Origin of the sequence: Nocardia bovistercoris (genome assembly GCF_015674855.1) — a bacterium.
GTDB lineage: Bacteria > Actinomycetota > Actinomycetes > Mycobacteriales > Mycobacteriaceae > Nocardia > Nocardia bovistercoris.
In genome coordinates, this window is the sequence record NZ_JADMLG010000008.1 from 308,983 (window position 1) to 366,035 (window position 57,053).

Below are 57,053 nucleotides of genomic sequence, written 5' to 3' on the forward strand. Positions count from 1 at the left end.
ATGCGACCGTGCCCGGAATGGGCGCTGACGCCGGAGAGTCTGGGCCTGCCCGCCGATCTCGTGTTCGACCAGTACACCGCCGACACCCTCGTCTCACGTGACGAGAAGGGGAAGGTCGCGATCGTCACCGGAGTTCGGGCGGCTGAGTCGATCATGCGGTTCAACGCGCTCAAGGCGAAGTTGCACGACAACTACATCAACGCGACCGCCGACAGCCGCGTGATGACGGTCAAGCCGCTGTTCGACTGGCAGGAGAACGACGTATTCCGGTACTTCTACGATCACCGGATTCGGTACTGCTCGATCTACGACGCGCAGGTGGTTTCCGGTGCGGCGCTCAGGGTTTCGACTCCGCTGCACGCCGAGTCGGCGAAGCGGTTCGGGCGGCTGCGGGAGTTCGCGCCCGACTTCTACGCGCAGGTGATCCAGCTACAGCCGGAGATGGCCGTGCAGGAACGGTATTTCGGCGAGCTGGACCGGTCCGGGCTGATGCGCCGCTACGGGCAGTCGCTCGACGGAGTGCAGGCGTACATCGAGGAAACGATTACCGACCCAGCACAGCAGGCGAAGGCACTGAAGGCGCTGAGGGTGGTTCGGCTGCGCGCGGCCAAGTCTCCCGCCGCATTCCCGCCCGACCATGTGCTGAAACAGATGATGGCCGGTGCCTACAAACGGACCATCACGCCAATGACGAAAGCCGACCAGAGAAGGCGAGCCGCGAAGTGAGCAGCAATACTGAGGGCTTGCCAGCCCTACCCGTCACACCGGACGGGGAGAACCCGATCGACCACATCCAGTGGATACCGGCCGACACACTCGATCCGAACGTGTGGAACCCGAACCGCGTGCACAAACCGGAGCTGCGGCTGTTGGAGCGGTCGTTGCTGTCGACCGGATGGATTCAGCCGTTGATGGTGAGCCGGGAGCGCATCATCATCGACGGATTCCATCGGTGGCGGCTATCCCAAGACTCCGCGGCTGTCCGCAAACGCTGGCGCGGCAGGGTGCCGGTCGCGGTGCTCGATGTCGACCGGCCGACGGCCATGCTGATGACGATCCGCATCAACCGGGCGAAGGGCACGCACGCGGCAATCGAGATGTCGGCGATCGTCCGCGAACTGCTGGAGACGCATCACATGGACCCGGCCCAGATCGCGCAGGAGATCGGCGGCACCCGCGCGGAGGTCGACCTTCTCGCGCAGGAAGACGTCTTCGCGGCCCGTGGCATCAACAAGTGGGCCTACTCGCCTGCCTGGTACCCGAAGGACGCCGCATGAGCCGCTACGACTCCGCCGAGCACCTGTACGACTGGCAGCGAAACGGAACCTTCCCGCGTATCCACGACGACATCTACAACCTGGTCCGGTCGGAGGTATCGCCGTCCGACGGCGGCGTGCTCGATCTCGGCTCGTCGACCGGGCTACTGACGCGACGGCTCGCGCAGGCCGGATACACCGTCGAAGGCATCGAGGCGGACGCGAACGCTATCGCCGCTGGCCGCACCGCTGGCACCTACGCGCCGGGCGTGCCTGTTCAGCACTGGATGCTCACGCCGGGCGAGCTGCCGGACCTCGCCGACTACCTCGCCGACTCGGCGATCAGGGTCGTCGTCGCCCGTCGCGTGCTGCCTGAACTCGACGACGCGGGTATCACACCGGCGATGCTCGGCGACACATTCGCGAAAGCCAGTGTGCGACACCTGTTTTTGGAAGGACGTGCGCCGAGACAGGCCGCTACTCACAGGGTACGTTCGGTTTCGATCGAATGCGCGGAACTCGAAAGACACTGGACTCCAATCACTTTCGATGGAAAGAACCGTGCGTACCTGACCGTGAAGGAGTGACCCGTGGGAATGTCCGCATACAACGGATTCAGTGGTGAGTACCGCAACCAGGTACAAGCTCGCCTCGAGGATAAATGGTCGAGTGGCGAATGGCCGCGACCGGCCGAATGCACGGTGTGCGGGCAGGCCGAGGGCGCGATCCACGGACACCTCGAGGACTATTCGCGCCCGGAAACGTATGTGCCGCTGTGCATCACGTGCCACCTGATCCTGCACATGCGGTACCGCGAGCCGAGTATGTGGGAGGCATACACCCGATGGATTCGCGACGGATACCGCCCGGACCCGCAAACCCAGAAGGCCGGATTCATGGCGGTCAAGACTCGATTCTCGGGCTGTTCGCCGAGCGTGTGGCCGGGTGAGCCGGTCAATCCGCGTCGGTTCGCGACGTATCTCGACGGACTCGCGCCGGTCAAATTCATTCACCCAAACGCCGCGACTGCGGCGCTGTTCTAGGAGGTATCCGTGGCCGTCTCGCCCGAGGTCGTCGCACTCATCCGCGACCTTCGTCGTGTACCGGAACTGTTCGCGCAACTCGATGTGACGATCACCCGTACCGACGTGACGGTGCGACCTGGCGGCGGTGGCGGACACGGCAGCGGTCACGACCGGCCGCTGATCCTCAACGACCGCGCATCTGAGGCACGGCGGCGGCTGCTACTGGTGCTGCGCCGTGCCGCGACTCTGGCGCCCTACGCGCCTACGGCGCTATCCGCGCGGGACGCGGCAACCAGAGTCCTCCACGAGGTACTACCGGCCACCCTGGGCCAGCCGTGGTGCCGTGAGTGGGTGAAAACGCTGTCGCGTGCGCTCACCGCCGCGTGGGGCGCGGTCGACCTACCCTCCGAACGCACGTTCGCGGGCAGGTGCCAGGAATGCGGTACCCCTGTGACCACGTCTGGCCGTCTGGGCGTCGTCGAGTGCCCCGAGTGCGGGTCTGACCATGACGCACGTCAGCATCGCGACTGGATGGTGGAAGCGGCGCACGATCGGACTGGTACCGCTGTCGAATTGGCACGCCTGTTGCCGGAGTTCGAGGGTGCGCACGTCCGCGCCGACACGATCAGGAAATGGCATCAGCGCGGATTGCTGTTCGGTTGTTTGGAGGAGCGGGGGACCACGTTCCGAATTGGCGACGTTCTCGCGCTGCATCGCGCTCGCCGACCGGTGACGCGGGCTGTGCGCCTGGCGGCGTGAGCGGACAGCGCAGAGCCCCCGGAACCGTCGCGGTCCGGGGGCTCTCTCGTGCGTCGTAGCGGGCCGGACTTCCGACCGGCCACACGGTCACCACGAGCTGGGTGGGCTCAGGCGGCTACGGGGAAGCAGGTCGATGCAGTCGTCGCAACGCATATTCGACGAGGTGGTGGCGCGCAGTTCACCGGAGGCGAAACGGCGACCGGTGGCCCAGCCGACCGGGACGAAATTGGTCGGCGCACCGCACTGCACGCACAGGGCGGTAGCGACTCGGTTGGCGACCGTATCGAGGTGGATCATGGTTGGTTCCTTTCGGCGCGCCGGGGCTCGCGGCCCCGGCGCGAGGTTGGCTGTCAGCCCTGGACGCGGATCAGCCGCGGATTGTCGAGGGGGACGTCATCGCTGATGCGGAAAGTGCGGCCGACGATGCTGATGAGGTCGCCGTTCTCGACCTCGATCACGGTCCGTCGTGCGATCGGATGCGAGGAGATGACGGTGGCCTGCGGTACGAGAAACGCGTACTCGCCCTTGATGATCGGACCTTGGTACTCGCGGCGGGACTCTGTGGTCTCGTCGAGATAGTGGACCGTGAAATTGCACTGGCTGCGCTGGTGGCGGAACTTGCCGCGCAGTTCGACGGTGCTGGAGAACGAATGCCCGTAGTTACCGTGCGCGTCGCACTCGGGGTCGGTTCGCATCAGGACGACGATCGGGGTCTGAGTCTGGATCTCGTTCATGGTTGGTTCCTTTCCTGTCCCCGTGGCGGCGGGGGTTTGTTGTACCTGAATCATATTACATGTGGCGCTTGTAATATGCAAACCGGCAGGTAGTCGGTCGACTCCACACTTTCTACTGTCCCGCGTCCCGCAGTAGGCTTGAGCCGAAGGCCGATGACGTGACCGGAAGCCACGCCATCACCCGATCCGAGAGCGTTCGAGCCGCCGCCACGGTCACGCTCTCACCAGTGCCCGCGCTCCCTCAGTGGTTGAGCGCGGGCACTTCTCACGTCTACCCCCCGAAGGGAGGTGTCCCATGTCCGTTACCTGTATCTCCGAGCTGCTGAAGCTGGCGATCGAGGTCGGCTCGTTCCTGCTGTCGACCGGCTCCGCGCTGATCGGCTGACCCAGACCCGCGACCCGCGAACGGCGTCGCACACCCTTGCGCGCAGACCGCCCCCGCACACAACACCAATTGGTTCCGGCGGCTGAGGCACTGCACACGAGGATGCGACACCCGAAGGAGAGTCGCCGTGCCAGGAAAGTCCGGGACCAGTCCCGAAAGCATCGAGCGGCGCAAGCGGATGGCCCGCGCCCTCAAGCTCCGCGAAGGCGGCGCAGCGTACCGGCAGATCGCCGAAACGCTCGACGTCTCCATCTCGACCGCTCACGAATACGTCACCGCCGCGATGGCCGAAGTGACGAAAGAGCCCGCCGAATCCGTTCTACAGCTCGAACTCTCGCGCCTCGACGCGATGCTCCTCGGCATCTGGGCAGACGCCGCACGCGGCGACCTGAAGGCCATAGACCGCGCCCTGCGCATCATGGACCGCCGCGCCAGACTGACCGGACTCGAAACGCTGGCCGACATGCGAATCCGGGGCGAAGGCCGCGAACTCTCGGCGGTCGACGAGTTCCATAAAGCCATCCTCGGGGAAAAGGCGGTCGACGACGTCGACGATCAGGACGCGGAGGACGCGGAGGACGCGGAGGACGCGGAGGACGCGGAGGACGCGGAGGACGGCGGATGATCGTTCGGCCACTACGAGGGAAAGCCCGTACCGCATACCGGCATTCGACCGCAGCCATCAACATCCTCGAAGGCTCCGTACGGTCCGGAAAGACCATCGGATCACTCGTCGACTGGGTCGAGTTCGTGCGCACCGGCCCAGCCGGGAACCTGCTGATGGCAGGCCGCACAGAGCGGACCCTCATCAACAACCTGCTGCTGCCGTTGCAGGAGATATACGGCGCTGACCGCATCATCATCAACACCGGCTCCGGCACAGTGTCGATCTGCGGTCGGTCGGTGCTGTTGATCGGCGCGAACAACGAGCAGGCACGCACCAAGATTCAGGGGCTCACCCTGGCGGGCGCGTACGTCGACGAGGCCGCGACCGTTCCCGAGTCGTTCTGGAACATGCTCGTCTCCCGCATGTCGGTTGAGGGCGCACGCATTTGGGCGACCTGCAATCCCGAGGGGCCGCGCCACTGGATCAAGAAGAAGTGGCTCGACCGCGCGAAACTGTGGGTCGACGGCGACGGGAAATTCCATGACCGGCGAGCGCTGTTCCGCAGGCTGCCGCCCGGCCACGACGACCGGCCGCTGAACCTGCACCGGTTCACGTTCACGCTCGACGACAACGCGCACAACCTGCCCGCCGAGTACATCGCCAACATCAAGGCGTCCTACTCCGGCATGTTCTACCTGCGAATGGTGCTCGGCCGGTGGGCACTCGCCGACGGCGTCATCTACCACGCGTTCGACAGACCGAAACACGTCATCGCCCACGGCGAACTGCCGAAGATGGCGCGCGTCATCGCGCTCGGAATCGACTACGGCACAACCAATCCGACAGCGGGAATCCTGCTCGGTATCGGAGTCGACAACCGGCTGTACGCGCTCGACGAGTGGGCACCCGAGCGCGGCACCGACGCTGAGCTGTCCCGCTCCCTCGCCGACTGGCTCACGAAGGGCAAGCACAGCCCCGAATGGTCCTACGTCGACCCGGCCGCCGCGAGCTTCAAACTCCAGCTCTACCGCGACGACACCGTGCGCGCGGCCGACGCGATCAATGGCGTCGTCGACGGCGTCCGCACGGTGGCCTCACTGTTTTCGAGCCTGCAACTGTTCGTGTCCGACCGATGCGAACGGCTGCTGAACGAAATACCCGGCTACGTGTGGGACCCCTCCGCGTCCGAGAAGGGCGAGGACAAACCCGTGAAGGCTGACGACCACTTCTGTGACGCACTGCGGTACGCGGTCGTTTCCAGCCAACAGGTTTGGCTCCCCGTCCTGCCGATCCCTATCGCCACTGCCGCTACTGCCGAGGAGGCAGCCTAATGCCGTTGCCGTCCACGAAAACCCCGTGGCCTCCGCGTCATCTATCCGACGCGTTCGCGCTGTACGCGACGTGTCAGGTGTGGTGGGAAGGTGACGCCGACAAGCTCAGCGCCTACGCGGGTGAGCCTTCGCGCCCCGCTGCCGGTGGCTTCTTCTCGAAGATTCGCCGCCTGTTCTGGGGCACCAAACCCGACGTCTCGCAACAGCCGCGGGCACTGCATGTCCCCGTCGCGGGCGATATCGTGCAGACCGCCGCGTCGCTGCTACTGCCTGACCCCGTCTCGTTCACGGTCGCGAAAGGCGACATCGACGAGAACGCCGATGCGGACGAAATCGCAGCCGCCCACCTGGCCGCCCAGAAACGCGTAGACCTCATTTTCAACAGCGCCGCAATGCATTCGGCGATGCTGCTCGGTGCTGAGTCCTGCTCGGCACTCGGCGACGTCTACGCCCGCGTCGTCTGGAACGCCGACATCAAAGAACACGCGTGGCTGGACTTCGTCGACGCCGACCAGGTGATCCCCGAATTCGAGTACGGCGAACTGAGCGCGGCAACTTTCTGGACGGTCGTCGACGAGAACATCGAGGACAACGTCATCCTGCGGCATCTGGAACGGCACGAACCCGGATACAAGACCATCGGCGAGGACGGCGAACCGGTGCAGGTCTGGGGGCGCATCTATCACGGCCTGTACCGGGGTACAGCCACATCGCTCGGCACACCGACCGAACTCGCTGCACATTTGTCGACAGCGAAGATCCCTGTCGTGGACGGCACCGACTACGTCGAGACCGGGACCATGCGATTGACCGCATTCCACATTCCCAACGCGGGGCGCAATCCCGCGTTCCGGGGAAAGCCGGTGATGCAGCATCTCGGCCGCTCCGACATCGGCGACCCGGCAGTGATCGGTCTCATGGACCAGATCGACGAAACCTATTCGTCGCTCTCGCGGGACGTGCGGCTGGCGAAAGCCCGGCTGATGGTGTCGGAATTCCTGCTCGACGCGAAAGCCCCCGGCAAGGGTGCAATGTTCTCCGTAGAGCAGGAGGTCTACGAGAAGGTCGGCGGTGCGCCGTCCGCGACTCCGGTTATCGAGGCCCATCAATTTCAGATCCGCGTCGATGACCATCTGCGGACCGCTGAGGGATACCTGCGGGCGATCCTCCGCCGAATCGGATTCAGCCCCTATACATTCGGCATGGCTGACGATTCGGGCGGCGCGATGACCGCGACGGAGGTCGACGCCAAACGCGACGCCAGCACGGCGACCTACAAGGCGCGGTCCGGCATGTGGAAAGGCGTCCTCGCACGCGCGGCGCGCACCTTGCTCGAAGTCGACGCCGCTGTGTTCTCCACTGGCCTCGCGCTGACCGAGGATCTGGAAGTGCGTTGGCCTCCCGCGTCGCGCGACAGCGTGACGGTACGGGCCGCGAACTGCGTCGCGCTCGACGCGTCCGGATCAGCGTCGCGCTGGTGGAGGGTGCGGTACCTGAACCCCGACTACGACGAGATCGCGATTCGGGAAGAGGTCGACCGGATCGAGGCTGAGAAGGCGGTAGCCGACCCGTACGCGCTCGGCTCCGACCAGCCCCCGACCCCCATCGCCCCGAACCCCGACCGCCCCGACAACGAGGACGACGAGGCGAACGAGGGTGACCAGCTCGACGACAGCGACGAATTCGACGCTGCCGCATAACAATCGAGACAGGCAGGCTCACCGATGACATACGAGCCTGCCGCGATCGACGGAATACAGGACGCGGTCGCGCAGATGTACGCCGACGCCGAAGTGCAGCTACTCGCGCGAGTCGCTGCCGCGATTCAGAAGGGCATCGACACCCCGCAGTGGGTGACGACCCAACTCTCCGAGATCGCGCGCTTGTCGACCGAAGCCCGCGGCTTTCTCCTCTCGTTGCAACCAGAGGTCGCGGCGCAGATCAACGCGGCTCTGATGTCGGCGCACGCTACAGGTGTCGCAGGCGCGGACCAGGACGTGCCAGGGCCACCGTCGACGACACCCGCCCCCGTGGTATCGACCGAGGCCGTCGCCGCGCTCGCGGCCGAGACGGTCGCGGCGGTGGCATCAACGAACACGCAGATCCTCCGGTCGACAGTGGACGCGTACCGAGATGTCGTCGCCGAGGTCTCCGGCCGCATAGTGACCGGTGTCGCCACTCGCCGAGAGGTCACACAGCAAGCACTGGACAACTTCGCGGCACAGGGAATTCGGGGGTTCCGCGATAGCGCAGGCCGAAACTGGCGGATGGACACCTACGTCGAGATGGCGGTGCGCACAGCCGCTCTGCGGGCGATGAAACAGGGCCACACCGACCGGCTGCGGCAACGCGGATACGACATCGTCGTAGTAACCGCGCACCCGCGACCAGCACCTCAGTGCGTGCCGTTCGAAGGCGAACTGCTGTCGCTGTCGGGCGCGACGCCGAACGGCCCGGTTGAGGCCGAGTCGCGGATGGACGGATTGCCCATCACGGCCACCGTGAAGGCGTCGATGCAGGAGGCCGAAGCGGCTGGACTGCATCACCCGAACTGCAAACACGGTCATTCGCTGTGGGTTCCCGGTGCGCCACGTCCCGAACTACCCCCGTACGACCCGCAGGACTACGTCGACGAACAGAAGCTTCGGCGGCTCGAACGCGGAGTGCGGCAGGCGAAGCGCGAAGAGGCCGCCGCGATCACCCCGACCGCGAAGGCGAAAGCCAAGGCGAAAGTGCGGGCGCGTCAGGAGGAGATACGCGACCACGTCGACCGAACCGGGGTTACGCGGAGACGCAGCCGTGAACAGTTGCGCAACGGCGACGCGGACCGCGCGACCGAGTCGACGAAGTTGGTACGCAATCCGACACCAGAGCCGAAGACACCCGCCGCAGCGCCGAAGACACCGAAGCCCGCCCCCGGTCGCCCGCACAAGGGCCTCACGGACGACGAGCTGGACGACGCGATCGTGCAGGCGTGTGAAGCGGAACCGCTCGACTGGGATCTGATCGACGCACTCGAAGGCGAGTTCAAGCATCGCGAGATGCTAGAGGCCAAGCGCGCCGAGAAATGGGCAGGGTACGAGCGCGAGTACGACAGGCTGACCGCCGAGGGCATGGACCATGAGTCGGCGGTTGAAAAGGCATACGGCATCAGCGTGAAAACGCAGCGCCAGCAAGCGGCAGTCGCGTTCCTGCGCGACCAGGGCTATTCGGGGGAATCGTTCAACGACCTCGCCCGCCACGCCTTCAAAGACCAGGCGTACCAAGGCTGGTTGGCCGCTGAGGAAGAACTCAACGGCTACCTTCTGTCGAAGGCAGGCGAGCGCGCGGGCATCGACCCGCGAACCCTGTGGCACGGAAACGCCTCGACCGCTGAGAAATACGCGTCGGAGGAGTTGCGTGCATTCTGGGACCAGAACGGCCGCCCGACGCTCGACGAGTTCAAGGCCGACCTGCTAGACCCACAGTCGGCGACGCGGATGCGCAGCGCGAGAGGGGATTTCCTGCGATGAGTGCACGCGACATCGTCCGCGCCTACCAAGAAGGGTTGGCCGCCGCCGCTGACCCGGCAGCCGTCAACCCCTACGTTCCAGCGGCCCCCGGCAGCCTCCGCGTGCTGCTCGCCCGCATGTGGCTACGTGGCCGCCTGAAACACGCGCTCGACGTCCCCGACACCGAGTAGCCACCCACCGAACCGAAGGCCCGCAGCATCCGCGCTGCGGGCCTTTCTCATGCCCGCTGCGGGCATCAACCAGCACCCAGGAGAGCGCATGTCCAAGTCCCTGCCCAGGCACCCCGATACCGGCCTGCTCGCCATCGGCGAAACCCGCCGTGGCCCGATCTGGCCGGTACTCGGCGGAAGCGGCGACGGCGACGGCAACACCGGAGACGCCCCGCCCGCCGACGGCACCGACAAACCCGAGGGCACCGACCCCGGCGACACCGGCAGCGCGGGCACCGGCACCGACCTCGGCAAGGGTGAGGCACCGGCCGACGGCAGCGGCGCCAGAGAAACCGGCGACGACGACGCGAAGGTGAAGGAAGCCCGCGCCGAGTCGGCCCGGCAGGCCGCTGCCGCGAAGGCCGCCGAGAAGAAGCTCGAGGAAATGCGGGCCTCGGTCGGCAAGGCATTCGGGTTCGTCGACGACGACGCGAAAGACCCGGCGAAGCTGACCGCGAAGGTTGCCGCGACCGCGCAGGAAGCCCGCGAGGCGAAAACGGAGCTGGCTGTCTACAAGGCGGCTCCGAAAGACGTCGACGTCCAAGGGCTGCTCGACTCGCGTGCATTCGCGCGGACCCTGCACGAACTCGATCCGGCTGCCGCCGATTTCGACCAGCAGTTGAAAGAGGCCGTCGCCGCAGCGGTGAAGGCGAATCCGCGGCTGAAGCTCACCGCGACCCCGGAACCGCCGAAGCCCCCCGCCCGGTCCGGCGCGGACACCGGAGCCGGGAAGGGCGAGCCGGGACAGCTCACCTACGAGCAGTACAAGGCGCTCTCGCCCAGCGAGCGGATGAAGGCGACCAAGGAAGGCCGCGCGAACCAAATCCTCGGCCGCAAGTAATCCACCCCCACCACCACCGAAATAGGTAGGCAGTCATGGCTATTGGCTTCGTTCCCGAATTCTGGGCCGATCAGGTTCAGGTGCCCTACGACAACGCGCTGATCTTCGGTCAGCCCAAGGTCGCGAACCGCAACTACGAGGGACAGATTCAGGAGCAGGGCGACACCGTGCACGTGTCGTCCATCGGCGCACCCGACGTCCGTCCATACAACAAGAACACGGACATGACCACCGATCAGCTCTCCGACTCGGCCGACGCGATGGTCATCGACCAGGGCGAGTACTTCAGCTTCTACGTCAACGACGTCGAGAAGGTGCAGGCCGCTGCGAACTTCGACGATCCGGCCTTGGCCCAAGCCGGTGAGAAGTTGCAGAACGCCGCCGACCTGTATGCCTACGGCCTGCTGAAGGCGGGCGTTCTCGCCGCGAACAAGCTCGGCCGCGTCACCGTGGTCGACGCCAAGCCGGACAAGGCGACCACCGGCCAGACGGACATCTACACCGTCCTGGTCAAGCTGCGCGAGAAGCTGGACCGCAAGTCGGTCCCGAAGCTCGGCCGCTACGCTGCGCTGTCGCCCGAACTGGTGTCGCCGCTGCTGCTCGACGAACGATTCATCCACGCCGACAAGCTCGGCCAGGCCGGTCCGCTGCTCAACGGTCAGGTCGGTCGCGTCGCCGGATTCGACATCTTGGAGTCGAACAACGTCAACAAGGTCGGCGGCGCGGGCGCGGACAAGGACGACTACGTGATGGTCGCGGGCGTGAACGCGGCGCTGTCGTTCGCGAACCAGATCAGCAAGGTCGAGCGTCTGCGCGCTCAGGGCCGGTTCGCCGACATCGTGCGCGGCCTGAACATCTACGGCGGCAAGATCTTCCGCCCGGAGGCCCTGGCGTCGGCGTCGGTGCTGCTCGCCCCGCCCGCCTGATCCATTCCCCCCCTGTGACCGCACCCCGCCGCCCGGTGGGGTGCGGTCGCCTCGCTTCTAGGAGAAGCCCCCGTGCTCACCTACGCCACTGTCGAGCAGTTGGCCGGTCACGTCTCGGCCGCCCAGCTCGACAAACTCGACGACGGCGACGACGTCCGATACATCGAGGCCGCTTCTGTCCTTGTGCGCCGCGCCACCAAGAACGATCAGTACGAGGCGACCCCCGCCGGACTGCCAACCGATCCGGTCCTGTCGGAGGCGCTGACGACCGCGACCTGTTGGCAGGTGCGTCAGTGGATTGCGTTGAGCGTCAACCCGCTCGCGGGCGCAGCGGGCGTCAAACCAGCCGCGTCTTCTGCGTCGGTCAATGGCGCGTCGGTCGCCTACGACGTCGCCGCGTCATCGGCCGCCCGCGCGGATAGCGCCACGTCACTATGCGACGCGTCGCGTGACGTACTGCGTGACGTGGGCCTCGCGTCGGCTGCGGTCGGACGCGCATGACTGACCCGTTGGCGCAGTTCTGGGTCCACGACGTCATCGTCGAAAGGTTCGCGGGCACTGCCGCGTTCGGCCCGCTGTTCGACGCGCCGACGGTTGAGCACTGCAACGTCGCGGAACGCAGTCAGGTGGTGCGCGACAGCTCCGGCGTCGAAGTCGTCACATCGGCGAGCGTCGCGTTCCCCGTGAGCCTCGATCCGATACCGCTGGAGTCACGCGTCACGCTCCCTACAGGTCGGGTGACGCGCGTCGTCACCGCGTCGGCGTCTGACCTCGGCACGCCGTTCCCCGACACCCTCGTCATCCAGCTCGCATAGGAGACATCCGATGGCAGTATCCGCGCACTGGAACGGCGGCGACTTCGCAGACCTGGTCGCCGAGGGCGTCGAAGAGGGACTGTTCGAGTCGGGGGAAACGCTGCTCGCCCAGTCGAACGCGCTGGTCCCGATCGACGAGGGCATCTTGCAGAACAGCGGCACCAACGAGGTCGCCGACGGCGTCGCCCGCGTCGGCTACAACACGCCGTACGCGCTACGTCAGCACGAAGACCTCACGCTCCGGCACGACAACGGACGTGAAGCGAAGTTCCTCGAAAAGCCGCTCAACGCATTCGGGCCGGAACTCGAAACGATCATCGCCTCGGCTATCGCCCGGCGGCTGACGTGATCGACGCGACCGAGTTCGTCGAAGCCCTCGCCCGATATCTCGACGCGTCAGGGCTCGCCCGCTACGTCGCGTCGGGTGCGTACCCGCCCGGTGACGCGTGCGCCGTGACGTTCGCGGGCCTACCGACCTCGCCAGACGCGGCGGTCGCGCTCACGGTGTACGACGAGCAGTACGGACGCGACGACCACAACCCCGACGTGTTCGTCCAGATGCGTTGGCGCACCGCAGGAACCGACCCGCGCACCACCGACAGCGTCGCCGACGCAGCGCGTCGTCTGCTGCACGACGCGACGCACGTCCAGCTCCCGGACGGGCCGCGCGTCCTGCTCTGCCGTCGACGAATTCGTGGCGGCACCACACCGGACAGCAACAGCCGCTACGAGCGCGCCGACTCGTACGTCTTCACCCTCAATCCAGCCCCAGGAGGCACACCATGACCGCTCCCGCACCCCTTCAGGCCCCGGACTCGTCGACACTGGCGACCGCGCTGGCCCGCGACTACGCGGTGCAGATCGACGTCGCCTACGGCACCGGCTCGGCACCCGAATGGGTGTTCGTCATGGGCCTCAACAAGGTGTCGCCGACACAGGACATCACCATGCAGGACGACGGCGATATCCACTCCGGTGGCCGAAAGTCCCAGATCGCGACCGCGATCGGCGAGAACCTGGAACTCGCGGGCCTGCGCAAGGGCGAACGCAGCCCCGCCTATGTCCCGGACCCCGGCATCGAGCAACTGCGCAAGCACGGCTCGAAGATCGGATACGAGAACATCGCGCACGTGCGCTACTGGCGCACGGACGAAATCGACGAGGCCAAGGAAGGCTACTTCGCTGTCGCGTTCGTTGGCTCGGCCGACGACAAAGAGGGCCTGTACGGCTGGACGGCCACCCTGACCGGTCGCGGGCAGCACAAGGACATTGTCAAGCCGCTCACCCCGATCGTGAAGACGTTCACCCTCCCGGCTGGGACCACGTCGGGCACCTGGACCATCACCGTCGACGGACAGACTGCGTCGGCACTCACCCACACCATCACCCTGGCCGCGCTCAAGACGGCGCTGGAAGGGCTGTCGACCGTTGGCACCGGTAACGCGACCGTGACCGGCACACCCGGCACCGCCTACACCGTCACCCTGCCCGGCACGGTGCTGGTCGTCTCGGCATCCGGTTCGGGGCTCACTCCGGCCGGCACTGTCGTCGTCTCCTGACCGGAAAGGCCGCGCATATGGACGATTACGAGTCCTGGGCCGACCCGGACCTGTGTCTGCCGGTGCGCGGCCACGTGATCCGCGTCAAGTCGCCGACCGCAGCGGAAGGGCTGCGGCTGCGACGGCTGATGCTCGACGTTGACGCGGTCACCGACGCGGACGAGCAACGCGAAGTGCGTCGTATCCTCGGCGACGCATGGCACGCGTTCGACGCATTGCGCGTCGACGAGACAGCGAGGCAACTGGTCGGACGTACCGCGCTGCTGCACTTCGGTCAGTCGCCCGATGCCGCTGCCGCCTACTGGAACGGCGACCGGCACTCAACCGACGCAGCGCCGACCGATCCGTCAGCACCCGGATTCCTGGGGCCAGACGACCCCGGAGGCGGGCCTGTGATCGCGGGCGGTATGCGGGCATGGTTCAACCCTCCCGCGATGGCTCCGCGTCACGCGCCCGGCGCATCCGATGACGCACCCCGCATGTCCTGGCGGGACGTATTCGCGTGCTGGCCTGACATCGAACTCGACCTGCACACGGAGTTCGGCGTCGACGTCGATTCGGGCGTGCTCGATCAACGGCCCTGGCGATGGCTGGAGGTCCGTATCCGGGCGCTCGCCACCACGCCGCGAACTCGCCTGTACCGCTCCATTTTTCCCCCCACTTCATGAGGAATGCCGTGGCCCCGTATCGCGAATTGACCGAGTTCTACGACCCTGACCTCCTGCTGCCGATCGGCGGTGTCGTCTACAGGGTCAAATGCCCGACCATCGGCGAGGCCGACCGGCTGCGGCGGCTCATCGTCGACGACAGCGTCACCTCTGACCAGGAACTCGAGGAGATCATCAAGATTCTTGGTCCGGTCCGTGACGAGATGGCTGCCAATGGCGTGCGCGACACGATGGCGCTCCACGCGGGCCGCACTGCCCTCCTGCATTTCGGTGGCACTCCGAGCCTCGGCCGGGCGAACTGGCAACTCGGTCAACTCGGCGACCTCCTCGACATGCAATCAATTCTCGACGCAGCCGGTGTCAACACCTCTCCGGAGGCCGCTGCCGACTGACCTACGGAGACGCACATGAGCACATCGGTCGGTGGCATCTACGCCGAACTCTCATTGGACGACACCCGATTCCAACGCACCCTGACGTCGGCGCAGCAAGGATTCACATCGCTGCAATCGGCGGCGCAACGCGCCGCGTCGGACGTCGACCAGTCGTTCAACAGCGCTGGCTCCAGCATCGAACGCGGCGGACTCGGCGCACGCAACGCAGCCCGCGACATGGGCACCGTCGGCGACGCCGCCACGGGCGCGGCCCGCGACGTGGGGCGCGTCGGCAGCGCGGCGCAGAGCGCGGCGCAGGACGTCGGCCGCGTCGAACGGGCCGCGAGTTCTGCCGCGTCGGCGACGCGCGGAATGGACATCCCATCCGGGCTCGCCCGATCGGCGCGCGACGCGGCCGACGCGGTCGGCGGCATCAGCGACGCAGCCGACGGCGTCGGCCGCTCTGGCGCCGCTGCGGGTGACGGATTCGTCGGCGGATTCAGCCAGAAAGTGAAGGGCCTCGGCGGCAAGGGAGGCCCGATCGCGATGGCGCTCGTCGGCGTCGCCGGTATCGGGCTCGCGGCTGGTGCCGTCCTGATGTCCGCCATCGAAGACGGCATGAACACCGAGAAGTCCCGCGACATGGTGCAGGCGCGTCTTGGCATCAACGAGGAGACAGTTCGGATCATGGGCGTCGCGGCCGGGAACGCTTTCACGAACGGGTGGGGCGAGAGCGTCGACGCGAACATGCAAACGCTGCAAGCCATGATCCACGGCGGTCTGCTCAACGGCGAGGAATCCGCGGCTGAGATGCAACCGATGGTCGAGCAGTTGAACGCCGTCACTGACCTGATGGGCGCGGAAGTTCCGCAGACCGTGCAGGCACTACGAGCGCTGCTCATCAACGGTCTCGCACCAGACGCCGAGTCGGCGATGGACCTGATCGTGCGGTCCTTCCAGAAGGGCGGCGACGTCGGTGAAGACCTGCTCGACGTGGTGCGCGAATACTCGGCAGGCTGGAAACAGACAGGGTTCTCGGCCGAGTACACGATGAGCCTCATCAGTCAGGCGATGAAGAACGGCGTCGACATCGCCGATCGGCCAGGCGACGCCATCCGCGAATTCGGCAGGCGCATGTATGAGGAAGCGGACACTATCAAGGAGGCGCTGACCAGCCTCAACCTTCCCGCTGACGAGTTTTTCGACCGACTGAAGGCGGGCGGCCCCGAAGCGGAAGCCGCCTTCGACGCCGTTTTCGATGCCATCCGCGAAATCGAAGATCCGCTGGAACGGGCGACCGCAGCGCAGGCGCTCTTGGGTGACACGGCGGGTGACTTCATCGGTGCCTTCACGCAGTGGGACCCCTCGCAGGCGCTCAAGGAATTCGGCGACGCGGCGGGCACAACCGGCCTGGCGATGCAGACGATGAGCAGCAATTCGGCGTCTGATCTGGAGGCCGCGAAGAACTCGATTACCTCGTCGGCCGATGACATCAAGCTCGCCCTGGCGGGCGCGTTCGGTCCGACCCTTCAGAAGGTCGCCGACTGGGTGTCGATGCACAAACCAGAGCTGATCGCCTTCTTCGTCGACCTCGCTGACGCCGGATTCGCCACTCTGGATGGCGTTCTCGCATTCACCTCGGGGACGCTGCGCGCCCTGGGGATGATGGCCGACGGCACGAACGAAATGATGGGTTCGTCCGTCATGAGTCTCGGCGTATTCGCGTCCTCGCTCGGCGGTGTGCTCAAGCACATCCCTGGCATGAAGGACGCGGGCGAGGCCCTGGTATCTGCTGGCGATTCGACGCAGCAGTTCGCCGACAAGATGGGGCAGCTCGGCGACCGTACGCGGGCGCTGGCCGACACCGTCGACGCGGTCCGGCCGAAGATCGACGAAATGCGCGAATCGGTGCACACCGCTGGTTCCGAGGCAGCCAACGCGGCAGAAATGACGCGGCTGTTCGGTGGCGCGGTCACTGCGGTACCAGACGGCAAGTCGGTGCAGGTGGAGGCGCTGACGGCCGAAGCTGAGGGCCGCCTGACCGATTTCGGATTCAAAGTCGAGCACCTGCCCGGCGGTATCTCCAAGATCACCGCACAGACCGACGAGGGGCAGAAGCTCGTCGACGACTTCATCCGCAACAACAACGGCCGAACAGTCGACCTTGAGGTGCTGGCGAAGTTCTCCGGAGCAATCGCATCCGGCTCGGTCCCGACCCGTGCGAACGGCGGTATCGACCTGTACCGCTACGCGAATGGCAAGCTGCCCGCCGACGCGACGATCCAGCCCGCGACGCCGCACCTGGTGCAGTGGGCTGAACCGGAAACCGGAGGCGAGGCATACATCCCGATGGGACTGGCGAAGCGGTCGCGGTCGACGTCGATCCTCGCCAAGGTCGCGCAGGCATTCGGCTACGGGCTGTTCGCCTTCGCGAATGGCGGTCTGCACGGCACGGAACTGGCTGAGCGGACACGCGGCATCGAGGGTGCCCGCTACGTGTTCGGCGGCTGGGATGAATCCTGGAACACCGACTGCTCGGGCGCAGCCTCGAAGGTCGCGAACATGCTCGCCTACGGCGATCCGATGGTCGGCGGCAGATTCGCGACCGGCAACCAGGGCGAAGCCCTCGCAGCGCGCGGATTCCAGCCCGGCCCAGGCCCGGACGGCTCCGTGCGTATCGGCTGGATCAACGACCCGGACATGCCCGGAGGCGGCCACACAGCCGTCACGCTCGAAGACGGCACCAACGTGGAGATGGGCGGCGCGAGAGGAAACGGTCAGTACGGCGGCAAAGCCGCAGGATGGAGCCAGTTTCCGAACGTCATGCACTACCCGGTGTCCGGCAACGTCGGCACCGGCCAGAAAGGCAGCGGCGCCACGGACGCGTCGACGGCTGGCGGCAACTCGTCGACGGCGAAGAGTTCGACGACATCCGGTGTGCAGGATGTGCGCGTCACCAACTGGCCCGCAGGGCTCGGCGCGAACGACGACGAACGCAAACCGATCGCGACCCTCTCGGCTCGCTGGTTCGCTGACGGCACCGAAGATCACACGGCCCAGATCGCTTCGCCTGGCGACCTGCGGGTGTGGGCCGAACCCGAAACCGGTGGTGAGGCGTATATCCCGCTCGCTGAGGCTAAGCGGTCGCGGTCGACCGCGATTCTCGCGCGGGTCGCGGACCGATTCGGTTTCCGGCTCTCCCGGTACGCGCTCGGTGGTTTCGGCGGTGTCGGCGACCAAGGCGACGGCGGTACACATACCGGCTCGTGGACGGTCGCCAGCCGCGCGGCGCGGTCCGGTATTCCGCTCTCGACTCCGTCGCGGTCCGTACCGCTCGCGGTGTGGGGGCAGCACGCGTACCGGGCGGCGCTGCTCGCTGCCGGTGGCGCGATGGCGTTGCGGTCCGGCTGGTCCGACGACGGCACGACATTCCAGGGGTTCGACACGGGAAGCAACGCGATTCCCAACTACGACGAGGGCCTGAAGCAGGTCACGACGCTGCTGGAACAGATCAAGGCAGCCGCGGAAGGCCGCGCCCCGGTGGAGGTCGATGTCGACATCGACTCAGGTCGCCGTGAGGCGGCGCTCAACATTCGACAGCTCGGGGTCTGACCCCGGAAATGGGGTTGCGATGTCGGTTCGGTACGAACTGCACGGCATTGAACGTCCCGGCCATCCGCGCCTCGTGTGGCGATTCGGCGAACCCGATTGCCCGCTGCGTCTCGCCGAGGCCCCAACGGGTCTCGGCGGTGCGCAGGCGACCCACGTACGGCAGGCCAACGCCAGACAAGCCGGTGCGACGTGGCGCGGCATCGAACGCGGTATCAACACGATCGGACTCGTCGTGCGTGTCGGCCCGGTCGAGCCGGGCGCGGTCGCCATCGACCTGTGGCAGTCCTGGCGAGGGTCGCTCGGCACTGGCGAGCAGATCGGCGAATTCCATGCCATCTCCCCTGGTGGCGGCGACCGATTCCAGTGGGTTCGGCGTGAGAGCGTCGTCGCCGATTCAGCGGTCGACCTACTCGACACCGTCGGCGCGGTCACCGAATCAGTGGTGCTCGGCTCCGATGAGAGTTGGTGGATGGGTCAGACGGCGCACCTCGGGCCGCTCGCGCCGGGCAGCTTCTCCGGCCGCAGCCTGTACAACGACGGCGACTGTGCCGCGTGGGTGTTCTGGCAACTGACCGGACCGGGCTCATATGAGATCGGCGTCGGCGACGAGGCGGTCATGCTGCCGATGCTCGGCGTCGGCGAAGTATGGACGGTCGAGACCAACCCGGAGTATCCGCACATCAAGAACTCCGACGGGCTCGACACCTGGGAGATTGCGGGCAATATCGGCTGGTACACGTCGGTGCCTGCCAAATCTCTGGCGCCGCTGCATATCGTCGGCACCGGCACGTCGTCGGTGTCGCGGGTCGAAGCGTGGATGCCACAAAAGTATGAGGCGGCGGTCGCGTGAGCGCGCCCGTCACGCCGAATCCGGTGTGGAAGCCGAACACGAAGACACCACCCGCATTCGACATCGAGGTATTCAGCCAGGACTACCTACGGTCGCGTCCACTCGGCCCCTACATGAAGGCACGATTCGGCTGGTTCTGGCGTACACCGGGCACCGGCACGATTCAGGTCCGCCAGGACCACCCGCTAGCGGCCCGTCTGATGGCCTGCAAACGCGACGTCGTGCCGATTCGCACCTACTACAACGGCATCCCGTGGGATGGCCGCGTCATCGCGGCGATATCGGAGGGCAAGCCGGGTCAGCAGATCGTCACCGCGACGTGCATCTCCAACCTGTATTGGATTCTGACGCTGCTGGCGTGGGTCAGTCCGGGGCTTCCCCCGGAGGTACAGATCGCGTTGACCGGCAAACAGGATGTCGTGTTCGGGCCGACCGACTTCGTCCTGAAGTCGTATCTGGCGCGCAACGCGATCCGGATGCAGAAGCCGGTCTACGTGAAACTGCCCGTGCAGTACGACATTCCGGAACTGCCGCAGCTCGCCGATATCGACACACTCGACGACCTGCTAGCACTGGTCAATTCGTTGACGGCGGACGTGACCGTGCTGTCCGCGCGCATGACCCAGCTCGACGAGTTGTTCGCGTCGGCGCTCGACTCGAGCGACCGGGGCATGACCTGCAATCTGTGGATTCCGCGAGACGGGCCGTCGCCCCTGGTGTTCAATACCGACACCCTCGCCCGGCTGCAAAACATCCTCGACCTGTCCGGTGACAACTTCTTCTGGTTCACCAACCCGGACAACATACTTGGGCTCGCTGACCCGGACGAGTGGGGCGCGATGCAGCGCGCCGGATACGTATTCGACACCCGCGTGAAGCGGGATCGACGCTGGATGCAATGGCGCACCGACTCCGGTCAGATCGTCAACATCAGGCGCGGTGTGCAGCATCCGACGCACCATTCGGTCGTCGTCGGAGGCAAGGCACCGGACTTCGTCAATCAGACGATCGAATGGGCCGCGAACCTCGCGCTGCAAGCGTTCCTCAACGCCATCTTTCCGGGTGCGGCACTGGGCTCGATCCTGGTCGGCGACATGTTCGACGACCTGTTTTTCGCGTACCAGAAATTCGACGACCCGGAACTGAAAGCGGACCTCGGTGAGCACGGATTCGGCGAGAAGTTCGCCGACAACAGCGCCGCCTACAGCCTGGACGCGTTCGCGGTCGGCATGGCTTCGCTCAAGGCGGGCGGTGGCGGCGAATCGCTCGAAATCGAGGTGAAGGCAGGCGGTATCGACGGCCGCGGCTTTTCATTCGGCGTCGACGACGGCTCCGGCCGCAGGTTCGACGTCGGCGACATCATGTCGTTCTGGGACGACGGAACCGTGGTCGAAGACTACGTGTCCGCTGTCGAGGTCGAGGACTCGCCCGGCGAGGTCTGCACGGAGTTCGTGTCGATCGGCGACCGCGACCCGCTCGACGACCCTTGGACAACTCTGATCGGCCGCGTGAAGGGTCTCGCCGCCTTCTCTCGCGCCATCGCAAACGGCACCGGATAGGAGGGCCGAATGGCTGTTATTTACACGCCGCTGCGGTCCGGAACATACACGCTCAGTTCAGGTTTCGGCCCGCGATGGGGTACCCAGCACAACGGGCTGGACTTCGCTGCTCCGCACGACACCCCGATCTACTCAGCCACCAACGGCACAGTCGTCGCAGCCGGTCCCGCCGACGGATTCGGCAACTGGATATGGGTCGACTCGCAGGCTGAGAACGACGTCGACCTGATCTACGGGCACATGGAGGCCCGCGACCTATTGGTCAAACCCGGCGACCGCGTGCGCGCCGGTCAACTGATCGCCCTCGTCGGCTCCGACGGCGAATCCACCGGTCCTCATTGTCATTTCGAGGTGTGGACCGCACCCGGCCGCGTCGGCGGTCAACCAATAGATCCGGCGTCCTGGCTTGCGTACGCGCTCGACCCGGCCGCTTCCACACCGTCAAAGGGAGGTACCGCTGTGGGCTGGTACGGAGACCCGGTTTGGCTCGACGTCGTACTGCGCGACGAGGGTCTGACCGTCATCGAAGCGCCCGGATGGCGCGAACGCGGGGAGGGCGATTTTCGGAACATCTGGGGTGTGATCTGCCACCACACTGGCGGATCACGCACGCCCGCAACCGAAATCATGTACGGCGTACCCGCGCTGCAAGGGCTGCTGTCGCAGATTCACCTTGCCCAGGACGGCACCGTGACCCTGTGCGGTGTCGGCGTCGCCTGGCACGCCGGTATGGGCGAGTATCCCGGCTTGCCGGAGGACAACGCCAACTGGCACACGATCGGCATCGAGGCCGCCAACAACGGCACCGAAGGCTGGAGCAACGCGCAGTACTGGGCGTACGTGAAGGTGTGCGCCGCGATCGTCCGCCGCCTCGGCTACGCGGCCGATCGTGTCATCGCTCACAAGGAATGGGCGGGACGCAAGCAAGGCAAGTGGGACCCCGGAGCGCTGGACATGGTCCGGTTCCGCGACGACGTCCAAGCCCAAATCGACCATAAAACAGGAGGTTTCCTCATGGCTCTGTCCGAAGACAAGCAGAACGAACTCTACAACCTCGTCACCAAGGAACTCGGATACCGATTCCAGTCCCGCGCCCGCGTCGACGGCCATCAATCCGACTTCCGCGACAGCCTCGTCGGATACGTGCTCGAGGGCGACAAGAAGCTGTTCGAGCTGGAGCAGTGGCGCAGGACCGTCGACACCCGGCTCGACGAAGTCGGCACGAAGCTCGACCGCATCCTCGCGGCGCTCGTCCGCGCCGCCTGAGCGCCAGCCGAAATCAATCACCGCTACGCCACCCGTATGGCGAAGCACCACACAGAAAGTTGAGGCCCGCTATGGGTGAACACTCCCTCGTCCCGACCCCCTCGCAGACCGCCTACCCCTGGCGCGCGACCGCTCGCACTGTTTTCCAGGCAGCCCTGGCCATCCTGGTCGTGCTGCCGGTCGTCATCGCCACCAGCGGCATCCCCACCACCGGAGTGGTCGGCATGTTCCTGGCCGTGGCTGCCGCGATCACTCGCGTCATGGCACTGCCGGTCGTCAACGAACTCCTGCGGCGCTTCGCACCCTGGCTGCTTGCCGAACCCGCCTGACCGGCAACTGATCCCAGCACCGCCAGCGGCCACCCGACGCTCTCGGGTGGCCGCTGGCGTGTGCCCCTACCCGCAGGAGGTCGCCGGTGAACGCCATCACCCCGTACCTGAAAGACATCCTCGGTTTCCTCGGCATGATCGCGGGCGCGGCCGGACTCTGGCACGCAGCCCGAACCAAGACCGCCGCCGAGTCGCGGACAGCGGAAACCACTGCGGCCCACGCGAAAGAGGCTGCCGCCGACGCGCGACTGAAAACGATGCTCGACGCGCAGCGCGCCGACTTCGAGGTCATCGTGAAGCCCCTGCGCGACGACGTCGAGGATCTGCGCCGCGAAGTCCGCGACCTCCGCACCGCCATCGACGCACTGCGCATCCGCTACCGAGCCGCCCTCGATTACATCCGCCGTCTCCGCGCGTGGGGCTCTGCCCGCGCCGACGGCGAACCGATCCCGGAGCCGCCCGCCGACATCGCCGACGAGGTATAGCCGATGCAGCGACTCATCAGACCACCCGAGGTAAAGGCCGATTTCGTTGGCGCACTGCAAGGTTGGCTGCGGTCGATGCTCGGCATCTCCTCCGCGCACGGCGCTGCCATCGCCGACCTGGAAACCCGCATCAGCACCGGGGCGTCGTTCTCCGACAAGTTCAACCGCCCGGACTCGGCGACTCTGGAGAACGGTTGGATACAGGGCGGCGCGGGTCAGCCGCTAGGGATCGAGGACAACGCGGCCCGCCTCAACGGGCTCGGCATCGCGACCGGTGTCCGGTACGCGATCTGTCCTGCGGTCATGACCGACAACAATCACTCGGTCGCCGCGATCGTCAACCCGCACGGCATCGCAGCCGCCGCGAAAACGTCGCTGTACGTGCGCGCGAACGCGGACCTGACCGAATTCGTGTACCTCAACGTGTTCCGAGACGTCATGTACCTCGGGCGCGGTACCCGGTCGGGGACGACATGGACACACACCGACTGGCGAGTGATCCCGACCGGTGTCAGCGAGGCCGACACCGTCGAACTGGTCGCCGACGGAACGACCTATCAGGTGATCGTCAATCGCGCAGTGATCGAGCGATACCCCGACACATCCGGATATCCGGTCGACGCGTCACACCGCACCGTCGGCTTCTCGCAGGAGACCCGCATCGTCGGACTGATCCCTCAGTACTCGTTCGGTCTCGCCGGATTCTCGGCGCGGTCCGGGCTCGGCACGCTCGCCTCAACCACCGCTGTAGCAACGACAGCACAGGCGACCGCGACCGCCGCGCAATCCACCGCCACAGCCGCACAGTCCACCGCGAACTCGAAACCGAGCTACGCCGACGTCCCCACCGACGTGCCCCTGTGGGTGAACATCAATGCCAATGACGACCCGACCTTTCCACTGTCGGCGCTGGTCATGTGGACCAACGACACCGACGGCGGCGCAGGTACCGAATCCATCTACCCGGACTATGTTCCGGCCACGCGGGTGCTCGAGCTGGGCCACATCCGGGCGACCCGCGACCGCAACTATTCGACGATCGGCTGTATAACGGGCGCTACCTCATGGGGTCTCGCGCCGCAGTCCTTCGAGATGTTCCTGTTCAAGATGAGTCTGCTGAACGGGAACCTGACGAAACTGTGGTCGAGCGGCGATATCAAGTCCTCGATCGCTGCGGCCGGAACCCAGTTCCGCGTCACGATGCCCACAATCGGCGCGCTGAAGGGCGAGGTATACGCGGTCGGCGTCCATCAGATTTCGCCGAATCCCGCCTACGCGAACCGGCCTCTGGCCTGCCTGAAATCGGCCCGTCCAGACCAGCCGTCCGGGGTGTACCCGCGCAACATCTACGGCTGGGTCGCTGCGTCCGACACCGTCCCCGCGACCATCCTCGCCTCGAATATCCAGACCAACGCTGTCATCCCGTGGCTCGTCCTCGGCTGACGGAACACTGAGGTGCCCAAATGACAGTTCTCACAGACCATTTCGCGGACCTCGCAGACGGACCGGTGAACGGATTCGTCGAATTCTGGAGGCCCGACGTCGGCCCCGACACCGACGGCATCGGCTCGACGACGTCGGATCGTGTGGTCGTTCCGGTTGTCGACGGAGACCTGACCTCACCCGACCTCGACCCCGGTCCCGCGCGGGTGATGCTGAGGTTCGGCGGTTGGAGTCCGCCGCGCGACATCGTCATCCCGGATTCCGACGATCCCGTGCAGTTGACACCGCTGTTCACTCAGTTCGAGGTTCAGCCTCCGGCCGTCGTCTCGCAAGCCTGGTTGGCGGCTGCCGCTGCGGGCGTCGCGCGTGATTTGGCAGTCGCGGCCGGGGCGTCGGTCGCCGCGTCGGCGGCTGCGGCTGCGGCGTCCGCGTCGGCCGCTGCGGCATCTGCTGCGGAGGCGGTCGACGTGGTCGCGGCCGGGCTCCCGAACGCGACCACGTCCGCGAAGGGCGGCGTCAAAATCTCGGGCGACCTCGGCGGCACGTGGGACGCGGTCACCGTGCCCGGTCTCGCAGCGAAAGCCGCGGCTGTCCACTCGCACGCTCTCGCCGATATCGTCGGCCTCGTCGCCGCGCTGGACGCGAGACAGACCACCGCCGCGCGTGGTGTCGCGAACGGTTACGCACCGCTCGACGCATCAGGCTTGATCCCGTCGACGCACCTGCCCAGCTACGTCGACGACGTACTCGAATATGCGTCGCTGGCGTCGCTTCCCGCGTCGGGCGCGACGGGGCAGATATACGTCGCGTTGGACACCGGACGAATCTACCGATGGTCCGGTAGTGCGTACGTCGAGATCAGTCCGTCACCGGGCAGCACCGACGCGGTACCGGAGGGCTCGACCAACCGCTACTACACCGACGCGCGCGCCCAGGCGGCGAACGCGTCGGCACTGGCGGCGAAGGCCACGGATACGGCGGTTGTCCATCTCGCAGGCACCGAAACGATCACAGGCGCAAAGACGTTTTCCGTCCCCCCGACCGTGCCCGCTCCGTCGGCGTCAGGGCACGCGGCACGCAAACAGGACGTTGACGTGAAGGTCGGCAGTGACGGCAGCGTCGTGACGCTGGTCAAGGTGACGCAGGCAGCCTACGACGCGTTGGGCGCTGGACGTCCCTCGTCGACGTGGTACGGAATCGTGGGGTGAGCCGATGGCGTATCGCATAGGCGACGCAACCCCGACGCGGTTCTACGCGGGCGACGACGCGATGGGACGCGTCTACGCGGGCGACGTACTGATCTGGTCGGCGGCGCAGAACGCGTCGGACGACTTCAACCGTGCGTCACTCGGCTCGAACTGGGTGACGCTCGGTATCTCGTCGGCGGGCATCGTGCCGGTCATCAACGCCAACCGGCTGCGGAATGCTCCGACCACGGTATCGAATACCCGGAACCAGTCGGCCGCTCTTTTTTCAGCGGCGCCAGCGGTTTCGGACAACCACATGGTTCGAGCCACGCTCGCGAGTGCCGTCAACGGCCTCTACTCCGGCCTGATTCTGCGGGCGTCCGTCGATTTTCAGAACATGGTCGTCGCGATGCTGACCACGGATTCGGCGGCTACGGGCATCTGGACGTTCATCGGGGGCACGTCGGTGCGTCGGGTGTCGACGTCGACGAGCACGTTCGCGGCGAACGACGTCGCAGGGTTCAAGGCTGAGGGCTCCCTGTACACGCTGGTGAAGAACCCGGACGGCGCGAACACCACTGTCGCGACGTGGAACGACACGGGCGCGCTGTACCTGCCGAGTTCGTCTCGGCGTCTCGGCGGCGCATACCTGACGTCGGACTCGAACGTCGTCGGTACGCAGAACTGGTCGCCAGCACTCGACGACTTCAACATCCGCGACATATAGACAACCGCCCCGCTCCGAATTCTTCGGCAGCGGGGCGGTTTTCGTCGTATCTGGATCGGCTACGTCGTGGCGAGCTGGTTGCGCCACCGCCGCACAGACGGCTCCGACGCGCCGACGCGCGCGGCAATCGCGTAGTTCGACAGCTCGGTAGTGCGGATCAGTTCTTCGGCAGCGGCGCGGCGCGGCACAGTCGACTCCGCGGGCGTCTGCTGGGCCGCTGCGGTGGCCTGTTGGGGCGCTGGCGGAGCTGCGGGTGCAGGGCGGTCCGAGGGCGCGGCGGGCAGCAGCGGGGCGGCAGGGCGCGGCACGACGGCTGCGGCGGGGAGCGACGGCTGCGGCGTGGCCTGGTCGATGTGAACCTGCTCCACGGCGCGGAACATGTCCTGCTCGGGATCGGCGGACGGCGACTCTGCGGCGACGGGCTCGGGCGTCTGGTCGTCGACGGTCATCGCAGCCCGTGCGAGCAGCACCGTTAGGTGCGTGACGGCGAGTAGGGCGACTGGGGGAACCAAGGCAACCGCTGCGGCTACCTCCGACGACACCGGACCGGGCGGGAGCACGGCGTGAGTGACGTTGCCCGCGACCGATACCAGCGCGCCGACGGCGAGGAGGAACCAGCCGTACGCGGAGCCGCGCAGGGCGACGACGGCGACGGTGGCGACGACGATCAGCCCGTCGACGATCAACGGCCACGCAGCGGCGTGCCTGACACCGCTGCGCGCGGCGAGGTCGGTCAGCGCCGCGAACGACAGATCGAACGACAGAGCGGCGATAAGAATTGTGCCTGCGACCGCGATCCGGGCAGGGGTGAACAACTTCACTGGTTGGTTCCTCTCGGGTGTGGCCGTGGCGGCGGCCTGATTACTTCTTGCGCGGTCCGCGCTTCTTGGGCTCGCGGTTCCCTGGGCCAGGCCGGGTAGCCTGCCACTCCTTCACTTCGTCGATGTCCCACAGTGGCGTGTCGCCGACCCTGTCTTTGGGTTGCGGCGCAGGGTTATTCAGCGCCGGGCGCGAGACGTATCCGTGCCAGGTGTTGAGCTTGACGCCGACGTAGTCGGCGCACTGCTGCGCCGTCCACATGTCGAGTTCTAGGGTCATGGCTGGTTCCTCTTCGTGCTCATCGGGCGGGGATGACCCGCTACGCGGCGGGCGCGGATTCGCGACTGTCGGCGCATACTACAAGCCCCGGATTCAAGGTGTCCTGAGCGCGGGTGACCGCCACGTACGAGAGCATCAATTCGTCGGCGAGATGGCGGCGGGCGCGGTGCAACCGCTGCGGATCGACTCCCAACTTCGCCTCTGCGACAGCGTTCCGGGCCTTCTCCAGATGCTCGGCGAGGTCTTCGGCGAGCCGCACCCGTCCCCACTCGCGGCCCTTGCTCTTATGCGCGGTGACCACCAGCACCTCGGCGTCGCGCTCGTCGACGACGCTGCCCAGCGCGGCCCGCAGTTTGTCGACCCCGTGTTTGTCGATCAGCGCGACCAGCATCTTCCAGTCGGCCGCATCGGTGGCCTGCTCGGCGTACTCGACGACCTGATCCCACGATGTGAACGCTGCGAGATCTGCCATCGCGGCCGGTCGGCCCTGCTTCAAATCCTCGGCGGCGTCGCAGAACCGGACGGCGACGGGCGAATCGAAGTCGGCTACGTGGTCCAGGTCGACCACCGGCCGAATTGGTTCGGCTACGCCCAGATTGACGGCGCTTGCACCTTCGTCGCGTCGGGCCTGGATCGGGCCGAGGTTCAGACCCTCGTCGTCCTGGCCGTGCCGCCCGGCTCGATCGACGAATCCCACTCGGCGCAGTAGCACTCGGATTCCGGGCGGTCGCCAAGCCGCCCGGAGCCTCCGCCATCTCCACCCCTGAAAGGAACCAACCATGTCCAGAGTCCAGAACGCCGCGCGCATCCTCGCCGACACGAAACTCAGCCGTCTCGACATCAACGCGGCAGCCGAACAGGTGATGTCGCGGCAGCACGGAATCTCCGTCCACTACGACTACGAGACGCTGGAGGGTCAGAAGGTCGGCCTCGCGGTCACCGCGAGTTCGACGTACGCGTTCATGGAGTGGGCGCGTCGCCTCGATCTCCGGATCAACGGCCACAGCACCGCGCTGTGCGACGCGCTCGCCGTCGGGTCCGACTACGACGAGCGCGACGGCGTGTGGACCTACCACTGGCCGGGGCTTGAGAATGTAGAGCCTCCTGTACGTCTCGCGGAGACCGAGTTCCAGCGCGGCGACATCCATACGGTCACCACAAGGCTGTGGCACCAGCAGCACGCAATCGAGGACATCTACGGCTACGAGACCTTGGACGGTGAAACCGTGGCGCTCGGCATCCAGTTCCAACGCATCTCGACCCTGCGCGAGTTCATCGACCGCGTCGACGACCGGTTGAACGGAACCGGCGAGCTGGCCGACGATCTGCGCGCCGGAGCGCACATCGACATCCATTTCGACGCGCAGGTGGTCTACTGGCCGGGTTTGCAGTTCGCCGAGCCGCTGGACGACGTCGAGTAGTCCCGCGCGCCCCGTGGAGCCGCCCCGTCCTCGCTCGCGAGGGTGGGGCGGTCTGCATTCGGTGGCCGGTTGGTGGGTGCTGAATGGCGCGCTCTGGCACGACGACAAGAATTTTCAGTGATGTGCATCACATCACAAGTTCTGTTTCTCGCAGGTGCAGAAATCGGCAAAAACACGACATGACCTGTAGTGTTGTGGCGCTGGCAGGTGTAGCCGAATGTCATCCGCAGTCGTGCGGATCGGCCGAGGTAGGCCCGGAGGAGGCTCCGGAGCGTCCTGCGCGGCAGTGTCGTGAGAGGTCGCGGCGCTGTCGGCTACACCTCTGGCTACACCAACGAGGAATCTGGAGTGAGCATGATGCTCGAAACCGCCCCTGACCAGGGGCGCGAGTGGAGCCGACGACGGGAATCGAACCCGCGCTGTCTGCTTGGGAAGCAGAAGTTCTGCCATTGAACTACATCGGCACGCGCGTGAGCGCGACCGCCAGCCTAGCAGACCAGGCGCTATGCGACGCAAGTCCCGAGGTTCAGAGGCTAGACCAGGCCCTGAACGGGTCTGGTAGCGGCGCCCGTGTCCCACGGCCCGTTCACCATCACTCTTGCGGGCGCTGACAGGGCAGCGTCGCACTACGCCACACGATCTACGTGGCTGGTGGCCATGAACCGACAACGCATCCGCTGCGAGCAGGCTGGAACCAGACCTGAAGTCGTTGGCCTGTGCTGTTCGCATCAGGTGAGTTCGGTCGGCCGATATTGCGGATCGACAAGTGGGATCCGTAGCATCACCGAGGTGAGCGATACGGGGGACGCTTCGTTTTCGGGGCAGGATCTCACGGTTGTACCCGAGCGGGTTCGTGAGGTCGGGCGGTATGTCTACCAGTTGTCCGAGGCGCTTCGTTCCGCGGTGGATTCCGCGGCGCGCGACGTGGATGGTGTGGTCAGCGGTACCTGGACCGGTGCCCTGGCGTCGGAGTTCACCGCTGGGTGGACCGATGTCCGCGGGGGTGGGGATCAGATCATCACCGCTTTGGCGGAGATGGCGAAGAAACTCGGTGTCACTGCCGAGACGTATGAGGTTCGTGACGAGAACAACGCGTCCGGGTTCGGCGGTTCCAGTCTGGATCTGCCATGAGTGAGTTCTCCGTCGATATCGCTGACCTGGATCAGCTCGTGGCTCGCCTGTCCGGTCTGGCCGGGTTCATCGAGGACCATCTCGATGAGATCGATGACAAAGTCGCGACACTGACCGGTACCGGCTGGGAAGGTGTCGCCGCGCAGGCATATTCCGACGCGCACCGGCAGTGGGCGACCGGTGCGCGCGAGTTCACCGACGGTGTCCGGGCCATGAGTGACGCGGCGAATCGAGCGCGCCTGCGGTACCGCACCGCCGCCGATATCAACAAGCAGATGCTCCAGAGCGGCTGATCTGGTGGGAGACACCTGGATCATCGACTCCGGCATGTATTTCGACGCGTCGAACAAATGCCGGCAATTGGCAACGGATATTTCGCTGGCGTTGGGGCCTTTGCAGCGCGCGCTGGTCAACGACTGCGGCGGGATGGCCGGGGACCACGAAAAGTCCCAACCGTGGACGACCAGCTATGACCAGCATGCTCGCGACATCGTCACCTTGGCCGCAGCACTGTGCAATGCGCTGCAACGTTTCGGTGATGTCTTGGCGGCCAACGGCTACAACTGGTGGCATTCGGACCGTACTCACGCCACTGGCGCGGAACCTGCCCGCCCGAAAACTTCCGAACCTCTCTACGACTCGGGTATGGCGTTGCCTGCCAGCGCCAGTGGTAACAACGGTGAGGGAATAGACACCTCGATCGCTGGTCTCATGGAGCAGGTTGGAAGGATCCCCAACGGGGACGTGACCAAGCTCGGGATCGCCAAGGATGCGTGGAAGACCTTCGCCGACAACGCCACCATCACCGGCGCCGCCGACCGCATCAACGGAGTAAACGTCAAGTTCTCCGACAGCAGTGACCCCAATATCGCCGATATCGAACAGAAACTGGGCACGCTGAAGAACGCGGCGAAACTGCTGTCCCAAGCGGCGACAGGGCTGGCGGGGCCGGTCAAGGACCACCACGACGCCCTCGAGACGATGCGCAACGATGTCGAAGCAGCCGTCGCCAACGCCGCGAAGGAGATCGCTGGTGCGATCGTCATTACCGTTGCGGTGGTCGGTGTCGTGGCCTTCTTCACAGCAGGTATGGCCGCGCCTGCGGCGGCCGCCGGTGGCGGTTTGGTCACCGCCGAGATCGTATCCACGACGGCCACACTCATCCGGACCACCGTCACCGCCAGTCGTGTGCTCGCGCTGTTCGGAGCAGTCGTCGTCGCTGGAAGCGCCGGTGGTGTCTTCACTGCCATCCCTGATCTCACGCAGAACGGCATCAACGCCGCGATCGCTGGCATCGCGGCCATGGCGGTCAAGATCGTCGACGACGATGAGGAGAGCGCAGGCCCCGCCAACTCCAGTAACACGCCCGGGACCAGTGACTACGGCAGGCGTGTGCAAGAGCTGGCAGCGGACCCCGCCAAGAACGGCAAAGTGAGTCCCCAGTCGGAAAGGGAGGCCGAGGTCGGACTCGCACTGGAGAATGCCGGACGTGTCGGGCCTCTCGAACGAGCCCCACTCGGAGCCAACGGCGAGGATCAGGGCGAGTTCATCGACACGAAGACCGGGCAGCGGTGGGATGTCAAGAGCTCACCGGATGTGATTCCCGACTATCGGCCGGCAAGTGTCGCGGGCCAGCCGATACAGAACCCACAGAGTGAGCAGGACTTCATCGATATGATCGAGGACTCCCTCGCCGACGGCGAGAGCGTGATGATCGATCAGAGCGGTATGACCCCCGCTCGCATTGCCCAGCTCAAACAGGTCGTTGCCAATAATCCGCAATGGCAAGGAAAGGTGCTCTGGTGACCATGACCTCAGCGCAGGATGGCTCGCTCGGTGGTGTTCGCCGCTGGCCGTCGAATCCTGCGGCCCAGCGCGCCTTGGTCGATTATCTGAAGGTATTGCCCGCAGATCCCGATGCCGATAGGAACAGTTCGTCGCTGTTCAGTGGATATGGACTGGATTTCACCGGAGCGGATCTGTCCGGGCTCGATCTCTTGGGTGCCGAACTCAGCCAAGCGATTCTGACCGGGGTACCGCTCGTCGGGGCCGATCTGTACACAGCTTGGCTTACCGGCGCGACACTGGTCGAAGCTGATCTCAGCCTGGCTGACCTGCGGAAGGTCCAAGCGCGTGGATGCCGAGCGCGCGGGGTATCGTTGCGTGGCGCCGACCTGCAACGTGCTGATTTCAGCCAGTCCGATCTGCGGGGAGCCGATCTCGGCGATTCCCGCCTGCAGCGAGCCACGCTATCCGGCACCGACCTACGTGGAGCATCTTTTCGTCAGTGTGTGTTCGGGCGAACGAGGCTGTCTCGCGCCCGGCTGGCGGGATGTGATGTCACCGGCTCCAGCGGTCTGGTAATCGGCCCGATTGATCTCGGGTCGGATGAGGCACACCTACTGGATGGTCCCGATCTCCGTGAGTGGTTCACCGCGAACGGCGCAGTCGATGTCGAGGTTCACCAAGCCGCATAGACTCGGGAGTCACCAGCCTCGTGAATTCACCGGGTCGGTAGCCGCATGCTCCTAGAACGACGAAGGGTGAACCGTCGAATTATCTGGTGGTAGCGGTTCGTGGTCGGGGTCAGCTGCCTCGTAGCGTGCCCTAGGAGACCAGGCGGTTCGACTCGTGAACCGTCTGTCGCCCTTGCTGGTTGACTTGCCCGTGATGTGTCTGCCGCGCGCTCGGTCCAAACGCGTCTTATGGGCTCACATCACCCCCGGGGTACTGATCGGCAACCGACCGGCCGAGGCCGAGGACCGCGCGAATCCGGACCATTGGGAGGGTGACTTGATCATCGGCACCGATCGCTCGGCGATCGGGACTCTTGTCGACCGGTCGACCCGGTTCACCGTGCTCGTCCACCTGCCCCGCGAGCAGGGATGGAGGCAGACGGCGCCGGTCAAGAACGGTGTCACGCTCAGCGGCTACGGGGCGTCCCTGTGCCGATGCGCAAGTCGCTGACCTGGGACCGGGGCAAGGAGTTGTCGGCCCACGCGAAGTTGACATCGAAGACCGGTGTCCCGGTCTTCTTCGTCGATCCGCACAGTCCTCGGCAACGCGGAACAAACGAGAACACCAACGGCCCTCTGCGCCAATACTTCCCCAAGGGCACCGATCTGTCACGGTGGACAGTGAAGGACGATCGAATGGGTCACTCGCGGTAGAAGCCGACCTGATATTCATACGAGGTGTCTGTCGTGAAGGACCCGTTGATATGCCGAGTGAGATTGCTGGCCTGTGCTGGAAGCAGGTCGTATCCATAGATCTCGGCATTTTCGTCGATACCGAGCATCTTCTTCAAGTCTGAAACATCGATACCTTGCAACGGATATTCGGCAACTAGCAATCTTGTCTGTTTGTCATAGACCTCTAGATAGTTAATCTGATTCTCCAGTTCTCGGATCGTGTTGGCCGGAGTCGGTCCATCCATCATCTGCCTGGCTTACGCGAAGGGTCGGCGGGCTTGGTTCTCACTCCAGTGCCGGGTCGAACTCGCCTAGATAATTGCCATTCTTGACATACGCCTCGACCTTCCCGTGTTGGTAATCTCACTTATACGATTTCCCCTTGTGGTCCTCCCAGCGCTGCCTATAGCGCGGCCCATCTTCTTGGCCAGCCTCGCCTTGGGAAACCTGGCAAATTGCCTTTTGGTGCAGGGGCATAGCTGTGGTTGGCCCTGCACCCTCCGGTACTGGCGTTGAACTGAGTCGGATTGGCCTCGAACAGGGGTTGCAGTTCTGTGGTTACCCAATGACAGCCGCGCCGGTGGCGACAGTGACAGCTGCGGCGACAGCTGCGGCGGTTTCGAATCCAACGAGAACGGTGACTATTGCGACACCAGCGGCACTGCCTGCGGCGGCGGTAGTTTCGGGCGGTGCAGTTTATCAGGCTACATAGGCTCGTGAGTCACAAGTAGTTGGTGGGTTGCCGCACCGGAGTTACGGCAGGCTGCGGGGCTTCCGTAAGCTGAAATCGCCCGATGTTCTAGGCGTTCGGTTCGAGGCATACGCAAGTACGCGGACACGATGTTCAACTCATATCATCCGAATTCATTCCCTTAAGAAATCGCTGAATTCGAACCGAAGAGCTCCGCTGAATCGGAGCTGATTTCGGTTCTGTGGAGCGCTTTCGAGCCGCGATCCGAATCCAGGGCTACCTGTAGTTCAGCTGCGACTGGGTGTCCACTCGCTACTGCGTGACCGAACGGGCGGCAGCTTACCGACAGTTGTTCGAGTCAACCGTTCATCGGGGAGCTGCCGCTGCGCGTCAGCCGCCGTAGGGGTTCATTCCCTGCTGGCATCGGATGTATTTCGTCACCAGGTCGTCGGTGGGTGACATTCCGGGCATGGGGGCGTTCAACGCCATGCCCGCTCCGACGAGACCTCCGATGATGGCCCCGGCGAGGACTCCCGGCATCAGCAGCGGGAATCCGAGCAGCGCTCCGACGACCATTCCGATCGATGTGCCGAGTGTGGCATTCCAGCAGTAGATCCGCTGTTCGGAGGTCAGCGGCTCGGCGGCGATTTCCGCCGGTCCGGCCGAAGTTATGGAGACCGCGCGATCGGAATCGGTGATTCGCGCCGTGAACGACACGATTCGATCGGCCAGGCGGAGGGTCAGCGGGACCTGTCCGATCAGCTGTCCGGAGTCGTTGCTGATGTTCAGCACGCGATCGTTCAGTATGAAGCGGCCGCCGTGGACCGCGACGTCGAGCGCGTATGTTCCGTCGGTGGAGTGTGATACGGCATAGTCGACTCCGGACTCGGTTCCGCGGGTTTGTTCGATCGCCGCGGCGGAGAGCTCACTGCCCGGCCGGGTGTCGGTCGGTGCTCCTGCAGCGGTACCCGCAACGACCGCCGTGCTCACTGCAGCCAGCAGCGCCGTGACGGCAAATCGCTTGAACTTCACTGAATTTCCCTTCAAGTAAACGACACCGCGAGATGGATGGGCTGCATCGTGCCCCGAGCAGTTCATCTCGTTTCGGTGAATGACCATGAGCCGCATGGCAGGTGGAACCGTCGACAGCGTGGGTGAACTACCGAGACTGCCGGATGCGCTCTGATTTCCTCCCCAAGAGGCAGCCCCTCGCTGCCCGGGCAGAACCGTAGCACAGCTGTATCGATCATCTGGAAGCGTTGAAGGAGCGGAAATTACAGAGCAGTCTTGGGCGGAACGGTGGATGGCGTCGCCACCTTCGGCCGCGAGCACATCTCGAGGTCGGGGTAGCATCGGCGATCGAGCGGAAGGGGGTTCTCATGGGGATGCGCGTTGTGAGTGCCGGGACCGGTGGTCCGGATGCGCCATAGAAGAGTGCCCAGTGGGTGAGGTGCCGTCCGCTCTACGACGAGCGGTACCTGTTCGTGCGAGCCCATCGGCGTTTTCGCGAGGCTATGGGGCTGCATCCCGACCAGCGTCCGTCCTTCGGCAAACCTCGAGGCCGATCTCGACCTGATCACACCGGCATCGACACCTCGACCGCGTCGGCATGCCCGAGAACCGATATCTGGTGATCGTGGGCGCGGCGGGTTTCAGGGGAGTTCTATTCGGGTGGGTTCCGGGATGCTGCTCATCGGACTCCTCGGCTCTGGCACTGATCGCGGCTCTTGCGGGCGCCCCTGACGATATCTGCGGTGCGCTGGGCCATGAGGTCGGCGATTCGCTGGAGTGCGGCGCTTCTGGCGGCGAGATCTTCGCCGGTTTCGATGACCTTGTCGACGAATTTCGCGGCGCGCTCGGCGGCCAGGACCCGGTCGACATATCGCTTCATCTTCACCGCGAGCTTGCCCGCTTCGGCGGCGGCGGTGCCGAAGCCCGCTGCCAACGCGAGGATCGCGGCGCGATGGGCGCGGCAGGATCCGGCGCGGTCCTTCTGGTCGAGCAATATCGGTAGGTTGGCCATGCCGGGTTCGGAGGCCAGTTCGTCCCACGCGTCGGCGGCGGTCTGCACATCGTTCGGTTCGCCGTCGGGCATCGAGACGCCGAAGTCCTCCAACGCCGAAACCGCGAATCCGACGTCGTTGAACAGGTCGCTATCCGCCCGCAGCGGGCTGCGGGCGGATGCGCACAGCCAACGCGGGCGACAACCGCGCGGGTTCGATCGATTCCGGGCGGATGGCCTGTTGTGCGCAAGATTTCCGCGCTGATCGAGGTGGTCGAACAGCTGCCGTCGACCTACGTCTGGTCACTGTCGGAGGGTTGCGCGAAGAAGACGGGCTGGTCGGTCCTTCTGGACTGGACTTTTCGGGCGGATGGTCGAATGCTGTGATCGCGCGCTGATCGGCGGCGCTGATCGACCTCTTCGGGGGCGGGATATGAGGGAGAGATCGGGATGCGGCGGAGTCGGGTTCGGGTGGTGGCGTTAGTGGTCGGTGCGGTGTTGCTGGCGCCGGGGGTGGCGGCTTGTGGGAAGTCGCAGCGGTGGTGTGAGTTGGATCGGGGGGATGTGCTGGTGGAGAACTGGCATTGCGAGCAGAATCAGCCGGGGTACGAGTGGGAACCGGATCACGACAAGCCGAAGTCGAAGAAGAAGCCGATCAAGACAAAGAAACATTGACGGTCCGAGGTGGTCCGCGGCGCGAATTCGGCGCGATGTCGGTGTGACGTCGTACCATGCGAAGGAAGCATCGGCGTCTGGGTTGCTCCCGGCCGGTGGTCAAGGTGCGGACGCCGTCATATCGGCTAGCAGCCGCAGATCAGAGGAGGCTCGACGAATGAGTCAGGAAGACGGGCGTGTGCCCGGACTGTTCAGTCACGAAAACGTCGCCCCCGAGGTGTACACCGCGGTGGATCCCAATGCCGCGCATTTCCGGCCCGTATTCAGCGGCGCCGAGGATGGGTACTTCAAGGCGCAGGCGGTCGACGGCGACGGGTAGTCGTCTATAGCCGTGAAGGCATATTGCCTGGTCATGGCGTTATTTGACGCGGCCATCAGGTCGCGGGGCGCAGGAATTCAATGCTTGTGAATTCTCGGTCGGTAAGCCGTGCGCGAATCGCGGCGGCTGCCGGTCGGAGAATCTCGCCCGCGAATCGGTTCATCGATTTCGGGGCATTCGGTTCGCGTATTCATGGTCGACTCGGTGAGCGCCGGGTGCGGCGGATCGGTGTTCGTCGACGGCGGGGAATCTCCCGCCGATGCCTCGGTGTCCGCCGGTCCGCCGGAGTCCGCGCGTGAGCGGCGTTTCGCGTACGCGTACACGCTCACGCAGGTCAGCACCCACAGTGCGCCGATGGACCATCCCGCGAGCACGTCGGTCGGCCAGTGCACCCCGAGGTAGATGCGGGAAAGCCCTACCGCGGCAACGAAGATCACCGCCGCGGCGGCGGCCGCGATTCGGGCGGCCGTGCGGTGCAGGCGCGGGATCAGCGTCACGGCCATGATGCCGATGACCGCCATGGTGCCGAGGCTGTGCCCGGACGGGTAGGACAGGCTGGGTTCGTACGCGAGGCGGTCGACGGCGGGCGGGCGGGAGCGGCCGACGAGGCGTTTTCCGGTGAAGGTGAGCACGCTCGCGCCGATGCCCGTCAGGGCGATGAGCAGGGCGTCACGTCGGTGACCGCGCCACAGCAGGGCCGCGCACACCAGCGTCGTGATGACGGTCAGCACCAGGGTGTCGCCGAGTACCGTGACGGTGCGCGCGAGCACGGTGAGCGCGTCGGTGCGGCGGGCCACCGTCCAGTTCGAGATCTCCGGGTCGATGCGGGCCAGTCCGCTGTCGCGCAGGACGTCGTGGGTCAGTACCGCGACGAAGACCACCAGAAGTGTCGCGATCACGCCAAGGCTCGGTATGGACCCTCGTCTGAGTGTCGAGTTCGGATTCGCGGCCATACTCTCAACCCTCCCCGTTCATGCTGACAATTCGCTGTGAATGCCATCGAGGTCGGGTGGCCGAGGATGAAGGTGCGGTTTCCGGAAACTCGAGTGCTGCTGCTGGGTTGCCGGATGGCGCGCGGTGAAACAGTCGATTCGGGACGGGCCGACGATGGGCAGCGTGCCGCAGGCGTAAGTCACCTCGGGCGCACCATGCGGGCAGTAGTTCGGCCGCAGTGGCGGCGGCGCGGGATATGCGCGCCACCGCACGCGAGTATCGCCGCCGCGGAAGCGCGTATTCGGCCGCCGAGTGCTCGCCTCGGCGGTGCGGACAGCGGGGCGACGGTGGCGTCTCGGAGCGCGCGCGGCTGTGCGTCCCGGCCAGGCCTTCGGGTGCGCCGCATCGGTCGCGATGACGGTGACGTGGCCGCGCGGATCCAACAGTCGGGCGGGGCGCTACGCTCGTCGCGTGCTGCTATCCGATCGTGACATCCGCGCGGAGATCGCCGCTGGGCGTCTCGGGGTCGAGCCGCTGCTGGAGAACCTCATCCAGCCGTCGAGCATCGATGTGCGTCTTGACCGGCTGTTCCGGGTCTTCGACAACACGCGCTACACCCATATCGATCCGGCGCGGCGCCAGGACGAGCTGACCAGCCTGGTCGAACCTGCTGATGGCGAGCCGTTCGTGCTGCATCCCGGCGAGTTCGTGCTCGGTTCCACACTGGAGATCTGCACGCTGCCCGACGATCTGGCGGGCAGGCTGGAGGGCAAGTCGAGTCTCGGCAGGCTCGGGCTGCTCACCCATTCCACGGCGGGTTTCATCGATCCCGGGTTCAGCGGGCACATCACGCTGGAGTTGTCGAATGTGGCGAATCTGCCGATCACCCTGTGGCCGGGGATGAAGATCGGGCAGTTGTGTCTGTTCCGGTTGACAAGTCCGGCCGAACATCCCTACGGCAGTGCGGCGGCGGGCTCGAAATATCAGGGGCAGCGTGGGCCGACGCCGTCGCGTTCCTACCTCAACTTTCCGATCTCACCCGATGTGATGGCCACCATGGAGGCCCGCTGACAGACGGAAATCCGGTGCGGATCCGCCCCGTCGACTGGGGAGCGGATCCGCACCGGATCTCGGTGGGCGGCGGGGACCGCGACGCATTCAGTCCCCGCCGCCCGCTCCCACCGCCAGCGCGGTCGTGACGACCGCGGAAAGCGGGGGGAGTGTGCCGCCTCGACCTGGCGGGTCGACCCAGAAGCACCCTTCCCGGGTCCACCGGCCGAGGCCGGTCGGCAACATCAGGGCACTGCCGATGGCAGGTATGCCGATATCGAGTCGGTCGAGGACCTCCAGTACCTGAGCGCCCGGCCTGGCATCGGGCTCGGCCAGGAAACTCCATCGGATCTGCCTGGCCAGCACGGGACCCCTCGTCCCTTGCTGTTCCAGTGCCGCCCTGACCTTTTCGGCGCGGACGGTGGGCAGATGGACGGCACAGACGCGACCGCTGACGGGTAACATGACGAAGCCGCCACGTTCGGTCACCGGTAGCCCGTACTCGTTCCGGTAGAAGGCCACCCAGTCATCGATTGTCCTGAGTCCGTCCGCGTCGGCGGACGAGTCCGCTTCACGACCAACTCCGTTCACGGCCAACTCCTTGCCTTCTGTCATCAAGGGTCGCCCGTGTGAGGCGGACACGGTATCGCCCGCATGCCCGCCTTTTGCTGCCACTTCGCTGCCCCTGGCCGGATTCCGCGCACCTGCCGACGGCATCGGCGGTGTCATCGCATATAGCAACTCCGAATTGGTTGTAGCAGAGGGCACAAACCCCTCGTACCCTGGATGAAGAGTCTCGTCGGAAGGGATGTCATCGTGGTCCGGCAATGGTCAGGTAGAGAGACCCGTGCCCTTCGCGATGCCAAGCGCATGAGTATCAGGGAGTTCGCCGCTCACCTGGGAGTGCACGAACGCCTGGTGTCCAAATGGGAGGCGGGCGGAATCCGGGTGCATCCGCGCCCCATCAACCAAGCCGCCTTGGACACCTCCCTGGCGAGGTCCGACGATGTTGTGCGGGCACGTTTTGCGGCGCTGATCGATCAGCCGTTGATCGATCGACCGGACGCGCCGGGAACCGAACCGGGTCCCCTCGTCGGGGCCAGGGCCAATTATTCGAGCGACGCGGACCTACTCGCGCTCATCGACGCCGGTGCGATGAGAGGCGATGCGTTGGCGGCGATTTCGGAGAGGGATCTGATCATGGCGGCTGCCCACGAGGCGAGCGAGCACGCCGGACAGGCCGAGAGCACCAATGTGGGTGCCACCACATTGGAACAGCTCGATGCCGATGTCATGCGCATCGCGAACGACTACGTCCATATTCCGCCCGTGCCGATGATGGTGGAGATGCTGCGGGTGCGCAGGCGGGTGTATCGGCTGTTGGAGGGCCATCAGCGGCCCGCCGACACCAGCCATCTGTACCTACTCGCGGGCACGTTGTCGGGTTTACTCGCCAACGCGAGTACCGATCTCGGGTACTACGACGCCGCGGGCGAACAGATCAGGGCGGCGTGGGCCTACGCCGAGTTGTGCGGGCACAACGGCCTGCGCGCCTGGACCAAGGGCATGCACGCGCTCATCGAGTATTCGGCGGAGCGTCCGAGGCGGGCGGTGCTGCTGGTGCAGGGCGGCCACGAATTCGCCGAGTCGGCCACCGCGCGGGTGCGGCTGTTCACGATCGAGGCCAGGATCTGGTCCAAGATGGGCAGCGCGGACGACACCGATCGCTGTATCCGCGCCGCCGAGGCCGCACGGGAATTCGACGCCACCGACGATCTGCACGACTCCATCGGCGGCGTCTTCGGCTTCAACGACGCGAAGGCCAACTATTACGCCGGCGCAACCTACGTCCATCTCGGCCTCGCCGAACCCGCGTTGAGCGCCACCCGCCGCGCCATCGACCTCTACGCGAACGGTCCGTCCCAGCAGCGTTCCTACGGCGCGGAATCGCTGGCGCGGGTCGACAACGCGGCCGCGCACCTGATCAACGGCAGTCTCGACGGTGCGAGCGCGGCGCTCGCCCCGGTGCTCGGCCTCGACGAGGACAAGCGCATCGCGCAGTTGGAGGAGCGGCTCACGGGGGTGCGCAGACGTATCGCCTCGCCCGCGTTCCGCGCCGCGAGCGAGGCCCGACTACTCGACGAACGGATCGAGGAGTTCTGCGCGAGCACCGCCGCCAAGGGCATCCCGCCGGGCGATTCCGCGTCCTGACGGCGCGCCTGCCGCGTGCCGGAAATGCGGTTGCTCGGGGATGGCACCATGGGACCGTGAGCCCGAGTCATCTACCGCATCATCCGCCGCGTGTGCTGGAGCAATCGACCAAGCTCCAGAACGTCGTCTACGAGATCCGTGGACCGGTACACGCGCACGCGGCTCGACTCGAGGCCGAGGGGCATCGCATCCTCAAACTCAATATCGGCAATCCGGCGCCCTTCGGATTCGAGGCGCCCGACGTGATCATGCGCGACATCATCGCCGCGCTGCCGCACGCCCAGGGCTACTCCGAGTCCAAGGGCATCCTGTCGGCGCGCCGGGCGATCGTGACCAGGTACGAGCTGGTGCCCGGCTTTCCCGAACTCGACGTGGACAACGTCTACCTCGGCAACGGCGTGTCCGAGCTGATCACCATCACCATGCAGGCGTTGCTGGACAACGGCGACGAGGTGCTCATTCCCGCGCCGGACTATCCGCTGTGGACGGCGATGACGAGTCTGGCGGGCGGCACACCGGTGCACTACCTGTGTGACGAGTCGATCGGCTGGCAGCCCGATATCGCCGATATCGAGTCGAAGATCACCGACCGGACCAAGGCGCTGCTCGTCATCAACCCGAACAACCCGACCGGCGCGGTGTACTCCACCGAGGTGCTGCAGCAGCTGGTCGACCTGGCTCGCAAGCATCAGTTGCTGCTGCTCGCGGACGAGATCTACGACAAGATCCTCTACGACGACGCCAAGCACATCTCGCTGGCGAGTCTGGCCCCGGATCTGCTGTGCCTCACCTTCAACGGACTGTCCAAGGCGTATCGGGTGGCGGGCTACCGTTCCGGCTGGTTGGCGATCACCGGTCCCAAGGAGCACGCCGCGGGTTTCCTGGAGGGCATAGATCTGCTCGCCTCGTCGCGATTGTGTCCGAATGTGCCCGCGCAGCACGCGATTCAGGTCGCGCTCGGCGGGCATCAGAGCATCGAGGATCTGATCCTGCCCGGCGGTCGGTTGTTGGAGCAGCGGGATGTGGCCTGGGAGCGGCTCAACATGATTCCGGGGGTTTCGTGCGTGAAGCCGAAGGGCGCGCTGTACGCTTTTCCCCGTCTGGACCCGAATGTGTATGAGATACGCGATGATTCGAAGCTGGTCCTGGATCTGCTGCTGCAGGAGAAGATCCTGATGGTGCAGGGGACGGGTTTCAACTGGCCGAATCACGATCATCTGCGGATCGTGACGCTGCCGTGGGCACGGGATCTCGCGGTCGCGATCGAACGCTTCGGCAACTTCCTTACCAGTTACCGTCAGTAACAGGTAGTTCCTCGCTGGCAACTGAAGCGCCCTGCTTACGGGGTAAAAACAGACCCCGCGTTGAGATTGAGGCGAGATTTGCTGTTGGACTAGCGCATAACTCTATGTTTTGTGTACAGTGGCTCTCGGCACTTCGAGTGCCCGGCCAAGTTGTCTACCCCCCCTGGACAACCTGGCCTCGGGCCCGGCCGCCTACCCCCCTGGGCCGCCGGCCTGTGGGCGGCGGAGACATCCCCCTGCTCTCCGCCGCCCCCTCCCGAATCTCTCCCGCTCTCCGAATCCTCAGGTCGAGGATCGCGTTCACGCCACGCGATCTTGAAAACCGAATCCTTTAAGCTCGGCACCGGGTAATGCCTTCCCCAGGCATGCGACGGACAAGGTAGGAGCCCGGTGACCGACCACCATCACCACCACCATCACGACCATTCCGAACCGCTCGCGATCAGCGCGACCGCCGCCCGCGTGGTCATCGGGCTGCTCACGGTCATCGGTGTCGCCGTCGTCATCGGGGCTATCGCGCTGTGGCCGAGCGCGCAGCACGTCGACATCCCGCTGCCCATGCAGAACGCGGGCGGCGGCGCGGTGCAGACCGAAGCGGGCACCGTGGTGGTGCAGGACGTCGGCCCCTGCGGCAGCCCGTCACTGGGCAAGGTGTTCGCCGACAAGCCCGAAGCACCGCGCAACAACGCCTACACCTGCCAGCGCAGCCTCATCACCATCGACTCCGGTCCGCATCAGGGCAACCACACCCTGTTCGAAATCGCGCCGGGCCCAGGACAACCCGACCTACGCGCGGGTGACGAGATCCGCCTCGTGCGCCAGACCGACCCCAACGGCACACCGATGTACTCCTTCGAGGACTACTCGCGCGGACTGCCGCTGACCCTCATCGTGATCGCGTTCGTCGTGGTCATCATCGCCGTCGCGCGCTGGCGCGGACTGCGCGCGTTGCTCGGTCTCGTCTTCGCCTTCGCGGTGCTCGTGATGTTCCTGCTGCCCGCCCTGCTCGACGGCAAACCGGCCGTTCCGGTCGCACTCGTCGCGGGCGCGATAATCCTCTACGTGGTGCTGTATCTCGCGCACGGCGTGAACCTGCGCACCAGCTCCGCGCTGCTCGGCACGCTCACCTCGATGCTGCTCGCCGCCGTGCTGTCCTGGGTCGCCATCGAGATCACCCACCTCACCGGACTTTCCGAGGAACAGAACACCAACGTCGCTACCTACATCCAGCACGTCAGCATCACCGGACTGCTGCTCGCGGGCTTCATCATCGGCACGCTCGGCGTGCTCAACGACGTCACCATCACTCAGGCCTCGGCCGCCTTCGAACTGGCGGCGTTGGACGAATCTGCCTCCCGGCGTGAGGTTTTCACCGCAACCATGCGCGTCGGGCGCGACCATATCGCCAGCACCGTCTACACCCTCGTGCTCGCCTACGCGGGCGGCGCGCTGCCGCTGCTGCTGCTGTTCAGCGTCGCGGGCCGCTCCATCCGCGACATCCTCACCGGTGACGCGGTCGCCATCGAGATCACCCGCTCCGCGGTCGGCGGTATCGCCCTTGCCCTTTCGGTCCCGCTGACCACCGGCATCGCGGTCCTGCTCGCCCGGCCGTTCGGTACGAAACAGGTTCAGGCGCCACCGCAACGGCGACACGCCAGGCATGCGCGGAACTGAGGCGCTGCCTGCGAGGGAGCCCGACGAGCGCGATTGCTGCGGCGTATCACCGACGACGAGCGCGACATCCGGCTCGCAGGTGAGCTCCCGCGCGAACTCTGTCGAATGTCTCGGTCGAGCCGACGATCACACCTGCACCGATCTCGCGCGCCAGGTCACAGGTCGCCCAACCGAACTCGCGACCCCGAGCATCGAAGGCCGTCACCGCGCTGAGCTGGGACGCCGCCACAGCCCGGCAGGATTCGTGACGTCCGGTATCGGCTGCTCGCGGTCGAGGCGGAGGTCTGCGCCGAAGTGGGCTCGAGTGCGGTGGGATGTTCGAGTTCGTTCCGGTCGGATCCAGCGCCGGAATCGCGGTCAGCGCGGCGCTTGCGGGAAGAACTCCGGTGGGATCGTCGGCACCACGATCGGCGGGAGGCCGGGCACCACGAAGGTGTTCGGCCCTTGGGAGGGAGGTTCGGGCGCTTGCGCCGTCTGCTGACGGGTCGGCGGCGCGATGACCGTGGCCTCGGTTTCCGTTGTGGTCGCTGGGGTGCCGATGATCTGCGGTTCCAGCGTTGTGGTGCGCGGGATGCTGGTCGGTGGCAGCGAGGTGGTGCCGTCGCTGCTGCTGCTCTGCGAATCGCGTTCGAGGACCTGCGGGCCGTAACCGAGGCCGAGACCGATGGCGGCGACCACGGCCAAGGCGCTCACCGTGAGTACCGCACCGTTGATTTCGCGCTTGCCGCGTCCGCGCTCACCGGCCAGCCATTCCGACGAGATCTCCTCGTGCGGCCGCTTGCGCGGTGCGCGCGCCGACCAGTCCTGGAGTTCGTGATGGCCTATCCAGTCCTCGCCCGCCGACTCGTCGGCGAGTCCGTGCTTGCGCGACCTGCCCTTCTTCGGCGGCGCCGAAAGCCAGGCCGGGGACACCGTGTCCTGATCCGTGGCCATCGCGGCGGGCGCGGGCACCGCCGCCGGACGCACCGGACGCGCCAGCATCGCGGCGCCGCGGGCTGTCACCGTTTCCGGGCTCTCCGGCACGATGACCGGCACACCCATCCAGCGGTCCAACACCTTGGCCACCAGCGGGATCCTGGCGCAGCCGCCGATCACCAGGACGCCGTGTACCGGACGGTCCGACCGAACGATCACATCGCGCGCCATCCGCGCCGACGACTCCACCGCGAGCATGATGAGCGATTCGAAATTCTCCTGGGCCAACAGCACGAGGCCCTGCTCGCTCGGTAACGCCACCGCGGTGTTGCTGGACAGCTGCTCCTTGGCCTCGCGGCACAGCGCGTCCAGCGCCGCGAGCCCGGCGGGATCGGCCGGATGCGCGATCCGGCCCGAGGCGATCTGCTGTTCACGGATCAGCGAATCCAGGTAATCGCCACTGATGTCACTGGTCCGCTCGGTGTGTCGCACCTCACGGGTCTGGGTGTCGACCACGCTGACCGAAAGTCCGGAACTGCCGAGGTCGTAGACGACCAACGAGGAGATGCCGCGGATATCGCCGGTGGACTGGGCGAATTCGACGGCGGCGAAGATCTCGGGCACCAGCTCGTAGTTGGTGATCTGCTGGCGCGCCATCGCCGCGCGCACCGACCTGGCCTGCTGTTCGCTGCGGTAGGTGATCGCGGTGGCGGTGATCTCGGGCACGGACTCGAGCGCCATGCCGACGGCCTCGGCGGCCAGATCCTCGGCCGGGGTCTCGATCACCGGGAGGGTCTGTAAGTCGAAGGCGTGCGGCTCGACATGCCCGTGCGGAATTCCGGCGTGCGGTCGCGCCATACGGACGGCGCCGGCCCCCACCGAAATCCCCAGTACCGAACTCATCAGCTGCCCATCTCGTTTCACGCTCCACGACAAGCGAGCCGGCACCGCCGAGGACGGAGGGCCCACCTCGAACGATACCCGGTCGGCGCTGGTGCTCCGGCTTCGCTGTGCCCGATCACAAGTCTTTCCGTGTCGTCCTGGGCGAAACGCTCGAGTTCGAATTGCTGGAGTTCGAAGCGCTCACGTTCGAATTGCTCACGGACGGCGGGAGTCTGTTCTCGTCGCAGGTAACTCTACGGTGTACCGAGTCCGGCGTACACCCATCCGGCCGCTCGCCACATGGCCCGATCGAGACAGTTGCGGCCGTCGATGATCGAGCGCGCGCGGACCACCCGGTCCAGGTCGTGCGGGCGCAGCGCGGTGAACTCGTCCCATTCGGTGAGTACGAGCACCACGTCGGCGCGGTCGCAGGCCTCGGCGACCGAGGTCGCGTAGTTCAGGGTCGGGAAGACCCGCCGCGAATTCTCCAGCGCTTTGGGGTCGTAGACGGTGACGACCGCGCCGTGCAACTGGATCATGCCCGCGACATTCAACGCGGGAGAGTCGCGCACATCGTCGGATTCCGGTTTGAAGGCCGCGCCGAGCACCGCCACGTTCGCGCCGAGCAGCGAGCCGCCGCAGGCCCGTGCGGCCATGTCGACCACCTTGGTGCGTCTGCGCATGTTGATGTTGTCGACCTCGCGCAGGAAAGCGACCGCGTGATCGGCGCCGAGTTCACCCGAACGCGCCATGAACGCGCGGATGTCCTTGGGTAGGCAGCCGCCGCCGAATCCGAGTCCCGCGTTCAGGAATCGCCTGCCGATCCGGGCGTCGTAGCCGAGCGCGTCGGCGAGCATGGTGACATCGGCGCCGGTCGCCTCGCACACCTCCGACACCGCGTTGATGAACGAGATCTTGGTCGCCAGAAAGGCATTGGCCGAGACCTTGACCAGTTCGGCGGTGGCGAGGTCGGTCAGCAGGAACGGGACGTCGGCCGCGATCAGTTCCGCGTAGATCTCGCGCACCAGTTCCTCGACCATGGCGGCGCCGTCGCGGGAACCGTCGACGCCGAGGACCAGCCGGTCCGGGCGCAGCGTGTCCTGCACCGCGAAACCTTCGCGCAGGAACTCCGGATTCCACGCCACCTCGACCCCCGCCGAGGTCAGCGCCCGCGCGCGGACGCCGAGCGCGGCCGCGGTGCCGACCGGGACCGTCGACTTGCCGACGATCACCGACGGCCGCTCGAGCAGCGGCGCGAGTGTGTCGACGACCGCGTGCACATATTTGAGGTCGGCGGCGTACTCGCCCTTCTTCTGCGGGGTGCCGACGCCGAGGAAGTGCACGTCGGCGTGCGCGGCGGCCTCTTCGTATGAGGTGGTGAACCGCAGTCGGCCCGTGTCGAGGTTGCGCCGCAGCACACCCTCGAGCCCCGGTTCGTAGAAGGGGACGACTCCGTCGGAGAGTTTCGCCACCTTGCCGGGGTCGACATCGACGCCGATGACGTCATGTCCGAGTTCGGCCATGCACGCCGCATGCGTGGCACCCAGATATCCGGTTCCGAAGACTGTGCATCGCATGATCGATTGGTAAACCTGCCCGATGGCCGCGCCGCGTCAGCGAGGCAAGGGTCAACGCAACAGCAGGTGTACAGGTGGCGACGCGATCACGCCAGGCGTCATGACCTGCGACGATGCCGCGCGGATAGCATCGCGGGCGTGCGTGCGCGCAGATATGGCTCGGCAGTCGCGGTGTTGTGTGTCGCCGTCGTGGTCGCGGCGTTGTGGCCGGTCTATGTGCGTCCGCGGGTGGATCGGCCCGCTGCCGCCGACGCCGTCCTCGTGCTCGGTGGCGCGCACGACGGGCGGGAGGAGTTGGGGCTGCGGCTCGCGCGGGATGGGTTCGCGCCGCGGGTGGTTTTCTCGAATCCGTATGAGACGAGCGCGCGGATGAACCGGATCTGTCACGGGGGCTACCGGGTGGAGGTGATCTGTTTCGATCCGGCGCCGCGCACCACGCGCGGTGAGGGCATGGAGTTGGCCCGCATGGCGCGGGTGCGGGGGTGGCGGCGGGTCATCGTGGTGACCTTCACCCCGCACATCTCGCGCGCCCGCTATGTGATCGGCAAATGCTGGGACGGCGAGCTGCTGTTCGTCGATCCGCGGCCGCGCTTGTCGGTGCCGCGCTGGGGCTACGACTACGTGTATCAGTCGGTGGGCTACGCGAAGGCGTTCTTCGAGGACTGCTGAGTTCCATCAACTGCGGGCATGTGGCTTCAGTTTGATTTCGGGAGGCTGCGGACCTACATTGGAGTCACGTTGACGGGCTGTCAACAAGCGGAGCCTGCGGGAGTGGCAGATGGAATACGACTGGTCAGCGGCCGATCTGGCCTTCCGGGACGAGGTAAGGGCCTTCCTCGAGGAGAAACTTACGCCCGAATTGCGGCGCGCGGGTCGCCTCGCGACCAGCGTCTACCCCGACCACGAAGCCAGCATGCGATGGCAGCGCCTCCTGCACGAGCGGGGCTGGGCCGCGCCCGCATGGCCCGTCGAATACGGCGGCTGCGACTGGAGCCTCACCCGGCACTACATCTTCGGCCGCGAATACATGCTCGCGGGCGCGCCGCCGCTCTCGCCGATGGGCATCAGAATGGTCGCGCCCGCCATCATCGCCTTCGGCACCCCCGAACAGAAGGCGTACTACCTGCCGCGCATCCTCACCGGCGAGATCTTCTTCTGCCAGGGCTACTCCGAACCCGAATCCGGATCCGACCTCGCCTCGCTGTCCATGTCCGCCGTCGACGACGGCGACCACTTCGTGTGTAACGGCAGCAAGATCTGGACCACCCACGCCACCGAAGCCAACTGGATCTTCTGCCTTGTGCGCACCTCGCGCACGGGAAAGAAACAACAGGGCATCACCTTCCTGCTCATCGACATGACCGATCCCGGCGTCGCGGTCCGACCGCTGGTCATGACCTCCGGCGAAGAAGTGCAGAACCAGGTCTTCTTCGACAACGTGCGCGTCCCCAAAACCAATGTGCTCGGACGGATCGACGACGGCTGGACCGTCGCGAAATACCTGCTCGTGCACGAACGCGGCGGCGCACTAGCCCCCATGCTCCAAGCGCAGGCACAGGATCTGGCGAACGCCGCCGCCGAACAAGTAGGCCCCGACGGCAACCCGCTCATCGACGACCCCGCCTTCTCGGCGCGCCTGGCCGACGCCAGGATTCGCACCGAAGTGCTCGAAATCCTGGAATACCGAACACTTTCCGCGATGGCACAGGGCAAGGATCCCGGACCGGCGTCCTCCATGCTGAAGATCATCGGCACCGAATTGAGCCAGCAGATCACCGAACTCGCGCTCATCGCCGCCGGACCGCGCGGACGGGTATACCAGCCGCACGCCGCCAGCCCCGGCGGACCCGTCACCCAGTACACCCCGCCCGCCGACGGCTACCACAGCGGCGAGGAATGGCAGGCGGTGGCGCCGCTGCACTACTTCAACGACCGCGCGGGCTCGATCTACGCGGGCAGCAACGAAATTCAGCGAAACATCCTCGCCAAGGCAGCATTGGGACTCTGATGGACTTCACATTCACCGAGGAGCAGGAACTCCTGCGCGACGCCGTCGCCGGCTACCTGCGCGGACGCTACGACCTCGAGAAGAGCCGCACCGCGGCCAAGACCGCACCCGGGTGGCAGCCCGCGATATGGCGCGGATTCGCCGAGGAACTCGGCATCCTCGGCGCCACCCTGCCCGAACGCGTCGACGGAATGGGCGGCGGTGCGGTCGAATTGATGATCATCGCCGAAGAACTCGGGCACGCGCTCGTGGTCGAACCCTTCGTGGACACCGTCGTGATCGGCGCCGGACTGCTCGACCGTTCCGGCGGCGACCGCGCCGACGCGGTGCTCGGCGCGATCGTCGCGGGCGAGGCGCGCACCGCCTTCGCCGCACTGGAACCCACCTCGGGGCAGACCATGCACGACGTCACCACCACCGCGCGCCGCGACGGCGACGCCTGGGTGATCGACGGCGCCAAGATCGTGGTCACCAGCGCGCCCATCGCCACCCACCTCGTCGTCTCCGCGCGCACCTCCGGCAACCGCCGCGACACCGCCGGAATCTCGCTGTTCCTCCTCGAATTCGACGCGAAGAACCCGCCCGAAGGAATCCGCGTCCAGCCCTACCGCACCATCGACGACCGCGTCGGCGCCGACCTCACCTTCGAAGCGCTGCGCCTGCCCGCCGACGCGCTCCTCGGCATCGAAGGCGCCGCATGGGACACCATCGACGCCACCGTCGACGACGCCATCGCCGCCATCTCCGCCGAAGCCGTCGGCTGCATGCGCAAAGTGCTCGCCGACACCGTCGAATACAGCAAACAACGCCAACAATTCGGCGTCCCCATCGGCAGTTTCCAAGTGCTGCAACACCGCATGGTCGACATGCACATCGAACTCGAACAAGCCATAGCCGCCGCCTACCTGGCCATCCACTCCCTCGCCGCCGACCCGGCGACCAGAGCCCGATCCGTCTCCGCCGCCAAAGTCACCATCGCCCGCGCCGCCCGCTTCATCGGCCAGAACGCGGTCCAACTCCACGGTGCCATGGGCATGACCGAAGAACTCGCCATCGGCCACTACTTCAAACGCCTCACCGCCATCGAAAACGAATACGGCTCAACAGATTTCCACCTCGCCCGCTACGCAACCCGCACCCGCCCCTGAACTCTCGCGCCATACCGGAGGCGAGCGGACCGATTCCGCTCGCCCCCTGGATATTGGACAGCTCAGCTCTCGAGTGCCTTCGCCACAGAAGCAGTCATCGTGACGAGCGCGGCCCTGATCTCGTCTTCGTTGAAGCCGGTTCGGTAGCGCGCTTCCAAGGTACCCAACAGCTCCCAGGTAGTGGTGAGTAGAGATGGCCACAGCTCGCATATATAACGAGGGATGCTTCGTACTATTTCGCCGGACGACGCCGGCGCTTCTGCCTGTGGCGCGGGACGGCTGGAGTACTGGCCGTTGACAACAATCCTCACTCGTACCGGTGGCTTGTCTTTCGGTACAGATTTTGCCAAGTCGTAAAGAAATCTATCTATATCGGGAGTCCAGCCTTGCTCGATCATCGGATCCCGTCTTACATCTTCCATTTGGTAAGTTAGTTGGCGGATGACCCGGAAGACGTCGCCTTCGATCACGAACTCGGCATTTAATTGGTTTGCGCACATACTTCCTCGGTTCTTCTATTCCAATTCTTCGAATGCTTCGCGACCCTTTTTGGGCGTAAAAACCGTTCCGCCACCGTTGTTCTCTACGATCAGTGCGCGTTTTACAGGATCCCAGTATCCCGCACGGCCATTATCGAGGCCGTGTCGTTGTTCAGTTGGGATTTCACCATCCAAGACTTTTCGAACATATTCTGCTAATTCTGCGGGCGGTACGCCGGCGACGTAATGCGTTCCATCACCTTGCTCGGCTCGACCATTCGCATGATCGGCGATTTTCTGTGCAGTCTCCTGCGTTATCGGATCGTCGCCTCCGAGGGTCGGGTGTGCCCCGCTGCTGTCGTCGTCGATGTTCGTGATGAGGATCGCCAGCCCCGCGATGGTCGCCAGCGCGCCGGTCCCGAGTGCCGCGGTGGTGAACGTGATTCCGCTGAGGCTTGTGAAGAACGAGCCGATCGCTCCTGCGACAGCCGTGGCCGCCGTGTCGAGGGTAGCGCCCTCCAGTGTCAGCGCTCGCGGGTTGCGGATCAAGACTACCGAAACGGCGACCGCGACCGAAGCGCCGACGACGACGGCTGTGAACCCGGTATTGATGTCGGAACGCATGGCCGCGAGCGCAACTTGGTGATTCGCGGTGGCGTCGGCGCAGTCGTTCGCGGCGAGGCGGATTTCGTCGGCGCTGGTCGCGAGGGTGCGAAGGTGCTCGGCCAGAAGTGGGATGTCGGGCGGTACGTCGGATCGGTAGCCGCGCTCCAGTCCATCGGCGACCAATCGAAGTCGGGAGCGTGCACCGAAAACGATGTCGTTGGTGGCGAAAGCCTTCCACGCCTTCGTCATGCGATCCAGCTTGTCGGTGTCCCCGTCCGGAATCTCGCCACCGGCGATCCGGGCGGTGACTTTGTCGTAGAAGTCCGGGAACTCGGATTCGAGTCCCCGGCTGTTGGCGCGGGACGAAGCCACACCGAGAACGACACCGGCCCCGTAGGGCAATTCGGAAGGAATCGTGCGTGGAAGCGAGGGCGCGACGCCCTTCGGATTGCGATTCGCCTTGTAGTTGGAGACCTCCCAGTTGTAGCCTGCCGCAATCAGAATGTCGCCGAAATGCTGTAGTGTCCGTGCGAAATTCGTCGCTACCAGTACGAAGGCGCCTGCCCGATCGTCGTAGCTCCTCGACCATGCCTTGACGGCTTGGTAGCTCCCTGCCATCCCGCTGGTTTCCAGCAGAACAGTCTGCAAAGGATTGTATGCGGCCTGGAATTGCGTCGATATTGCGTAGCACTCCATATTCGGCTCAGGAGCGAAGCGGTGGCGTGTCGCACCTCGCTTTCGCGGCGGTATCGAGCCGAGCGGCGTGAGCGGGGACGAGCAAGCGCCGTCGAAACTGGCCTCGGCCAGTTGGCGGTCGGTCTGCTCGGGTGTCGATCGGCACGTGAGGGTTCGGGTGGGAAAGCGCGAGCCCGGATCCTTGGGGATCCGGGCTCGTTCAGTTGTGGAGTTATCAGTTGCGGCGGCCAGGAGCCTTTGTGCCTGCCTTGAAGCCGAGGCCGCCTGGTTTGGCGGTCGGTGGCGCTATCGGGGTGGCGCCATTACCGTTGCCGTTCGACTCGGTGGTCGGTTCGGCCGAGTGGGTTTCGAGGGTCGACTCGGATTCGGCGGGTTCCGAAGGGGCCGAGTCGGACGGGGCGGGGGATTCGCTCGGGGTGGGCTCGGTGGTTGCGGTGGGGTCCTCGGAGGGGGTGGTGGGGGCTTTCGCCGCCGCTTCGGTGGGGGCGGGAGCATCTTCTTCCGCCGCCGCCGCGGGTTTGGCTCCGGGGGCCTTCGGCCCGGGGCGTTTGAAGCCGGACTTCATCGCCAGACCCTTCGCCGCCACCGTCGGCTTGACCTCGGTCGGAGCCGTGGTCTCGGTGGAAGCGGGTGTGCTTGAGGCGCTGGCCCCGGTGGAAGCGGCGGCTTCTGCATCCGATGCCGCGGTAGAGGTTTCCTCGGCAGATACCGCTCCGGGTGCTTTCGCGCCGGGGCGTTTGAAGCCGGACTTCATCGCCAGACCCTTCGCGGCGACCGTCGGCTTGACTTCGGCGGCGGCCGGTTCGGTATCGGGTGCTTCCGCGGGGGTGGGTTCGGCGGGGGTTTCGGCTGCCGGTGCTTTCGCTCCGGGTGCTTTGGCCGCACCCTTCATGCCCAGTCCGCCACCGGGAGCTTTCGCCTTGCCCTTCATGCCGAGGCCCTTGGCGGGTTCGGCGGCTGGAGCTTCGGTCGAGGTTTCAGCGGCGGGGGCTTTCGCGCCCGGCGCCTTCGCCGCGCCCTTCATGCCCAGACCGCCACCGGGTGCCTTGGCCGCGCCTTTCATGCCGAGGCCCTTGACAGGAGCCGCGGGGGTTTCGGCGGCGGTGGCTTTCGCACCGGGCGCCTTGGCCGCACCCTTCATCCCCAAACCCTTGGCGGGTGCGGGTTCGGCGGCGGGCGCCTTGGCGCCGGGTGCTTTCGCCGCGCCCCTCATGCCCAGACCCTTGGCAGGTGCGGACTCGGACTCGGCGGCGGCGGGAGCTGTCGCGCCGGGTGCTTTGGCTGCGCCTTTCATGCCCAGTCCGCCACCGGGCGCTTTGCCGCCCTTCATGGCGAGACCACCACCGGTGGGCGCGGCCTTCGCGGGTGCGGGCGACTCGGCCTGCTCGGCGATCGGTTCGGGCTCGGGTTCGGGTTCCGGTTCGGGCTCGGCCTTGGGCTGCTGGATCACCACCAGGTTCTCCGACAGCTTCGCGGCATCAACGCGGGTGATCGCGTCGAGCATGAGTTGCGCGACGTCGACCACCTCAACGCCTTCGCCCTCACCTTTCTCCTGGCGCGCGGTGACACCGTCGGTGAGCATCACGCGGCAGAACGGGCAGCCGGTCGCGATCTTGCCCGGGGTCGCACCGGAACTGCCGGACAGGGTGTTCAGGCCCTCGTCCACGCGGTCGACGTTGATGCGCTTGCCGAGTTGTTCCTCCATCCACATGCGCGCACCACCGGCGCCACAGCACATGGAACGTTCACCGTGACGCGGCATCTCCACCAGCGTCGAACCGGAGGCGGCCATCAACTCACGCGGTGCGTTGTAGACCTTGTTGTGCCGACCCAGGTAGCAAGGGTCGTGGTAGGTGACGTTCTGGGTCACCGACGCCACCGGGATCAGCTTCTTCTGCCGCACTAGTCGGTTCAGCAGCTGCGTGTGGTGCACCACCTCGTAGTTGCCGCCGACCTGCGGGTACTCGTTGTTGAGCGCGTTGAAGCAGTGCGCGCAGGTGACCACGATCTTCTTCTTGCTCTGCTCGACACCGTCGAACACCGAGTTCAGCACCTCGATGTTCTGCGCGGCGAGCTGCTGGAACAGGAACTCGTTACCCGCACGCCGCGCCGAGTCGCCGGTGCAGGTCTCCTCCTGGCCGAGGACCATGAATTTGGTGCCCGCGGTGGCGAGGAGTTCGGCGACGGCCTTGGTGGTCTTCTTGGCGCGGTCCTCGTAGGCGCCCGCGCAGCCGACCCAGAACAGGTATTCGTAGCCGTCGAACGAGTCGGCGTCCTTACCGAAGACCGGGATCTCGAAGTCCACCTCGTTGATCCAGTTCAGGCGGTCCTTGGCGTTCTGACCCCACGGATTGCCCTTGTTCTCCAGGTTCTTGAACAGACCGGCCAACTCGGACGGGAAATCCGATTCGATCAGCACCTGGTAGCGGCGCATGTCGATGATGTGGTCGACGTGTTCGATGTCGACCGGGCACTGTTCGACGCACGCGCCACAGGTGGTGCAGCTCCACAACACCTCGGGGTCGATGACACCGCTCACGTCCGCACCACCGACCAACGGCCGCTCGGCCTCGGCGCGCGCGGCCTCGGGAATCTCGGCCAGCTTCTGCTCGTCCGGCTTGCCTTCGGCGTCGATGAGCCCGATCTCGTCACCACCCATGTCCTTACGCCCACCCGCAAGCAGGTAGGGCGCCTTGGCATAACCGTGGTCACGCAGCGACATGATCAACAGCTTCGGCGACAGCGGCTTACCGGTGTTCCACGCCGGACACTGCGACTGACAACGCCCGCACTCGGTACAGGTGGTGAAGTCCAGGATGCCTTTCCAGGAGAAGTCCTCGAACTTGCCCGCGCCGAGGGTGTCGGTATCGGGGTCGACGTTCTCCATGTCGAGGGCTTTGCCGCCGGACATCATCGGCTTGGCGGTGCCGAGCGCGACCCCGCCGTCGTCCTCACGCTTGAAGTAGATGTTCGGGAACGCCGCGAACCGATGCCACGCCACACCCCACGTGAGGTTGCGCCCGACCAGCAGCAGGAACAGGCTGCCCGACATCAGTTTGACGAAGGCGAACACCGAGATCAGCACGGCGCTCTCCGGCAGCAGTTTCGCGACCTGCATGGTGAAGAAGTCGGTGGCGGCGTTGGAGTGGTGGTAGGTGGCGATCTTGCCCGCCTTCACCAGGATCATGCCGAGGCCCTCGACGAGGACGATGGATTCGATCACGTACGCGGGGGCGAAGCGGGAACCGCTGAAGCGGGACAGCCGGTCGGGGACGCGCGGGTGGTTGAGCTGGCGGATGACGATCAGCGTCACGATGCCGACCACGGTGCCGATGCCGAGGATTTCGTCCCACAGGTGGTAGAGCGCCCAGTCGCCGAAGATCGGCCAGTGGAATTCGGGGTCGAAGGTCTGGCCGTATGCCTCGAAGAACAGGATGAATCCGCCGAGGAAGCCGATCATGACGAGCCAGTGCGCCCAGCCGACGGTGCGGAACTTGTTCATCCTGGTGTGGGCGAGGAACTCGACGAGCATCTGCTTCAGGCGCGGGAAGAACGGCCGCCAGCGGTCGGGGGCGGACTGGCCGACCATGATGGTGCGCGCGATGCTGCGGACGCCGCCGAAGAACGACGCCCAACACAGGAGGCTGAGTATCGCCCCGATCGTGCCCAACGTCAGCGTCAGGGCATTCATGTCGCGACCTTTCTTTCGAGGCAACACGAGCGTTCGAGGTCGGCGCGGACGCCGACTCGGTTGGCTCGTATCGTAACCGCCAGTAAGTTACTCACCGGTAACTTAATTGTCCATCGTACGATCGGGTTTTGGCTGCTATCCCCGTATGCTGCGGCTCGACTCGGAATTTACCTGTGAGGAATGTCATATGACAGAGTTCGGTCGGGGCGCGCCGCGAAGGGGTAACCGGCCCGTCGGGCGGTTCGTACGGGTGTATAAATTAGGGTCGCCTAACTGTCACTGCTGGGTAACGGTTCTCGCTAATCGGGGCGCATTCGATTAGGCTCGCGTCGTTCTGTTTGCTGTGCTTGTTTTCACACTGCTCGGGGAGAATCCGAATAGGGCCGACCACCTCTCGGATTGAATGAGCTCTCGCGTGTCGAAAACGAGCTGCGACAACCCTGATGATGGATTGGAAACTGAATGAACCTCCGCAGGACCACCGCGGCGGCAGCCATGGTCATCGGTGCGATGACGGTGGCCATGGGCACCTCACACGCCGATACACCTCCGGCGCCCACCGCCGAACAAGCCATCAACTACTCGGTCAAGCTGGTGGACAAGACCGTTGTGGCGACCGTTCGTGGGGGGACTTTCGCGGTCACGCAGAAGGACGGCGCGACGCCTGAGGCTCCCAAGGTCGACGTCGTCGACATCAAGGACGAGAAGGGCAACGTCGTGATGACGCTGCCCATGGAATTCGACGCCGCGGGCACCCAGATCCCGGTGAAGTCGGAGCTGAAGAAAGACAGCACCGTCCTCGAGATCACCCCGGACAAGCCCGCGAACCTGCGCCTCGACTCGCCGGTCGCCGTCAAGCCGATCGCCTCGGCCGCGGAGAACCAGCGCGCGC

59 protein-coding genes, 1 tRNA gene and 2 pseudogenes (2 of these 62 only partly in view) are annotated in these 57,053 nt (G+C 65.7%); 45 read left to right on the plus strand and 17 right to left on the minus strand.

Going from position 1 to position 57,053, the window contains the following annotated elements; genetic code table 11:
• The 5 genes in view from IT779_RS21195 to IT779_RS21215 are tightly spaced (at most 17 nt apart) and all read left to right on the plus strand, a layout consistent with a single transcriptional unit that may run on beyond the window.
• Positions 1 to 726 carry the 3' portion of a phosphoadenosine phosphosulfate reductase domain-containing protein gene (locus IT779_RS21195; protein ID WP_196151099.1) on the plus strand. 354 nt of this gene lie to the left of the window's left edge, so 726 of the gene's 1,080 nt are visible here — the last part of the coding sequence; its start codon lies off the left edge, out of view; it ends in the stop codon at positions 724 to 726.
• A gap of 17 nt (positions 727 to 743) precedes the next feature.
• Complete coding sequence (locus tag IT779_RS21200) at positions 744 to 1,277, plus strand: ParB N-terminal domain-containing protein (RefSeq protein ID WP_198428778.1); 534 nt, start codon at positions 744 to 746, stop codon at positions 1,275 to 1,277.
• Complete coding sequence (locus IT779_RS21205; RefSeq protein ID WP_196151101.1) at positions 1,274 to 1,843, plus strand: class I SAM-dependent methyltransferase; 570 nt, start codon at positions 1,274 to 1,276, stop codon at positions 1,841 to 1,843. Before IT779_RS21200 ends, IT779_RS21205 begins: the two co-directional genes overlap by 4 nt.
• Before the next feature lie 9 nt (positions 1,844 to 1,852).
• The gene (locus tag IT779_RS21210) at positions 1,853 to 2,299 is read left to right on the plus strand and encodes a hypothetical protein (RefSeq protein ID WP_196151206.1); all 447 of its coding nucleotides are present in this window, start codon (positions 1,853 to 1,855) and stop codon (positions 2,297 to 2,299) included.
• A gap of 9 nt (positions 2,300 to 2,308) precedes the next feature.
• Positions 2,309 to 3,040, plus strand: a complete 732-nt coding sequence (locus tag IT779_RS21215) for a hypothetical protein (RefSeq protein ID WP_196151102.1) — start codon at positions 2,309 to 2,311, stop codon at positions 3,038 to 3,040.
• A gap of 87 nt (positions 3,041 to 3,127) precedes the next feature.
• On the opposite strand, the gene IT779_RS21220 is transcribed toward IT779_RS21215, so the two are convergent.
• The gene (locus IT779_RS21220; RefSeq protein ID WP_196151103.1) at positions 3,128 to 3,337 is read right to left on the minus strand and encodes a hypothetical protein; all 210 of its coding nucleotides are present in this window, start codon (positions 3,335 to 3,337) and stop codon (positions 3,128 to 3,130) included.
• A 53-nt stretch (positions 3,338 to 3,390) separates the two neighbouring features.
• Entirely contained in the window at positions 3,391 to 3,774 is a 384-nt protein-coding gene (locus IT779_RS21225) for a hypothetical protein (RefSeq protein ID WP_196151104.1), read from the minus strand.
• Between the two features lie 512 nt (positions 3,775 to 4,286).
• Between IT779_RS21225 and IT779_RS21230 the strand changes: the two genes are divergently transcribed.
• From IT779_RS21230 to IT779_RS21340, 23 genes are all read left to right on the plus strand, one after another.
• Positions 4,287 to 4,784: a hypothetical protein gene (locus tag IT779_RS21230; protein ID WP_196151105.1), complete on the plus strand. Its 498-nt coding sequence runs from the start codon at positions 4,287 to 4,289 to the stop codon at positions 4,782 to 4,784.
• Positions 4,781 to 6,097 (plus strand): PBSX family phage terminase large subunit, encoded by a 1,317-nt coding sequence (locus IT779_RS21235; RefSeq protein WP_196151106.1) that lies wholly within the window; start codon positions 4,781 to 4,783, stop codon positions 6,095 to 6,097. The genes IT779_RS21230 and IT779_RS21235 overlap by 4 nt, the downstream gene beginning before the upstream one ends.
• The gene (locus IT779_RS21240; protein WP_196151107.1) at positions 6,097 to 7,797 is read left to right on the plus strand and encodes a hypothetical protein; all 1,701 of its coding nucleotides are present in this window, start codon (positions 6,097 to 6,099) and stop codon (positions 7,795 to 7,797) included. Before IT779_RS21235 ends, IT779_RS21240 begins: the two co-directional genes overlap by 1 nt.
• Positions 7,798 to 7,821: 24 nt before the next feature.
• A complete protein-coding gene (locus tag IT779_RS21245) occupies positions 7,822 to 9,609 on the plus strand; it encodes a phage minor capsid protein (protein ID WP_196151108.1) in 1,788 nt (595 codons plus the stop codon).
• Complete coding sequence (locus tag IT779_RS21250) at positions 9,606 to 9,779, plus strand: ribosome modulation factor (protein ID WP_196151109.1); 174 nt, start codon at positions 9,606 to 9,608, stop codon at positions 9,777 to 9,779. Before IT779_RS21245 ends, IT779_RS21250 begins: the two co-directional genes overlap by 4 nt.
• Positions 9,780 to 9,867: 88 nt before the next feature.
• Positions 9,868 to 10,659 (plus strand): hypothetical protein, encoded by a 792-nt coding sequence (locus tag IT779_RS21255; protein WP_196151110.1) that lies wholly within the window; start codon positions 9,868 to 9,870, stop codon positions 10,657 to 10,659.
• Positions 10,660 to 10,694: 35 nt separating this feature from the next.
• A complete protein-coding gene (locus IT779_RS21260) occupies positions 10,695 to 11,585 on the plus strand; it encodes a P22 coat protein - protein 5 domain protein (protein WP_196151111.1) in 891 nt (296 codons plus the stop codon).
• A 72-nt stretch (positions 11,586 to 11,657) separates the two neighbouring features.
• Positions 11,658 to 12,086, plus strand: a complete 429-nt coding sequence (locus IT779_RS21265; protein ID WP_196151112.1) for a hypothetical protein — start codon at positions 11,658 to 11,660, stop codon at positions 12,084 to 12,086.
• Positions 12,083 to 12,400 carry a hypothetical protein gene (locus IT779_RS21270; protein ID WP_196151113.1) on the plus strand — a complete coding sequence of 106 codons (318 nt, stop codon included), beginning with the start codon at positions 12,083 to 12,085 and terminating at the stop codon, positions 12,398 to 12,400. Before IT779_RS21265 ends, IT779_RS21270 begins: the two co-directional genes overlap by 4 nt.
• Positions 12,401 to 12,410: 10 nt before the next feature.
• Positions 12,411 to 12,749, plus strand: a complete 339-nt coding sequence (locus IT779_RS21275) for a hypothetical protein (protein WP_196151114.1) — start codon at positions 12,411 to 12,413, stop codon at positions 12,747 to 12,749.
• Positions 12,746 to 13,186 carry a phage tail terminator protein gene (locus IT779_RS21280; RefSeq protein WP_196151115.1) on the plus strand — a complete coding sequence of 147 codons (441 nt, stop codon included), beginning with the start codon at positions 12,746 to 12,748 and terminating at the stop codon, positions 13,184 to 13,186. Before IT779_RS21275 ends, IT779_RS21280 begins: the two co-directional genes overlap by 4 nt.
• Entirely contained in the window at positions 13,183 to 13,959 is a 777-nt protein-coding gene (locus IT779_RS21285; protein WP_196151116.1) for a phage tail tube protein, read from the plus strand. The genes IT779_RS21280 and IT779_RS21285 overlap by 4 nt, the downstream gene beginning before the upstream one ends.
• A gap of 17 nt (positions 13,960 to 13,976) precedes the next feature.
• Entirely contained in the window at positions 13,977 to 14,627 is a 651-nt protein-coding gene (locus tag IT779_RS21290; RefSeq protein ID WP_196151117.1) for a DUF7426 family protein, read from the plus strand.
• An 8-nt stretch (positions 14,628 to 14,635) separates the two neighbouring features.
• A complete protein-coding gene (locus IT779_RS21295) occupies positions 14,636 to 15,019 on the plus strand; it encodes a DUF7426 family protein (RefSeq protein ID WP_196151118.1) in 384 nt (127 codons plus the stop codon).
• A gap of 15 nt (positions 15,020 to 15,034) precedes the next feature.
• Complete coding sequence (locus IT779_RS21300) at positions 15,035 to 18,613, plus strand: phage tail tape measure protein (RefSeq protein WP_196151119.1); 3,579 nt, start codon at positions 15,035 to 15,037, stop codon at positions 18,611 to 18,613.
• Positions 18,614 to 18,632: 19 nt separating this feature from the next.
• Positions 18,633 to 19,463: a hypothetical protein gene (locus IT779_RS21305; protein ID WP_196151120.1), complete on the plus strand. Its 831-nt coding sequence runs from the start codon at positions 18,633 to 18,635 to the stop codon at positions 19,461 to 19,463.
• On the plus strand, positions 19,460 to 21,022 hold the full coding sequence (locus tag IT779_RS21310; protein ID WP_196151121.1) for a Gp37-like protein: 1,563 nt from the start codon (positions 19,460 to 19,462) through the stop codon (positions 21,020 to 21,022). The genes IT779_RS21305 and IT779_RS21310 overlap by 4 nt, the downstream gene beginning before the upstream one ends.
• A 9-nt stretch (positions 21,023 to 21,031) precedes the next feature.
• A complete protein-coding gene (locus IT779_RS37900; RefSeq protein ID WP_232541928.1) occupies positions 21,032 to 22,288 on the plus strand; it encodes a peptidoglycan DD-metalloendopeptidase family protein in 1,257 nt (418 codons plus the stop codon).
• Positions 22,289 to 22,359: 71 nt separating this feature from the next.
• Positions 22,360 to 22,617: a hypothetical protein gene (locus tag IT779_RS21320; protein ID WP_196151122.1), complete on the plus strand. Its 258-nt coding sequence runs from the start codon at positions 22,360 to 22,362 to the stop codon at positions 22,615 to 22,617.
• A gap of 86 nt (positions 22,618 to 22,703) precedes the next feature.
• Positions 22,704 to 23,102: a hypothetical protein gene (locus IT779_RS21325; protein WP_196151123.1), complete on the plus strand. Its 399-nt coding sequence runs from the start codon at positions 22,704 to 22,706 to the stop codon at positions 23,100 to 23,102.
• Positions 23,103 to 23,105: 3 nt separating this feature from the next.
• Positions 23,106 to 24,545: a hypothetical protein gene (locus IT779_RS21330; protein WP_196151124.1), complete on the plus strand. Its 1,440-nt coding sequence runs from the start codon at positions 23,106 to 23,108 to the stop codon at positions 24,543 to 24,545.
• A 20-nt stretch (positions 24,546 to 24,565) separates the two neighbouring features.
• Complete coding sequence (locus tag IT779_RS21335) at positions 24,566 to 25,753, plus strand: hypothetical protein (RefSeq protein WP_196151125.1); 1,188 nt, start codon at positions 24,566 to 24,568, stop codon at positions 25,751 to 25,753.
• 61 nt (positions 25,754 to 25,814) lie between these two features.
• Positions 25,815 to 26,459: a hypothetical protein gene (locus IT779_RS21340; protein ID WP_196151126.1), complete on the plus strand. Its 645-nt coding sequence runs from the start codon at positions 25,815 to 25,817 to the stop codon at positions 26,457 to 26,459.
• 59 nt (positions 26,460 to 26,518) lie between these two features.
• Here IT779_RS21340 and IT779_RS37215 read toward each other — a convergent pair whose 3' ends face one another.
• From IT779_RS37215 to IT779_RS21355, 3 genes are read right to left on the minus strand one after another with little or no spacing between them, the layout of a single operon-like run.
• Entirely contained in the window at positions 26,519 to 27,280 is a 762-nt protein-coding gene (locus IT779_RS37215; protein ID WP_332838894.1) for a DUF2637 domain-containing protein, read from the minus strand.
• 40 nt (positions 27,281 to 27,320) lie between these two features.
• Positions 27,321 to 27,557, minus strand: coding sequence for a hypothetical protein (locus IT779_RS21350; protein WP_196151127.1), 237 nt, complete (start codon positions 27,555 to 27,557; stop codon positions 27,321 to 27,323).
• Positions 27,558 to 27,597: 40 nt separating this feature from the next.
• The gene (locus IT779_RS21355) at positions 27,598 to 28,254 is read right to left on the minus strand and encodes a P-loop NTPase family protein (RefSeq protein ID WP_196151128.1); all 657 of its coding nucleotides are present in this window, start codon (positions 28,252 to 28,254) and stop codon (positions 27,598 to 27,600) included.
• Between the two features lie 82 nt (positions 28,255 to 28,336).
• On the opposite strand from IT779_RS21355, the gene IT779_RS21360 reads away from it, so the two are divergent.
• Positions 28,337 to 28,978: a hypothetical protein gene (locus IT779_RS21360; RefSeq protein ID WP_196151129.1), complete on the plus strand. Its 642-nt coding sequence runs from the start codon at positions 28,337 to 28,339 to the stop codon at positions 28,976 to 28,978.
• 390 nt (positions 28,979 to 29,368) lie between these two features.
• Here IT779_RS21360 and IT779_RS21365 read toward each other — a convergent pair.
• A tRNA-Gly gene (locus IT779_RS21365) sits at positions 29,369 to 29,442 on the minus strand.
• Positions 29,443 to 29,635: 193 nt separating this feature from the next.
• On the opposite strand from IT779_RS21365, the gene IT779_RS21370 reads away from it, so the two are divergent.
• The 5 genes and pseudogenes from IT779_RS21370 to IT779_RS21390 form a co-directional block, all read left to right on the plus strand.
• Positions 29,636 to 30,109 carry an ESX-1 secretion-associated protein gene (locus IT779_RS21370; protein WP_196151208.1) on the plus strand — a complete coding sequence of 158 codons (474 nt, stop codon included), beginning with the start codon at positions 29,636 to 29,638 and terminating at the stop codon, positions 30,107 to 30,109.
• Complete coding sequence (locus IT779_RS21375) at positions 30,106 to 30,402, plus strand: WXG100 family type VII secretion target (protein WP_196151130.1); 297 nt, start codon at positions 30,106 to 30,108, stop codon at positions 30,400 to 30,402. Before IT779_RS21370 ends, IT779_RS21375 begins: the two co-directional genes overlap by 4 nt.
• 4 nt (positions 30,403 to 30,406) lie before the next feature.
• On the plus strand, positions 30,407 to 31,915 hold the full coding sequence (locus tag IT779_RS21380) for a hypothetical protein (RefSeq protein ID WP_196151131.1): 1,509 nt from the start codon (positions 30,407 to 30,409) through the stop codon (positions 31,913 to 31,915).
• A 2-nt stretch (positions 31,916 to 31,917) separates the two neighbouring features.
• Positions 31,918 to 32,586 carry a pentapeptide repeat-containing protein gene (locus tag IT779_RS21385; protein WP_232541963.1) on the plus strand — a complete coding sequence of 223 codons (669 nt, stop codon included), beginning with the start codon at positions 31,918 to 31,920 and terminating at the stop codon, positions 32,584 to 32,586.
• Between the two features lie 202 nt (positions 32,587 to 32,788).
• Positions 32,789 to 33,255: pseudogene (locus IT779_RS21390) on the plus strand (IS30 family transposase); the annotation flags it as partial.
• An 11-nt stretch (positions 33,256 to 33,266) separates the two neighbouring features.
• Here the strand turns inward: IT779_RS21390 and IT779_RS21395 are convergent.
• From IT779_RS21395 to IT779_RS21405, 4 genes and pseudogenes are all read right to left on the minus strand, one after another.
• Positions 33,267 to 33,548, minus strand: a complete 282-nt coding sequence (locus tag IT779_RS21395; protein ID WP_196151133.1) for a DUF7683 domain-containing protein — start codon at positions 33,546 to 33,548, stop codon at positions 33,267 to 33,269.
• A gap of 37 nt (positions 33,549 to 33,585) precedes the next feature.
• Positions 33,586 to 33,657, minus strand: a pseudogene (locus tag IT779_RS39100) (colicin E3/pyocin S6 family cytotoxin); the annotation flags it as partial.
• Positions 33,658 to 34,381: 724 nt separating this feature from the next.
• Entirely contained in the window at positions 34,382 to 35,023 is a 642-nt protein-coding gene (locus IT779_RS21400; protein ID WP_196151134.1) for a hypothetical protein, read from the minus strand.
• 658 nt (positions 35,024 to 35,681) lie between these two features.
• Positions 35,682 to 36,107 (minus strand): hypothetical protein, encoded by a 426-nt coding sequence (locus IT779_RS21405; protein ID WP_196151135.1) that lies wholly within the window; start codon positions 36,105 to 36,107, stop codon positions 35,682 to 35,684.
• Positions 36,108 to 36,236: 129 nt separating this feature from the next.
• On the opposite strand from IT779_RS21405, the gene IT779_RS21410 reads away from it, so the two are divergent.
• From IT779_RS21410 to IT779_RS21420, 3 genes are all read left to right on the plus strand, one after another.
• Positions 36,237 to 36,380 carry a hypothetical protein gene (locus IT779_RS21410; protein WP_196151136.1) on the plus strand — a complete coding sequence of 48 codons (144 nt, stop codon included), beginning with the start codon at positions 36,237 to 36,239 and terminating at the stop codon, positions 36,378 to 36,380.
• An 87-nt stretch (positions 36,381 to 36,467) separates the two neighbouring features.
• On the plus strand, positions 36,468 to 36,668 hold the full coding sequence (locus tag IT779_RS21415; RefSeq protein ID WP_232541968.1) for a hypothetical protein: 201 nt from the start codon (positions 36,468 to 36,470) through the stop codon (positions 36,666 to 36,668).
• 157 nt (positions 36,669 to 36,825) lie between these two features.
• Positions 36,826 to 36,987, plus strand: coding sequence for a hypothetical protein (locus IT779_RS21420; RefSeq protein WP_196151138.1), 162 nt, complete (start codon positions 36,826 to 36,828; stop codon positions 36,985 to 36,987).
• Between the two features lie 77 nt (positions 36,988 to 37,064).
• Here the strand turns inward: IT779_RS21420 and IT779_RS21425 are convergent, their stop codons facing one another.
• Complete coding sequence (locus tag IT779_RS21425) at positions 37,065 to 37,886, minus strand: phosphatase PAP2 family protein (RefSeq protein ID WP_196151139.1); 822 nt, start codon at positions 37,884 to 37,886, stop codon at positions 37,065 to 37,067.
• 505 nt (positions 37,887 to 38,391) lie between these two features.
• Between IT779_RS21425 and dcd the strand changes: the two genes are divergently transcribed.
• Complete coding sequence (gene dcd / locus IT779_RS21430; RefSeq protein ID WP_196151140.1) at positions 38,392 to 38,991, plus strand: dCTP deaminase; 600 nt, start codon at positions 38,392 to 38,394, stop codon at positions 38,989 to 38,991.
• 87 nt (positions 38,992 to 39,078) lie between these two features.
• Here the strand turns inward: dcd and IT779_RS21435 are convergent, their stop codons facing one another.
• Positions 39,079 to 39,561: a hypothetical protein gene (locus IT779_RS21435; RefSeq protein WP_232541930.1), complete on the minus strand. Its 483-nt coding sequence runs from the start codon at positions 39,559 to 39,561 to the stop codon at positions 39,079 to 39,081.
• 279 nt (positions 39,562 to 39,840) lie between these two features.
• Here IT779_RS21435 and IT779_RS21440 point away from each other — a divergent pair, with 279 nt between their 5' ends.
• The 3 genes from IT779_RS21440 to IT779_RS21450 all read left to right on the plus strand — a co-directional run bounded on the left by IT779_RS21440 (position 39,841) and on the right by IT779_RS21450 (position 44,159).
• Positions 39,841 to 41,181: a helix-turn-helix domain-containing protein gene (locus IT779_RS21440; RefSeq protein WP_196151142.1), complete on the plus strand. Its 1,341-nt coding sequence runs from the start codon at positions 39,841 to 39,843 to the stop codon at positions 41,179 to 41,181.
• Positions 41,182 to 41,237: 56 nt separating this feature from the next.
• Complete coding sequence (locus IT779_RS21445) at positions 41,238 to 42,485, plus strand: pyridoxal phosphate-dependent aminotransferase (protein WP_332838895.1); 1,248 nt, start codon at positions 41,238 to 41,240, stop codon at positions 42,483 to 42,485.
• Positions 42,486 to 42,875: 390 nt separating this feature from the next.
• On the plus strand, positions 42,876 to 44,159 hold the full coding sequence (locus IT779_RS21450; protein ID WP_196151143.1) for a YibE/F family protein: 1,284 nt from the start codon (positions 42,876 to 42,878) through the stop codon (positions 44,157 to 44,159).
• Positions 44,160 to 44,516: 357 nt separating this feature from the next.
• Here IT779_RS21450 and IT779_RS21455 read toward each other — a convergent pair whose 3' ends face one another.
• Positions 44,517 to 45,977, minus strand: a complete 1,461-nt coding sequence (locus tag IT779_RS21455; RefSeq protein ID WP_232541931.1) for an Hsp70 family protein — start codon at positions 45,975 to 45,977, stop codon at positions 44,517 to 44,519.
• Between the two features lie 233 nt (positions 45,978 to 46,210).
• Positions 46,211 to 47,533, minus strand: a complete 1,323-nt coding sequence (locus tag IT779_RS21460; protein WP_196151144.1) for a UDP-glucose dehydrogenase family protein — start codon at positions 47,531 to 47,533, stop codon at positions 46,211 to 46,213.
• 138 nt (positions 47,534 to 47,671) lie between these two features.
• Between IT779_RS21460 and IT779_RS21465 the strand changes: the two genes are divergently transcribed.
• The 3 genes from IT779_RS21465 (at position 47,672) to IT779_RS21475 (ending at position 50,689) form a co-directional block, all read left to right on the plus strand.
• The gene (locus IT779_RS21465) at positions 47,672 to 48,202 is read left to right on the plus strand and encodes a YdcF family protein (protein ID WP_196151145.1); all 531 of its coding nucleotides are present in this window, start codon (positions 47,672 to 47,674) and stop codon (positions 48,200 to 48,202) included.
• Between the two features lie 109 nt (positions 48,203 to 48,311).
• The gene (locus IT779_RS21470) at positions 48,312 to 49,541 is read left to right on the plus strand and encodes an acyl-CoA dehydrogenase family protein (protein ID WP_196151146.1); all 1,230 of its coding nucleotides are present in this window, start codon (positions 48,312 to 48,314) and stop codon (positions 49,539 to 49,541) included.
• Positions 49,541 to 50,689, plus strand: coding sequence for an acyl-CoA dehydrogenase family protein (locus IT779_RS21475; RefSeq protein WP_196151147.1), 1,149 nt, complete (start codon positions 49,541 to 49,543; stop codon positions 50,687 to 50,689). Before IT779_RS21470 ends, IT779_RS21475 begins: the two co-directional genes overlap by 1 nt.
• Positions 50,690 to 50,751: 62 nt before the next feature.
• Here IT779_RS21475 and IT779_RS21480 read toward each other — a convergent pair whose 3' ends face one another.
• From IT779_RS21480 to IT779_RS21490, 3 genes are all read right to left on the minus strand, one after another.
• Positions 50,752 to 51,189 carry a hypothetical protein gene (locus IT779_RS21480; protein WP_232541932.1) on the minus strand — a complete coding sequence of 146 codons (438 nt, stop codon included), beginning with the start codon at positions 51,187 to 51,189 and terminating at the stop codon, positions 50,752 to 50,754.
• 15 nt (positions 51,190 to 51,204) lie between these two features.
• Positions 51,205 to 52,422 carry a hypothetical protein gene (locus IT779_RS21485; RefSeq protein ID WP_196151149.1) on the minus strand — a complete coding sequence of 406 codons (1,218 nt, stop codon included), beginning with the start codon at positions 52,420 to 52,422 and terminating at the stop codon, positions 51,205 to 51,207.
• Positions 52,423 to 52,684: 262 nt separating this feature from the next.
• Positions 52,685 to 56,161, minus strand: coding sequence for a (Fe-S)-binding protein (locus tag IT779_RS21490; RefSeq protein ID WP_196151150.1), 3,477 nt, complete (start codon positions 56,159 to 56,161; stop codon positions 52,685 to 52,687).
• 462 nt (positions 56,162 to 56,623) lie between these two features.
• On the opposite strand from IT779_RS21490, the gene IT779_RS21495 reads away from it, so the two are divergent.
• A protein-coding gene (locus tag IT779_RS21495; protein ID WP_232541933.1) for a hypothetical protein crosses the window boundary here: on the plus strand, positions 56,624 to 57,053 show its 5' portion. It continues 287 nt past the right edge of the window; the window shows 430 of its 717 coding nt (coding positions 1-430); its start codon is at positions 56,624 to 56,626; its stop codon lies off the right edge, out of view.

Bases quoted from the DNA above. Each gene is read 5' to 3' on its own strand.
- IT779_RS21240 (WP_196151107.1), top strand. From the start codon at position 6,097: ATGCCGTTGCCGTCCACGAAAACCCCGTGGCCTCCGCGTCATCTATCC.
- IT779_RS21305 (WP_196151120.1), top strand. From the start codon at position 18,633: ATGTCGGTTCGGTACGAACTGCACGGCATTGAACGTCCCGGCCATCCG.
- IT779_RS21290 (WP_196151117.1), top strand. From the start codon at position 13,977: ATGGACGATTACGAGTCCTGGGCCGACCCGGACCTGTGTCTGCCGGTG.
- IT779_RS21395 (WP_196151133.1), bottom strand. From the start codon at position 33,548: ATGATGGATGGACCGACTCCGGCCAACACGATCCGAGAACTGGAGAAT.
- IT779_RS21340 (WP_196151126.1), top strand. From the start codon at position 25,815: ATGGGACGCGTCTACGCGGGCGACGTACTGATCTGGTCGGCGGCGCAG.
- IT779_RS21370 (WP_196151208.1), top strand. From the start codon at position 29,636: ATGAACCGACAACGCATCCGCTGCGAGCAGGCTGGAACCAGACCTGAA.
- IT779_RS21375 (WP_196151130.1), top strand. From the start codon at position 30,106: ATGAGTGAGTTCTCCGTCGATATCGCTGACCTGGATCAGCTCGTGGCT.
- IT779_RS21210 (WP_196151206.1), top strand. From the start codon at position 1,853: ATGTCCGCATACAACGGATTCAGTGGTGAGTACCGCAACCAGGTACAA.
- IT779_RS21255 (WP_196151110.1), top strand. From the start codon at position 9,868: ATGTCCAAGTCCCTGCCCAGGCACCCCGATACCGGCCTGCTCGCCATC.
- IT779_RS21330 (WP_196151124.1), top strand. From the start codon at position 23,106: ATGCAGCGACTCATCAGACCACCCGAGGTAAAGGCCGATTTCGTTGGC.
- IT779_RS21385 (WP_232541963.1), top strand. From the start codon at position 31,918: ATGACCTCAGCGCAGGATGGCTCGCTCGGTGGTGTTCGCCGCTGGCCG.
- IT779_RS21260 (WP_196151111.1), top strand. From the start codon at position 10,695: ATGGCTATTGGCTTCGTTCCCGAATTCTGGGCCGATCAGGTTCAGGTG.
- IT779_RS21220 (WP_196151103.1), bottom strand. From the start codon at position 3,337: ATGATCCACCTCGATACGGTCGCCAACCGAGTCGCTACCGCCCTGTGC.
- IT779_RS21440 (WP_196151142.1), top strand. From the start codon at position 39,841: ATGAGTATCAGGGAGTTCGCCGCTCACCTGGGAGTGCACGAACGCCTG.
- IT779_RS21470 (WP_196151146.1), top strand. From the start codon at position 48,312: ATGGAATACGACTGGTCAGCGGCCGATCTGGCCTTCCGGGACGAGGTA.
- IT779_RS21475 (WP_196151147.1), top strand. From the start codon at position 49,541: ATGGACTTCACATTCACCGAGGAGCAGGAACTCCTGCGCGACGCCGTC.
- IT779_RS21205 (WP_196151101.1), top strand. From the start codon at position 1,274: ATGAGCCGCTACGACTCCGCCGAGCACCTGTACGACTGGCAGCGAAAC.
- IT779_RS21420 (WP_196151138.1), top strand. From the start codon at position 36,826: ATGAGTCAGGAAGACGGGCGTGTGCCCGGACTGTTCAGTCACGAAAAC.
- IT779_RS21320 (WP_196151122.1), top strand. From the start codon at position 22,360: ATGGGTGAACACTCCCTCGTCCCGACCCCCTCGCAGACCGCCTACCCC.
- IT779_RS21285 (WP_196151116.1), top strand. From the start codon at position 13,183: ATGACCGCTCCCGCACCCCTTCAGGCCCCGGACTCGTCGACACTGGCG.
- IT779_RS21350 (WP_196151127.1), bottom strand. From the start codon at position 27,557: ATGACCCTAGAACTCGACATGTGGACGGCGCAGCAGTGCGCCGACTAC.
- IT779_RS21245 (WP_196151108.1), top strand. From the start codon at position 7,822: ATGACATACGAGCCTGCCGCGATCGACGGAATACAGGACGCGGTCGCG.
- IT779_RS21335 (WP_196151125.1), top strand. From the start codon at position 24,566: ATGACAGTTCTCACAGACCATTTCGCGGACCTCGCAGACGGACCGGTG.
- IT779_RS21490 (WP_196151150.1), bottom strand. From the start codon at position 56,161: ATGAATGCCCTGACGCTGACGTTGGGCACGATCGGGGCGATACTCAGC.
- IT779_RS21275 (WP_196151114.1), top strand. From the start codon at position 12,411: ATGGCAGTATCCGCGCACTGGAACGGCGGCGACTTCGCAGACCTGGTC.
- IT779_RS21360 (WP_196151129.1), top strand. From the start codon at position 28,337: ATGTCCAGAGTCCAGAACGCCGCGCGCATCCTCGCCGACACGAAACTC.
- IT779_RS21480 (WP_232541932.1), bottom strand. From the start codon at position 51,189: ATGTGCGCAAACCAATTAAATGCCGAGTTCGTGATCGAAGGCGACGTC.
- IT779_RS21455 (WP_232541931.1), bottom strand. From the start codon at position 45,977: ATGAGTTCGGTACTGGGGATTTCGGTGGGGGCCGGCGCCGTCCGTATG.
- IT779_RS21235 (WP_196151106.1), top strand. From the start codon at position 4,781: ATGATCGTTCGGCCACTACGAGGGAAAGCCCGTACCGCATACCGGCAT.
- IT779_RS21270 (WP_196151113.1), top strand. From the start codon at position 12,083: ATGACTGACCCGTTGGCGCAGTTCTGGGTCCACGACGTCATCGTCGAA.
- IT779_RS21300 (WP_196151119.1), top strand. From the start codon at position 15,035: ATGAGCACATCGGTCGGTGGCATCTACGCCGAACTCTCATTGGACGAC.
- IT779_RS37900 (WP_232541928.1), top strand. From the start codon at position 21,032: ATGGCTGTTATTTACACGCCGCTGCGGTCCGGAACATACACGCTCAGT.
- IT779_RS21250 (WP_196151109.1), top strand. From the start codon at position 9,606: ATGAGTGCACGCGACATCGTCCGCGCCTACCAAGAAGGGTTGGCCGCC.
- IT779_RS21460 (WP_196151144.1), bottom strand. From the start codon at position 47,533: ATGCGATGCACAGTCTTCGGAACCGGATATCTGGGTGCCACGCATGCG.
- IT779_RS21225 (WP_196151104.1), bottom strand. From the start codon at position 3,774: ATGAACGAGATCCAGACTCAGACCCCGATCGTCGTCCTGATGCGAACC.